The 57671-nt window shown below is 37.0% G+C and carries 53 protein-coding genes and 2 riboswitches (1 of these 55 running past the window's edge); of the genes, 31 read left to right on the forward strand and 22 right to left on the reverse strand.

Annotation, left to right across the window (positions count from 1 at the left end):
• Positions 1–554: 554 nt before the first annotated feature.
• A riboswitch (TPP riboswitch) is annotated at positions 555–655 on the forward strand.
• A 57-nt stretch (positions 656–712) separates the two neighbouring features.
• From thiS to DD829_RS09440, 8 genes are all read left to right on the forward strand, one after another.
• On the forward strand, positions 713–919 hold the full coding sequence (gene thiS / locus DD829_RS09405; RefSeq protein WP_108408739.1) for a sulfur carrier protein ThiS: 207 nt from the start codon (positions 713–715) through the stop codon (positions 917–919).
• 13 nt (positions 920–932) lie between these two features.
• The gene (gene thiC / locus DD829_RS09410) at positions 933–2744 is read left to right on the forward strand and encodes a phosphomethylpyrimidine synthase ThiC (protein WP_108408747.1); all 1812 of its coding nucleotides are present in this window, start codon (positions 933–935) and stop codon (positions 2742–2744) included.
• On the forward strand, positions 2741–3325 hold the full coding sequence (locus tag DD829_RS09415) for a thiamine phosphate synthase (protein WP_108408740.1): 585 nt from the start codon (positions 2741–2743) through the stop codon (positions 3323–3325). Before thiC ends, DD829_RS09415 begins: the two co-directional genes overlap by 4 nt.
• Complete coding sequence (locus DD829_RS09420; protein ID WP_108408741.1) at positions 3301–4044, forward strand: hydroxymethylpyrimidine/phosphomethylpyrimidine kinase; 744 nt, start codon at positions 3301–3303, stop codon at positions 4042–4044. The genes DD829_RS09415 and DD829_RS09420 overlap by 25 nt, the downstream gene beginning before the upstream one ends.
• 128 nt (positions 4045–4172) lie before the next feature.
• Complete coding sequence (locus DD829_RS09425; RefSeq protein ID WP_108408742.1) at positions 4173–4793, forward strand: thiamine phosphate synthase; 621 nt, start codon at positions 4173–4175, stop codon at positions 4791–4793.
• Between the two features lie 31 nt (positions 4794–4824).
• Positions 4825–5601 (forward strand): thiazole synthase, encoded by a 777-nt coding sequence (locus tag DD829_RS09430; protein WP_108408743.1) that lies wholly within the window; start codon positions 4825–4827, stop codon positions 5599–5601.
• Between the two features lie 11 nt (positions 5602–5612).
• Positions 5613–6731, forward strand: a complete 1119-nt coding sequence (gene thiH / locus DD829_RS09435; RefSeq protein ID WP_108408744.1) for a 2-iminoacetate synthase ThiH — start codon at positions 5613–5615, stop codon at positions 6729–6731.
• Between the two features lie 163 nt (positions 6732–6894).
• Positions 6895–7605, forward strand: coding sequence for a HesA/MoeB/ThiF family protein (locus tag DD829_RS09440; protein WP_108408745.1), 711 nt, complete (start codon positions 6895–6897; stop codon positions 7603–7605).
• A 331-nt stretch (positions 7606–7936) separates the two neighbouring features.
• Here the strand turns inward: DD829_RS09440 and DD829_RS09445 are convergent, their stop codons facing one another.
• The 4 genes from DD829_RS09445 to DD829_RS09460 all read right to left on the reverse strand — a co-directional run bounded on the left by DD829_RS09445 (position 7937) and on the right by DD829_RS09460 (position 16173).
• Positions 7937–10156: an outer membrane beta-barrel protein gene (locus tag DD829_RS09445; RefSeq protein WP_108408746.1), complete on the reverse strand. Its 2220-nt coding sequence runs from the start codon at positions 10154–10156 to the stop codon at positions 7937–7939.
• A 67-nt stretch (positions 10157–10223) separates the two neighbouring features.
• Entirely contained in the window at positions 10224–10718 is a 495-nt protein-coding gene (locus DD829_RS09450) for a hypothetical protein (protein WP_076393713.1), read from the reverse strand.
• A gap of 110 nt (positions 10719–10828) precedes the next feature.
• Positions 10829–13099, reverse strand: coding sequence for an aconitate hydratase (locus tag DD829_RS09455; protein WP_076393711.1), 2271 nt, complete (start codon positions 13097–13099; stop codon positions 10829–10831).
• A gap of 290 nt (positions 13100–13389) precedes the next feature.
• Entirely contained in the window at positions 13390–16173 is a 2784-nt protein-coding gene (locus DD829_RS09460; RefSeq protein WP_108409542.1) for a bifunctional aconitate hydratase 2/2-methylisocitrate dehydratase, read from the reverse strand.
• A 305-nt stretch (positions 16174–16478) separates the two neighbouring features.
• Between DD829_RS09460 and DD829_RS09465 the strand changes: the two genes are divergently transcribed.
• The 4 genes from DD829_RS09465 to DD829_RS09480 all read left to right on the forward strand — a co-directional run bounded on the left by DD829_RS09465 (position 16479) and on the right by DD829_RS09480 (position 21207).
• Positions 16479–17249, forward strand: coding sequence for a WG repeat-containing protein (locus DD829_RS09465; protein WP_108409541.1), 771 nt, complete (start codon positions 16479–16481; stop codon positions 17247–17249).
• Positions 17250–17375: 126 nt separating this feature from the next.
• Positions 17376–17464: riboswitch (TPP riboswitch) on the forward strand.
• Positions 17465–17568: 104 nt separating this feature from the next.
• Positions 17569–19686 carry a TonB-dependent receptor gene (locus tag DD829_RS09470; RefSeq protein ID WP_108409540.1) on the forward strand — a complete coding sequence of 706 codons (2118 nt, stop codon included), beginning with the start codon at positions 17569–17571 and terminating at the stop codon, positions 19684–19686.
• A gap of 229 nt (positions 19687–19915) precedes the next feature.
• Entirely contained in the window at positions 19916–20692 is a 777-nt protein-coding gene (locus DD829_RS09475; protein ID WP_108409539.1) for a hypothetical protein, read from the forward strand.
• Positions 20680–21207 carry an acyl-CoA thioesterase gene (locus DD829_RS09480; RefSeq protein ID WP_087708285.1) on the forward strand — a complete coding sequence of 176 codons (528 nt, stop codon included), beginning with the start codon at positions 20680–20682 and terminating at the stop codon, positions 21205–21207. Before DD829_RS09475 ends, DD829_RS09480 begins: the two co-directional genes overlap by 13 nt.
• On the opposite strand, the gene DD829_RS09485 is transcribed toward DD829_RS09480, so the two are convergent.
• A complete protein-coding gene (locus tag DD829_RS09485; protein WP_108409538.1) occupies positions 21197–21556 on the reverse strand; it encodes a DUF1648 domain-containing protein in 360 nt (119 codons plus the stop codon). The genes DD829_RS09480 and DD829_RS09485 overlap by 11 nt on opposite strands.
• 97 nt (positions 21557–21653) lie before the next feature.
• Between DD829_RS09485 and DD829_RS09490 the strand changes: the two genes are divergently transcribed.
• The 4 genes from DD829_RS09490 (at position 21654) to DD829_RS09505 (ending at position 26230) form a co-directional block, all read left to right on the forward strand.
• A complete protein-coding gene (locus DD829_RS09490; RefSeq protein WP_108409544.1) occupies positions 21654–22583 on the forward strand; it encodes a 2-hydroxyacid dehydrogenase in 930 nt (309 codons plus the stop codon).
• A gap of 152 nt (positions 22584–22735) precedes the next feature.
• Complete coding sequence (locus DD829_RS09495; protein WP_108409537.1) at positions 22736–23998, forward strand: serine hydrolase domain-containing protein; 1263 nt, start codon at positions 22736–22738, stop codon at positions 23996–23998.
• A 25-nt stretch (positions 23999–24023) separates the two neighbouring features.
• Positions 24024–25769 carry an Ig-like domain-containing protein gene (locus DD829_RS09500; protein WP_116547707.1) on the forward strand — a complete coding sequence of 582 codons (1746 nt, stop codon included), beginning with the start codon at positions 24024–24026 and terminating at the stop codon, positions 25767–25769.
• 2 nt (positions 25770–25771) lie between these two features.
• Positions 25772–26230 carry a heme-binding domain-containing protein gene (locus DD829_RS09505; RefSeq protein WP_108410953.1) on the forward strand — a complete coding sequence of 153 codons (459 nt, stop codon included), beginning with the start codon at positions 25772–25774 and terminating at the stop codon, positions 26228–26230.
• A 282-nt stretch (positions 26231–26512) separates the two neighbouring features.
• Here the strand turns inward: DD829_RS09505 and DD829_RS09510 are convergent, their stop codons facing one another.
• From DD829_RS09510 to DD829_RS09530, 5 genes are all read right to left on the reverse strand, one after another.
• Complete coding sequence (locus tag DD829_RS09510) at positions 26513–27028, reverse strand: NUDIX hydrolase (protein WP_076396224.1); 516 nt, start codon at positions 27026–27028, stop codon at positions 26513–26515.
• Positions 27025–27939, reverse strand: a complete 915-nt coding sequence (xerD, locus tag DD829_RS09515; protein WP_076396226.1) for a site-specific tyrosine recombinase XerD — start codon at positions 27937–27939, stop codon at positions 27025–27027. Before xerD ends, DD829_RS09510 begins: the two co-directional genes overlap by 4 nt.
• A 6-nt stretch (positions 27940–27945) precedes the next feature.
• Entirely contained in the window at positions 27946–28368 is a 423-nt protein-coding gene (locus tag DD829_RS09520; RefSeq protein ID WP_108410954.1) for a deoxycytidylate deaminase, read from the reverse strand.
• 50 nt (positions 28369–28418) lie between these two features.
• On the reverse strand, positions 28419–29186 hold the full coding sequence (locus DD829_RS09525; RefSeq protein ID WP_108410955.1) for an enoyl-CoA hydratase/isomerase family protein: 768 nt from the start codon (positions 29184–29186) through the stop codon (positions 28419–28421).
• 105 nt (positions 29187–29291) lie between these two features.
• On the reverse strand, positions 29292–30779 hold the full coding sequence (locus DD829_RS09530; RefSeq protein ID WP_108410956.1) for a catalase: 1488 nt from the start codon (positions 30777–30779) through the stop codon (positions 29292–29294).
• 132 nt (positions 30780–30911) lie between these two features.
• On the opposite strand from DD829_RS09530, the gene DD829_RS09535 reads away from it, so the two are divergent.
• The 5 genes from DD829_RS09535 to DD829_RS09555 all read left to right on the forward strand — a co-directional run bounded on the left by DD829_RS09535 (position 30912) and on the right by DD829_RS09555 (position 35643).
• Entirely contained in the window at positions 30912–31862 is a 951-nt protein-coding gene (locus DD829_RS09535) for a LysR substrate-binding domain-containing protein (protein ID WP_076396233.1), read from the forward strand.
• Between the two features lie 240 nt (positions 31863–32102).
• The gene (gene metK, locus DD829_RS09540) at positions 32103–33383 is read left to right on the forward strand and encodes a methionine adenosyltransferase (RefSeq protein ID WP_108408705.1); all 1281 of its coding nucleotides are present in this window, start codon (positions 32103–32105) and stop codon (positions 33381–33383) included.
• Between the two features lie 84 nt (positions 33384–33467).
• Complete coding sequence (locus tag DD829_RS09545; protein ID WP_108408704.1) at positions 33468–33959, forward strand: hypothetical protein; 492 nt, start codon at positions 33468–33470, stop codon at positions 33957–33959.
• A 195-nt stretch (positions 33960–34154) separates the two neighbouring features.
• Positions 34155–34745 (forward strand): RNA polymerase sigma factor, encoded by a 591-nt coding sequence (locus DD829_RS09550; protein ID WP_087708309.1) that lies wholly within the window; start codon positions 34155–34157, stop codon positions 34743–34745.
• 202 nt (positions 34746–34947) lie between these two features.
• Positions 34948–35643 (forward strand): YjjG family noncanonical pyrimidine nucleotidase, encoded by a 696-nt coding sequence (locus DD829_RS09555; RefSeq protein ID WP_108408703.1) that lies wholly within the window; start codon positions 34948–34950, stop codon positions 35641–35643.
• Between the two features lie 54 nt (positions 35644–35697).
• On the opposite strand, the gene trpS is transcribed toward DD829_RS09555, so the two are convergent.
• The 7 genes from trpS to ileS all read right to left on the reverse strand — a co-directional run bounded on the left by trpS (position 35698) and on the right by ileS (position 42652).
• Positions 35698–36666, reverse strand: coding sequence for a tryptophan--tRNA ligase (gene trpS / locus DD829_RS09560; protein ID WP_108410521.1), 969 nt, complete (start codon positions 36664–36666; stop codon positions 35698–35700).
• A 322-nt stretch (positions 36667–36988) separates the two neighbouring features.
• On the reverse strand, positions 36989–37633 hold the full coding sequence (locus DD829_RS09565) for a vancomycin high temperature exclusion protein (RefSeq protein WP_108410522.1): 645 nt from the start codon (positions 37631–37633) through the stop codon (positions 36989–36991).
• Between the two features lie 15 nt (positions 37634–37648).
• On the reverse strand, positions 37649–38287 hold the full coding sequence (locus DD829_RS09570) for a lipoprotein signal peptidase (RefSeq protein WP_076396251.1): 639 nt from the start codon (positions 38285–38287) through the stop codon (positions 37649–37651).
• On the reverse strand, positions 38287–38478 hold the full coding sequence (locus tag DD829_RS09575; RefSeq protein WP_076396253.1) for a DUF2683 family protein: 192 nt from the start codon (positions 38476–38478) through the stop codon (positions 38287–38289). Before DD829_RS09575 ends, DD829_RS09570 begins: the two co-directional genes overlap by 1 nt.
• 17 nt (positions 38479–38495) lie before the next feature.
• The gene (locus tag DD829_RS09580) at positions 38496–38741 is read right to left on the reverse strand and encodes a DUF6576 domain-containing protein (RefSeq protein ID WP_108410523.1); all 246 of its coding nucleotides are present in this window, start codon (positions 38739–38741) and stop codon (positions 38496–38498) included.
• Between the two features lie 81 nt (positions 38742–38822).
• Complete coding sequence (locus DD829_RS09585; RefSeq protein ID WP_002983772.1) at positions 38823–39203, reverse strand: TraR/DksA family transcriptional regulator; 381 nt, start codon at positions 39201–39203, stop codon at positions 38823–38825.
• 59 nt (positions 39204–39262) lie between these two features.
• Entirely contained in the window at positions 39263–42652 is a 3390-nt protein-coding gene (gene ileS, locus DD829_RS09590; protein ID WP_108410524.1) for an isoleucine--tRNA ligase, read from the reverse strand.
• A 564-nt stretch (positions 42653–43216) separates the two neighbouring features.
• Here ileS and DD829_RS09595 point away from each other — a divergent pair.
• From DD829_RS09595 to DD829_RS09605, 3 genes are read left to right on the forward strand one after another with little or no spacing between them, the layout of a single operon-like run.
• Positions 43217–44509: a phenylacetate--CoA ligase family protein gene (locus tag DD829_RS09595; RefSeq protein WP_108410525.1), complete on the forward strand. Its 1293-nt coding sequence runs from the start codon at positions 43217–43219 to the stop codon at positions 44507–44509.
• Between the two features lie 18 nt (positions 44510–44527).
• On the forward strand, positions 44528–45130 hold the full coding sequence (locus DD829_RS09600) for a hypothetical protein (RefSeq protein ID WP_123906839.1): 603 nt from the start codon (positions 44528–44530) through the stop codon (positions 45128–45130).
• A 21-nt stretch (positions 45131–45151) separates the two neighbouring features.
• A complete protein-coding gene (locus DD829_RS09605; protein ID WP_123906840.1) occupies positions 45152–45751 on the forward strand; it encodes a hypothetical protein in 600 nt (199 codons plus the stop codon).
• Between the two features lie 46 nt (positions 45752–45797).
• Here the strand turns inward: DD829_RS09605 and DD829_RS09610 are convergent, their stop codons facing one another.
• A complete protein-coding gene (locus DD829_RS09610; protein WP_108410528.1) occupies positions 45798–47042 on the reverse strand; it encodes an NAD(P)/FAD-dependent oxidoreductase in 1245 nt (414 codons plus the stop codon).
• A gap of 99 nt (positions 47043–47141) precedes the next feature.
• Between DD829_RS09610 and hutH the strand changes: the two genes are divergently transcribed.
• From hutH to DD829_RS09645, 7 genes are all read left to right on the forward strand, one after another.
• Positions 47142–48662 (forward strand): histidine ammonia-lyase, encoded by a 1521-nt coding sequence (gene hutH / locus DD829_RS09615; protein ID WP_108410529.1) that lies wholly within the window; start codon positions 47142–47144, stop codon positions 48660–48662.
• 75 nt (positions 48663–48737) lie between these two features.
• Positions 48738–49469: a 3-oxoacyl-ACP reductase FabG gene (gene fabG / locus DD829_RS09620; protein ID WP_108410530.1), complete on the forward strand. Its 732-nt coding sequence runs from the start codon at positions 48738–48740 to the stop codon at positions 49467–49469.
• A 74-nt stretch (positions 49470–49543) separates the two neighbouring features.
• Positions 49544–50764 (forward strand): beta-ketoacyl-[acyl-carrier-protein] synthase family protein, encoded by a 1221-nt coding sequence (locus DD829_RS09625; RefSeq protein WP_108410531.1) that lies wholly within the window; start codon positions 49544–49546, stop codon positions 50762–50764.
• Between the two features lie 4 nt (positions 50765–50768).
• Complete coding sequence (locus DD829_RS09630) at positions 50769–51023, forward strand: acyl carrier protein (RefSeq protein ID WP_108410540.1); 255 nt, start codon at positions 50769–50771, stop codon at positions 51021–51023.
• A 98-nt stretch (positions 51024–51121) separates the two neighbouring features.
• Positions 51122–52006: a lipid A biosynthesis acyltransferase gene (locus DD829_RS09635; protein WP_108410532.1), complete on the forward strand. Its 885-nt coding sequence runs from the start codon at positions 51122–51124 to the stop codon at positions 52004–52006.
• Between the two features lie 199 nt (positions 52007–52205).
• On the forward strand, positions 52206–53744 hold the full coding sequence (locus DD829_RS09640; RefSeq protein WP_108410533.1) for a phytoene desaturase family protein: 1539 nt from the start codon (positions 52206–52208) through the stop codon (positions 53742–53744).
• A 127-nt stretch (positions 53745–53871) separates the two neighbouring features.
• A complete protein-coding gene (locus tag DD829_RS09645) occupies positions 53872–55530 on the forward strand; it encodes a C45 family autoproteolytic acyltransferase/hydolase (protein WP_410493814.1) in 1659 nt (552 codons plus the stop codon).
• 5 nt (positions 55531–55535) lie between these two features.
• On the opposite strand, the gene DD829_RS09650 is transcribed toward DD829_RS09645, so the two are convergent.
• The 4 genes in view from DD829_RS09650 to DD829_RS09665 are tightly spaced (at most 23 nt apart) and all read right to left on the reverse strand, a layout consistent with a single transcriptional unit that may run on beyond the window.
• Positions 55536–56708: a DUF2062 domain-containing protein gene (locus DD829_RS09650; protein ID WP_108410534.1), complete on the reverse strand. Its 1173-nt coding sequence runs from the start codon at positions 56706–56708 to the stop codon at positions 55536–55538.
• Positions 56709–56731: 23 nt separating this feature from the next.
• Entirely contained in the window at positions 56732–57208 is a 477-nt protein-coding gene (locus DD829_RS09655) for a hypothetical protein (protein ID WP_108410535.1), read from the reverse strand.
• Complete coding sequence (locus DD829_RS09660; RefSeq protein ID WP_108410536.1) at positions 57205–57585, reverse strand: 3-hydroxyacyl-ACP dehydratase; 381 nt, start codon at positions 57583–57585, stop codon at positions 57205–57207. Before DD829_RS09660 ends, DD829_RS09655 begins: the two co-directional genes overlap by 4 nt.
• 1 nt (position 57586) lies before the next feature.
• A protein-coding gene (locus DD829_RS09665; protein ID WP_228408158.1) for a hypothetical protein crosses the window boundary here: on the reverse strand, positions 57587–57671 show its end. The gene runs 485 nt beyond the window's last position; only the last 85 of its 570 coding nucleotides appear in the window; its start codon lies beyond the right edge, outside the window; it ends in the stop codon at positions 57587–57589.

Raw genomic sequence — 57671 nt, forward strand, 5'->3', positions numbered from 1 at the left:
AACAATCTGGGATACAAAACTGCTAAAAGACGTATCGCTATGGAGCTAAGGGATATGATTACAGCTGTATTAATCATTTTTGCAGGAGGAAATCCAGAAAAGAGCTCAGACAGACCGCTCAATCGGGGCTAGATTGCGGTCTTTTGTTTTCAGTATTTGCATTAATATCAGAAAACATCCGCACAATCTGCAAAATCAGCGAGAGATATAAAAATCAGTTCATAAAAGAATATTTTCAAGCTTCGCGTAGCAAATATATTTGCCTTTGCTTACTAAACTAAGGATCCTGAATAAGAATTCTTTGCGGTTAAATAAAACATCTGCATCATCCGCAAAATCAGCGAGAGATATAAAATTAAAAATCAATTCAAAAAAGAATATTTTCCAAGCTTCGCGCCGCAAATACATTTGCCTCTGCTTACTAAACTAAGAATCCTCAATAAGAATTCTTTGCGTTAAAATTAAAACATCTTTGTCATTAGCAAAATCAAAAACTTCAGACTTTCCTCCTTCACAAAAAATTTTGCCCATTTCAAAAAAATGTCTAACTTCGTCCCATACTTTAGGGGTGTCTGTTGAACAAACGGGCTGAGAATTTACCCTTTGAACCTGATTTCTAGATCATACTAGCGTAGGGAAAAGTGAGATGACTTTGCTGTACATTCTATTGTACAATAATGGGCATTCCTAAAGTGTTTTTAAAAATTTAGGAATGGAGCTCACAATCAATCACACGACAAAAAAGTTCGAAAAACTTCCCGAAAATCTGGAAGCGCTTCTTGCTATGGAATTACCTGAAAAGAAAAAAGGAATTGCTGTAGCACTCAACAACCGTATCATTCCCCAGTCATTCTGGGCGGAAACATTTCTCAACGACAAAGATTCAGTTTTAATTATCACAGCCACTCAGGGTGGTTAAAAAAAATATTTTTATGGCTCATAACATCACACGTTCACCATTTCCGAACTCAAAAAAAATCTATGTTGAAGGGAAAATTCACCCGATCCATGTAGCGATGCGCGAAATCCAGCTTAGTCCGACAAAACTAAGCAACGGAAAAATGGATGAAAATCCTCCTGTTACCATTTATGATACATCAGGACCTTATACCGACGAAAATTTTGAGATCAATATAGAAAAAGGACTTCCAAGAATCCGCGAACAGTGGATTTTAAACAGGAATGACGTGGAAATTCTTGACGGAATCACTTCTGAATACGGAAAAGCCCGCCTTGCAGATTCAAAATTAGATCAACTTCGCTTTTCATATAATCATAAACCTAAAGTAGCCAAAGAAGGTAAAGAAGTCACCCAGTTGTATTACGCAAAACAGGGCATCATCACTCCCGAAATGGAATATATTGCCATCAGAGAAAATCAAAGAATTGAGCAATTGGATTCCGTTTCAAAAGAAATGGCTTTCCAACATCCGGGAAACAGTTTCGGTGCAAAAACACCAAAGAATAAAATTACACCTGAATTTGTAAGAGACGAAATCGCAGCCGGAAGAGCCATTATTCCCAACAACATCAATCATCCCGAAAGCGAACCTATGATTATCGGGCGGAATTTTTTAGTTAAAATTAATGCCAACATCGGAAACAGTGCCGTTTCGTCAAGCATTGAAGAAGAAGTGGAAAAAGCAGTCTGGGCTTGTCGATGGGGCGCAGATACGATTATGGACTTATCAACCGGAAAAAACATCCACGAAACCAGAGAGTGGATCATTAGAAACAGTCCGGTTCCCATTGGTACCGTTCCCATTTATCAGGCTTTGGAAAAAGTAAAAGGCATTGCAGAAGATTTAACGTGGGAGATTTTTAAAGATACCTTGATCGAACAGGCAGAACAGGGCGTTTCTTACTTCACAATCCACGCAGGAGTTTTACTGAGATATATCCATTTAACAGCAAAACGGGTGACAGGAATTGTTTCCAGAGGGGGTTCAATTATGGCAAAATGGTGCTTATTTCATCACAAAGAAAACTTCTTATATACACACTTCGAGGAAATCTGCGAAATCATGAAAAAATATGACGTTGCCTTTTCTTTGGGTGATGGTCTTCGTCCCGGTTCAATTGCCGATGCCAATGACGAAGCGCAGTTTGCAGAGCTTGAAACTTTAGGCGAATTAACGAAAATCGCATGGAAACACAATGTTCAGGTGATGATCGAAGGTCCCGGTCACGTCCCGATGCATATGATTAAAGAAAATATGGAGAAGCAGTTGGAAGTTTGTGCTGAAGCTCCGTTTTACACTTTGGGACCTTTAACAACAGATATTGCACCGGGTTACGACCACATCACTTCAGGAATCGGAGCGGCAATGATCGGTTGGTTTGGTTGTGCCATGTTGTGTTACGTTACGCCGAAAGAACATTTGGGACTCCCGAACAAAGAAGATGTAAAAGTGGGAGTGATTACGTATAAATTGGCGGCTCATGCTGCGGATTTGGCGAAAGGACATCCCGGAGCACAATACAGAGACAATGCGTTGAGTAAAGCGAGATTCGAATTCCGGTGGGAAGATCAGTTCAATCTTTCGTTGGATCCTGAAACCGCGAGATCTTATCACGATGAAACGCTTCCGGCAGACGGAGCAAAAGTAGCTCACTTCTGTTCGATGTGCGGACCCAAATTCTGCTCCATGAAAATTACCCAGGAAATTCGGGAATCTGCCGAACAGGGAATGCTGGATAAATCACAGGAATTCATCGAAAAAGGAAAGGAAATTTATATATGATTATCGTTATCACTTCTGAAGAACTGGTTCAGAATGAAACTGAAATCATCAATGCATTATTTCAGGAAGGATTGGATTTGCTTCATGTCAGAAAACCTTTTATCCATTCAGATGAAATGACGGATTTTATCCAAAACATACATTCTGAATTTCATCACCAATTGGTTTTGCACAGTCATTACGATTTGGCTGAACGTTTTAATATTTCAAGATTTCATTTCAGAGAAATTGACAGACAGAATGAATTGTATAAATCTTTCACAGATCAAACGATTTCCACTTCTGTTCATGATATTAAAACTTTTAATGAATTATCTGAGGATTGGGAATATGCTTTTATCAGTCCGGTTTTTCCGAGTATTTCAAAAAAAGGATACGGAGAAAACTCGAATATTTTGAATGAGATTCAAAAACGGAATCATCCAAACGTAAAACTGATTGCTTTGGGAGGGATTCATGAAAAAAATATCAGCGAAGTTTTCAACAGCAGAGTAGACGGAGTCGCTTTGTTGGGAGCAATTTGGGAGAGCAATAATCCTATAGATATTTTCAAAAAATGCAGAAAGAGCGTCCTTTCGTAATGAGCATTGCCGGTTTCGATCCAAGTGGCGGAGCCGGTGTATTGGCAGATATTAAAACATTTGAACAGTTAAAAGTTCAGGGATTGGCAGTCTGTACGGCAATGACTTTACAAACAGAGTCCGAATTTTATACGCTTCAATGGCAGCCGATAGATGAAATTTTATCAGCGATCAATGTTTTAATGAAAAAATATAAAGTGGAAGCGGTGAAAATCGGAGTGGTAAAAGATGCCAAATTTTTAGCTCAGATTGTAGAAAAACTTAAATCGATTAATCCTGAAGTAAAAATTGTCTGGGATCCGGTTTTAAAAAGCACATCGGAATTTTCTTTTTTTGATTTGAATACCATTTCCGAGCTTAAAAATGTTTTAGACCAGATTGATTTAATCACACCCAACTATTATGAGTACAGCGTTTTGAAAGAACATCATCTTTTTGAACCATCAGAAAATGGATGTTCCGTATTAATAAAAGGCGGACATCGGGAAGATAAAATCGGAACAGATATTTTAATTCAAAACGGGAAAGAAATATTTATTGAACCGAGTGAGGCGTTTTCTGTTTTTTATCCGAAACACGGTTCCGGATGTGTGCTTTCATCTGCAATTGCAAGTCATTTAGCAAACGAAGAAAACTTAGAAAATGCCTGCCGAAAAGGAAAACTGTATATCGAAAAATTTTTAACAAGCAATCCAACTTTACTAGGTTTTCATTCTTAAAATGTATCATTAAAAATCTCTATCATTTGCTGAATGAAATGCCGTTGCGAACGAAAAATATGCAGAAGATTTTTAAAACTAACCTTGCGTCTTCTTCGCGCTAAAAAGAAAATTATATTAAATAAATAATGGAAAAATTACAATACATCTCTCAAGGTTCAAAATTAGAAGATCAGGAGATAAACATCCGAAAAGCTCTTGATTCTGGCGCAAAATGGATTCAGGTTCGCTGGAAAAATACACCCGAAAAAGATTTCATCAGACTCTGTGAAATTTCAAAAAAATTATGTGCAGATTATCAGGCTGTTTGTATCATCAACGATCATGTTCAGATCGCGAAAGACGTTGATGCGGATGGAGTTCATCTGGGATTGAAAGATATGTCGGTAGAAAAGGCTAGACATGTTTTGGGAGAAAATAAAATCATCGGAGGAACAGCCAATACTTTTTCAGATATTCTTCAAAGAATGGTCGAACGCTGCGATTACATCGGATTAGGTCCGTTGAGATTTACTTCCACCAAAGAACAATTAAGTCCGATATTAGGATTCGAAGGTTATGGTGAAATCATCAATAGCTTAAAAGAAAAATCTATTGAGATTCCAAAAATTTTTGCCATTGGCGGAGTGGTTTTGGAGGATATCAAACAGTTACAACAAATCGGAATTTATGGCGTTGCTGTTTCCGGGCAGATTACCAGTCAGCCTTCTGTAATTAATGAATTCAGAAGCATTTTAGAATCCAATTAACGATTACAAACATCTAAATTAAAAAGTAAATATGAAAAATCAACCTTTAAAAATAGCCGACAGAATCTTTGAATCGCGATTATTCTTAGGAACAGGAAAATTCGGAAGCCTGTCGGAAATGACGGATTCCATCATCGCCTCAGAAAGCGAATTGGTAACCATGGCTTTGAAAAGAATCGATGCCCATTCTTCGGAAGACGATATTTTAAGCGCATTAAAACCGACAAAATCTCACCTTTTACCCAATACTTCAGGAGCAAGAACTGCCAAAGAAGCTGTTTTGGCGGCACAGTTGGCAAGAGAAGCACTGGAAACCAACTGGGTGAAACTGGAAATCCATCCCGATCCGAAATATCTGTTACCCGATCCTATTGAAACATTGTATGCAACAGAGGAACTGGCAAAATTAGGGTTTGTCGTGATGCCTTATATTCATGCAGATCCTGTTCTGTGCAAACGTTTGGAAGATGCCGGAACAGCCGTTGTCATGCCTTTAGGAGCGCCAATAGGAACTAATAAAGGACTAAAAACATTGGATTTTTTAGAAATCATTATTGCTCAAAGTAATGTTCCGGTAGTCGTGGATGCGGGAATTGGTGCGCCTTCGGATGCGGCAAAAGCAATGGAAATGGGAGCCGATGCAGTTTTGGTAAATACGGCAATTGCGGTGGCGAAGAATCCGGTAAATATGGCATTGGCATTCAAAGAGGGTGTGATTGCCGGAAGAAGAGCTTTTGAATCCGGTTTGGGCGCAATTTCACATCACGCCGAAGCATCAAGTCCGCTGACTGCCTTTTTATTTGATTAAAATTAAATATAATGAAGAGTTTTAAAGATTTTTTTGAAAAATACCAATGGGATGAGGTAAAAACGAAACTTGAAAAAGTAACATTAACCGATGTTGAAAAAAGTCTTCAGAAAAAGAATAAAACCATAGACGATTTTTTGAATTTTCTGTCGCCGGTTGCGGCTCAAAAACTGGAAGCAATGGCAAAAATGGCTCAACAGCTTACCCAAAAGCGTTTCGGAAAAACCATTCAGTTGTATGCGCCGCTATATTTGAGTAACGAATGTCAGAATATCTGTACTTACTGCGGTTTCAGTCTGGATAATTCCATTAAAAGGAAAACACTTTCTGACACCGAAATTCTGATTGAAGCCTCCGTTTTAAAATCAATGGGCGTGAATCATGTTTTGCTGGTAAGCGGTGAAGCCAATAAAACCGTCGGAATCGATTATTTTCTGAATGCCATACAGCTTTTAAAGCCTCATTTTGCGAATATTTCGATTGAAGTACAGCCTTTATCTGAAGAAGAATACCGACGGGTTCATGAATCAGGAGTACATGCAGTTTTGGTTTATCAGGAAACCTATCATCAGGAAGTTTATAAAGAATATCATCCGAAAGGAAAAAAGTCGAATTTCGAATTTCGTCTGGAAACGCCCGACAGAATTGGAAAAGCCGGAATTCATAAAACAGGACTCGGCGTTTTACTGGGGCTGGAAGATTGGCGGGTGGACAGTTTTTTCAACGCCTTACACATCGATTATCTTCAGAAGCAATACTGGAAAAGCAGATATTCAGTTTCATTTCCGCGCCTCCGACCGGCGGAAGGAATTATTGAACCGAATTTCATCATGTCCGACAGAGATTTATTACAGCTCATCTGTGCTTACCGGATCTGGAATGAAGATTTGGAGATTTCTATTTCCACAAGGGAAAATGAAAAATTCAGAAATAACATTATTTCCTTGGGTGCAACAGCGATGAGTGCCGCTTCTAAAACCAATCCGGGAGGTTATGCGGTAGATAAAGAGTCGTTGGAACAGTTCGTAACCAGTGATGAAAGAAGCATGGGGGAAATCAAAAATAGCATTAAAAAAGCAGGCTACGATCCGGTAATGAAAGATTGGGATGTGGTTTATAGCGGAATTTAAATTAGAAATTTGAACCATTAAGATTTTATTAAGGAGTTAAGTTTAATTAAGAAAATATTTAAAAATATTTTTTTAGTAATTCAGCTTATTTTTATTTGCTTGCAAATACTTAATCTTTCTAAACTCCTTAATAAAATCTTAATGGTTCAAATAAAAATAATCAATGAAAAAAGAAGACATCTTCGGAAGATACAGCCGACAGATTTTCATAGAAGAAATCGGTCTGGAAGGTCAAAGGAAAATAATGAATTCTAAAGTTTTGGTGATTGGAGCCGGAGGTTTGGGAAGCTCAGTTATTCAATATTTGGCTGCTGCAGGTGTCGGAACTTTGAGTGTTGTGGATTTTGATGAGGTGGAACTCCATAATTTAAACCGACAAATTATTCACAATGAAAAAACGGTCGGAATTTCTAAAGTAAAAAGTGCCGAAATGTTTGTCAGAAATCTAAATCATCAAATTAAATTCGTTGGAATTGAACAAAAAATAGATGAATCAAACTCAGAAGAATTGATTTCCGGATTTGATATCATTATTGATGGTTCCGATAATTTTAAAACGAGATATTTAGTTAATGATACCTGTGTACAATTGAAAAAGCCTTTGGTGTATGGAAGTATTCTCGGTTTTTCAGGACAGGTCGCGATTTTTAATTATAATGGCAGCAAAAATTTAAGAGATATTTTTCCGGAACCGCCTTTTGATGAGTCTCTTCCGGATTGCGACAGTTTAGGCGTTTTGGGAGCGTTGCCCGGAATTGTAGGAAGCATGATGGCGAATTTAGCTTTAAAAACAATCACAAATTTACCATTGCAGTTGAATCAACTAACATTGATTGATACATTGAATTGGAGATTCCAGACGATTGATTTCTAGTTTAAACACTAATGACACAAATATTTTTGCACAAACCGCACAAATTTTCGAAGTTTTGGCTAAAGCCTTTCTTTGGGGCATAAAAAAAATCGGATTAAATTCCGCTCGTATCGATTAAACACTAATGACACAAATGTTTTTGCACAAATCGCACAAATTTTTTAAGTTTTGGCTAAAGCCTTTCTTTGGGGCGTAAAAAAAAGCGGACTAAAGTCCGCTCCTATTGATAAAATAAATACTTATTAGTTTCAATTTTGCTTAATCATTATAAATCAAAATTATTCGTGAAATTTGTGTAAAGTATTTGTGCAATTTGTGTTTAAATAAAAAACTACTGTCCCTGCTGCATCACACCGCCATTTTCATCTTTCTTCGTCTGATTCAGAATATTGGCATCTTCTTTTGCCAATTTATTCTTCGTCGGGATTTTGTAATTAACCGATAATCCGAAATTTCTTGAGTCGTATTTCGTTCTCAGCATAACGGTTTCTCCTGAAGGCGGATTGGAGCGAACCTGCATCAATTGTCCGTTGAAAATATCATTGGCAAATACAGAAACCGTCAAACGGTTATCCATAAACTTCTTCGTAAGCGTAAGATCCACAGAATTGTTGAATGGTTTTTCTGCGGTGAAATAAAAATACCCTGCTTTTGGAGTCAGATAACTGTAATTGGCTGTCAGTTTGATCTCTTTCGGTAAAATGATCTGCGTCATCAGATTCAGAATCCAGAATCCTTTATTGTTCAGATTGTCAATATCATGCTTCTGATAACCTGCGTAAATGTACATGAAGTTGATCTTATCCGGATTGAAATTAAACTTCATGATTTCGCTCAGCGGTTTGCTGAAAATCATGAAAGGAACCGGTAATCCAACATTGAAATTGTGGATTTTCATTTCAGAAATATTAATCTGCTCGTTGAACAGATTTTTTCCGTCTTTTCTGATGATCTGCGCTACCTGATTTTTCGCTGAACTTACACTGTATCCGATAAATGCATAATCGAAAGCCGAAATTTTTATTTCATAATTATCAAAAATCGTTGGCTGAAGATTCGGGTTTCCCGTTACCTGCGTATTCGGTCCCTGAAATGTGGTGTTGTTTGGGTTTAAGGCAGAAATACTCGGCAAATTGATCTTTTTATTGTAATTCGCTGCTACGTATACCTGATTCATCAGATTGTACTGAACACTTGCGTTCGGGAACAATTTAAACTTGTTAAAAGGAAGAAGATCTGCCTCAATAAGATTTTTGTTGTTGTAATATCTTGTAACACCGGAAATATCATAATTTTCAGCACGCGTTCCCAAAATAAAATCAAACTTTTTCAGCTTAGCCTGAAACTCCAGATAAGTTGCTGTTGTCTGTCTGGTGTATTCTAAATTCGTGATTCCTTTGCTTTCCGTATCAAAATTCTGATGCTCGTACAATCCTCCCAAACTTACTTTTCCGCCGTCCAAAATCTTTAAAGGCTGAGAATAATCTACCTTAAAATTGGCGATTTCCATATCCGATTTGTTGTTCAGTTTATTAGAAAAAGGAATTCTGGGACTATTTTCAACAGGATTGGTATAAACCACATCTGTAAAAATATTATCCTGAATAAATCTACTGTCGGATTTTGTAAAACCAAACTGGAAATCCAGCTTCTGAGATTTTTCTGTAAAACGTTTCTGATAGGTTACCACAGCTTCCTGTCTTACATTATCGGTATGAGCTGCATCAAAGGATGAAAAATTTCCTTCTCTGATAATATTTGGATTCAGATAATACGGAAGATCAGCAAGTCCGTTGCTGGCTGTATAATTATCATTGTTATTATGGTAAATATCATAATTTAAAAGCAATCTGTCCTGTCCGAGATCAAAAGTAAGCCCGGATTTTGCAAAATATCCTCTTCCTACTCTGTCCGTATTGCTTAACATCAGATTGTCCTGATTGCTGTTCAGCATACTTTCACGGTAATTCTGCCCAACATTCAGTTGCCATCCGAAAATTTTATTTCTCGCATTCAGATTTAAAGAGTTGCTTGTTCTGCTTCTGAATTTATCATAATTCGTAAACGAATAATTTCCGGAATAGGTTGCCGTTAAATATTTATTCGCATTTTTATTGGTAATAATATTCATGATCGCACCGCCTGAAGTGGCAGGAAATTCCGCACCGGGTTGTGTGATCACTTCAATTCGGTCTACAGAATTGGCGGGCATTCCTTCAAGAAAAGAATTTAGCTCATTGGAAGTAATGTTCAAAGGTCTTCCGTTCAAATAAACATCCAGAACTTTTCCCTGATACATCATTCCTGCGATATCGGTAGAAACCAAACCGGGAAGTTTTTTGATGCCTTCCAGAACGTTTCCGTTATTAAGCTGCGGCTGTTCCGAAAAATCGAAAATCGTACGGTCGGCTTTTTGTTCAACGGCTTTTTTAGTTTTGGTGATGGTTACTCCTTCAATTTGTTTTTCTTTGGTTACCTGGTTATTCGTTTTTTCCTGGGCAAAAGAAAAGATGCTGCCCAAAAGTGATAACGCAATAATTGCTTTTTTCATAATGTCTTTCTGATATTCTATTAGACAATGAAAAAAGTACTTTTGTTACATTTTTATTCACTTAAATTTAAAATCTATACCCTGCTGAAATAAAGAGGCGGAATAATCCACCATACTGATCTCTGTCTGAAGCAGATAAATTTTTAACAATTCCGGCTTCCAGACCAGCTTCCACAAAGAGATTTGATAGAAATACATATTTTTCTCCAACTCCGGCTCCGATTCCTAAAGATGATCCCCATTTCTCATTATTTAAAGTCTGACCATTATCGTCAAGCGGAGAATATTTGTTTCTGTTGTAAATAGCTAATGCTTCAATAAAAAAATCTTTTGCAATACCTTCATTGTCTGTGTAAAATCTATAATATGGCATAACCGTATATTTTTCTTTCCATTGGTATATAAAATAACTTCCTATTCCGGCATTGTAATTAATAATTCGTTCATATCCAATATCAATTCTTGATTTAAATATTCCAAAGGCATTAATTTTTACTTCGTTGTTTTCCTGAGCGAAAGAGAGTAGAGGAAGAAACGATAAAAGCAGTAAAAGTTTTTTCATAGTTCAGTTTTACTCTTAGTTTTTAAAGCCTAAAAATAAGCTAAATCAATATAAAACAAAAAGCAACTTCAATCTGAAGTTGCTTTTTTATGATTAATTATATCTAACAATTAATTTTTCTCCTGTTGTTTGATCAGATTCAAAGCAGAACCTGCCTTAAACCAGTCAATTTGCTGATCGTTGTAAGTGTGGTTTGCCATAACAATATCCTTCGTGCCATCTGAATGGATGAATTCTAAAGTCAGTTGTTTTCCCGGAGCAAACTGATCAAGATCCAGGAAGTTGATCACATCATCTTCCAGAATTTTATCATAATCTGCTTCATTGGCAAAAGTAATTCCCAACATTCCCTGTTTTTTCAGGTTGGTTTCATGAATTCTTGCAAACGATTTTACCAAAACAGCTTTTACGCCCAAATGTCTCGGTTCCATTGCTGCGTGTTCTCTTGAAGAACCTTCCCCGTAGTTTTGGTCTCCCACAACGATGGATGGAATTCCTGCGGCTTTATAATCTCTCTGTACAGCAGGAACTTCTCCGTATTCTCCTGTAAGCTGATTTTTAACTTTATTGGTTTCCATGTTGAACGCATTAACTGCTCCGATCAACATATTATTTGAAATATTATCAAGGTGACCTCTGTATTTCAGCCATGGTCCAGCCATAGAAATGTGGTCGGTAGTGCATTTTCCAAAAGCTTTTATTAAAAGTCTTGCTCCTGTAATATTTTTGCCATCCCAAGCCGGAAATTCTTCCAGTAACTGAAGTCTGTCTGAAGTTGGGCTTACATTTACCTGAACAGAAGATCCGTCTTCAGAAGGCGCCTGATAACCATTGTCATCCACAGCGAATCCTTTTTCCGGTAATTCAAAACCTTTAGGCTCGTCTAATTTAATCTGCTCTCCGGCTTCGTTGGTTAAAGTATCGGTAATCGGATTAAAATCCAGTCTGCCCGAAATTGCCACAGCCGCTACCATTTCCGGAGAAGCTACGAAAGCGTGGGTATTTGGATTTCCGTCTGCTCTTTTTGCAAAGTTTCTGTTGAAAGAGTGAATGATCGAATTCTTTTCACCTTTTTCAGCGCCTTCTCTGTCCCATTGTCCGATACAAGGTCCGCAGGCGTTTGTAAAGATTCTTGCATTCTCAAATTTTCTGAATGAATTCAGGAAACCGTCTCTTTCTGCGGTAAATTTCACCTGCTCAGAACCCGGATTAATTCCTAAAATAGCTTTTGGTTTTACTCCTTTTGCTACTGCGTCTTCCACGATAGAAGCTGCTCTTGATAAATCTTCGTAGGACGAATTGGTACAAGAGCCAATCAATGCCCATTCTACTTCTAAAGGCCATCCGTTGGCTTCTGCTTTTGCTCTGAATTCAGAAACAGGCGTTGCCAAATCCGGAGTGAAAGGTCCGTTTAAGTGAGGAGTCAGTTCAGAAAGATTAATTTCAATTAGCTGATCAAAATACTGTTCAGGATTTGCATACACTTCAGGATCTCCTGTTAAATGTTCTGCAATCTGATCTGCCGCATCTACAACATCCTGTCTTCCGGTAGACGAAAGGTATCTTCTCATGGAATCATCATACCCGAAAGTAGAAGTCGTTGCTCCGATTTCCGCTCCCATGTTACATATGGTTCCTTTACCTGTCGCTGAAAGAGATTGTGCTCCTTCTCCGAAATATTCTACGATGCAGCCTGTTCCTCCTTTTACAGTAAGAATTCCTGCCACTTTTAAAATTACGTCCTTTGCGGAAGTCCAGCCGGACATTTTACCGGTTAGTTTTACCCCGATTAGTTTAGGCATTTTAAGTTCCCAAGCCATTCCCGCCATTACATCTACTGCATCTGCGCCGCCAACTCCGATGGCAACCATTCCTAAACCTCCTGCGTTTACGGTATGAGAGTCCGTTCCGATCATCATTCCTCCCGGGAAAGCATAGTTTTCCAGTACAACCTGATGGATAATTCCGGCTCCCGGTTTCCAGAAACCGATTCCGTACTTATCACAAACCGAACTCAGGAAATTGAAAACTTCCGAGTTTTTGTTGATACCTTCCTGTAAATCTGCTTCTGCACCTACTCTTGCCTGAATAAGGTGATCGGCGTGAGCGGTAGAAGGAACAGCCACTTTTGCTTTTCCTGCCTGCATAAACTGTAGCAGCGCCATTTGTGCCGTTGCATCCTGCATCGCTACTCTGTCCGGTGCGAAATCTACATAAGAATTTCCTCTTTCGTGTGCCTGTGTTGCGTTTCCTTCCCAAAGGTGGGTGTAAAGGATTTTTTCTGAAAGGGTAAGAGGTTTTCCCACTACTTTTCTTGCCGCAGCAATTCTTTCCGGGTAACGCTCGTACACTTTTTTGATCATATCAATATCAAAAGTCATATCTGAATTTATTTTTCTTCTGTTTTAATTATTTGCTCTTTGCTATTAAATTAATTAACATCATTAAATTATCAAATTCTATTCCTGTATGCTTTTAAAAAGGATAAAAAATGATAAATAATTCTGAAATTTCCAACCTTCAAGTTAAGAAAAAATAAAATTTTTGTGATTGATCTAAGTTAAAATAATTTTTGCAGATCTTTAAATGGAAAGATTCTACATCTTTACGAGTAAAATCTTTCAATTCTATAAATTGTTAAAACAGCCTTTACGGCTTATCTGTAAGCTTTTTAGTGAGCGCTTGTACTTGTAAGTTCTTTAATAGAAGGAACGAAAGTAGTAAGGTCGATCCCTTCAACCGCTGTTTTATACTCATCGATGCTAGGAATTCTTCCCATAATCGCAGAAAGTACAACCACCGGAGTTGAAGCTAATAGAGATTCTCCTTTTTTACGTTCAGAATCTTCAACCACTCTGCCTTGGAAAAGACGTGTAGAAGTGGCTAAAACCGTATCTCCTTTTGCTGCTTTTTCCTGATTCCCCATACAAAGGTTACATCCCGGTCTTTCAAGATACATCATGTTTTTGTATTCAACACGTGCTTCGCCTTTAGGAGCATTATCGTCAAACTCAAAACCTGAATATTTCTCTAAAAATTCCCAGTCACCTTCAGCTTTTAATTCATCAATGATGTTATAGGTAGGAGCAGCCACCACAAGCGGTGCTTTAAATTCTACGGTACCGTTTTGTTTTTCAATGTTTTTAAGCATCTGAGAAACAATTTTAAGATCTCCTTTGTGAACCATACAAGATCCTACGAAACCAAGATCTACTTTTTTCTCACCACCATAATACGTTAAATCTCTGATGGTATCGTGCGTATATCTTTTAGAAACATCTTCGTTGTTTACATCCGGATCGGCGATCATCGGTTCTACGATGGCATCAAGATCTACAACAACTTCAGCGTAATATTTAGCATTGGAATCAGGAGTCAGAGCAGGTTTTTCACCGGATCTGATTTCCTCAATTCTTTTATTAGCCTTGTCAATTAATCCCTGAAGAACCTGATTGTGGTTATCCATTCCTTTATCGATCATAATCTGGATTCTGCTTTTTGCAATTTCCAGAGACTCGATTAAAGTAGCATCTTCAGAAATATTGATGGAAGCTTTTGCTTTCATTTCAGCCGTCCAGTCTGTGAAGGTAAATGCCTGATCTGCAGGAAGTGTTCCGATGTGAACTTCAATAATTCTTCCCTGAAATACGTTCTCTCCTCCGAACTGTTTCAGCATCTGAGCCTGAGTTGCATGAACCACATCACGGAAATCCATATGCTCTTTCATGGTTCCTTTGAATGTAACTTTTACAGATTCCGGAATTGGCATTGAAGCTTCTCCCGTTGCCAAAGCAAGGGCAACAGTTCCTGAGTCTGCTCCGAAAGCAACTCCTTTAGACATTCTCGTGTGAGAATCTCCTCCGATGATGATTGCCCATTCGTCTACGGTAATATCGTTAAGAACTTTGTGAATAACGTCCGTCATCGCGTGATATTCGCCTTTCGGGTCACGTGCAGTGATCAAACCGAATTCGTTCATGAATTTCATTAATTTAGGAATATTAGCCTGTGCTTTTTTATCCCAAACTGAAGCGGTGTGACATCCGGACTGGTAAGCTCCGTCTACTACCGGAGAAATTACCGTTGCAGCCATAGATTCCAGTTCCTGAGCGGTCATTAAACCTGTAGTATCCTGAGAACCTACGATGTTTACTTTCACACGTACATCAGATCCTGCATGTAAGATTTTACCCGGAGTTTTCCCTACTGCATTTCTGTTGAAGATTTTTTCAACCGCAGTAAGACCTTGTCCTTCGTGAGAAATTTCTTTAGAAGGTGCAAAAACAACCGGAGCTTCGATGCCTAAAACTTCAGCAGCGAATGTCTGTAATTTTTTACCGAACACGATAGCGTAAGATCCACCCGCTTTAATGAATTCCATTTTCTGCGGTGTGAAAGATTTTGTAAGATCGATAAGTTCCTGATCTCCGTTGTATAATTTTTTCTCTTTGGTATTGATGGTTAAAACCGTTCCCGTTGCAACAGAATAAGTCTGCTCAAGAATAGGTTCGCCTTCTTCGTTAAGAACAGCTTTTCCGTTTTCGTCTACTTTCTTTACCCAGTTTTTAAGATCGATTCCGATACCTCCGGTTACGTCTACTGTTGTAAGGAAAATTGGTGAAATTCCGTTGGTACCTCCAACGATAGGGGCAATATTTACGAAAGGAATATAAGGACTTGCCTGTTTTCCTGTCCAGAGTGCAACGTTGTTTACACCGGACATACGCGAAGAACCAACTCCCATTGTTCCTTTTTCTGCGATAAGCATTACACTTGCATCCGGATGTTTTGCCTGTAAAGCTTTGATTTCTTCCTGCGCCTGAGGCGTAATCATGCATTTACCGTGTAATTCGCGGTCTGATCTTGAGTGTGCCTGATTACCCGGAGAAAGTAAGTCGGTAGAAATGTCTCCTTCACCTGCGATGAAAGTAACCACTTTAATTTCTTCAGCAACTTCAGGAAGTTTTGTAAAGAATTCTGCCTTTGCATAGCTTTCCAGAATTTCTTTTGCAATTTCGTGCCCAGTATTGAAGGCTTCCTTCAGACGGGTTGTATCTGCTTCATATAGGAAAACCTGTGTTTTCAGTACTTCTGCAGCCTGTCTTGCGATATTTTCATCGTTTCCTAAAGCCAGATCCAGCAATACTTCGATAGATTTTCCACCTTTCATGTGGGATAACAATTCGAAAGCAAAAACCGGAGAGATTTCTTCTACTACAGATTCACCAAGAATAATTTCTTTTAAAAATTTAGCTTTTACACCGGCTGCACTCGTAGTTCCGGGTAATGTGTTGTAAATAAAAAATTTAAGAGAATCAGCCCTGTATTCGTTTGCTGTATCTTTAATCTGTGCGATGATCTCGCTTAATAATTCTGCACTGTCAATCGGCTTTGGATGAAGCCCCTGAGTTTTTCTTTCTTCAATCTCTTGGATGTAATCCTGATAAATATTCATAATAATAGAAATCTTTTCAATCTTAATCGGATGATAATCAATCTTATTCTAAGGAAGATTATCATCGTGTGTTTTCCGGCAGAGTTATTATTTTTTTGTTTATTTGATCTAAGCAAGAAGCTGAAATTTTTAGATAGAATATTAAAAATGACTTCTTTAAGACATCTGTCATAATAAATGCCTGAAAACGTGCCCAAATTTACGGAATTTTACAATTTTTTCAAGTTTAAATTATTTAGATTCTTTATAAATATGTATTTTATATTTTCTATTTTTGGCGATATTTTTGCAAACAATTGATGATTATGAAAAATGTAGCTTCGGTTTTATTCCTTTTTATTTCGGTTTTTGTTTTTTCTCAGGCTAAAACAGTGAAGAAATTGCCTTCGAAGACAGGTTCTAAAACTGCGGTTAAAAAATCATCAGAAAAGGCAAAGCTTAATAGCAATTTTCCGATCATCAACGAAGAGCTTCCGCTTTTAATCCCGAAAAAACAGGATGGTAAATTCGGATATGTGAACCAAAAAGGAAAATTCATCATCCAGCCGGAATATCACATTGCGGTATTTTTCTATGAAGACTGTAATCTTCTGAACTCTCCAAATGTAAAACTCAGAAAATTCGGGACTGCGGATTATGCGACGGTAGAAAAAGATGAAATTTCTTACCGTGTCGACAGAACAGGCAAAAGGGTGTATCAGTATAAACAGTCCGATTTGGCAAAATGTCCTCACAAAGAATATGTTCAGCAGCTTTTTCAGGTGTATACGATGAATGGTTTTTTCGGAATTATCGAAAAAGCAACGTTTGAAAATCCTTATGATTATAAGCAGTTTAAAATTTATCCTCAATACGACTATCTTTTTATTTTAGAAGGCGATGATGTTGCCAATCCCATGATTATTGCTTCAAAAAATAATGTTTTCGGAGTGGTGGATGTGAATGGAAAGGTGATTATTCCGTTTGAATATTCTGATATTAAACGAAATTTTAGCTGGAAGCTTGGTAAAATGTTCGAGGTTTCAAAAGACAGTAAGAATTATTACTATGTAGATTCGCAGAATAAGACTTATTAGATTTAAACACGAATTGCACGAATCTTTTACAAATAGCACAAACCTTTAATCAAAATGATCTTGGTGAAAAAATAGGTTGAAAAACGTAATTTCCTACAGTTGGTAAATTTTTCGTAATTTCGCGGCTGAAATAAAGGGGTGCTGTAGCAAGCTGAGATTATACCCAATGAACCTGGAACGGGTAATGCCGTTTAGGGAAATTAAAAATGAGCAATAGGTAATGAGCAATGAGTAATCCTCATCATATTACTTATTACCGATTACTAATTACTCATCATAATCCGCCCCTTTTATTCATTAAATTTTAAAGATTTATAGAATGAAAGGATTATTTTTTTTAGGGCTTACCGTTGGCTCTTTCGCTTTTTTACAGGCACAGAATTCCGATTCCCTGAAAGTAAGGGAAATTGAAGCTGTTAATTTTACCAAAAGACTTCCTGTTGCCAAAGAAATCATCAATGTCCAGAAAGATTTGGACAGCAGAAATTTAGGACAGGATCTCCCGATTTTACTGAAGAATCAGACTTCCATCATTTCAACTTCAGATGCCGGAAACGGAGTGGGGTATACAGGATTCCGGATTCGTGGTGTTGCGGGAAGTGCCATCAATGTCATGATGAACGGCGTTCCGTACAATGATTCCGAAAGTCAGGGAACGTTTTTCGTGAATGTTCCGGATCTTACGAGTTCGGCATCACAGATTTTAATTCAGAGAGGGGTGGGAACTTCCAATAATGGTTCTGCAGCTTTTGGAGCAAGTATCAATGTACTTTCCAAAGATCCTGAAGAGAAGTTTTACTTTAAAACAGACGACAGTTACGGATCTTTCAACACCTATAAATACTCTGCAGAGATAGGTTCCGGAAAATTCTGGGGAAACCGTCTTTCTGTAATGGGAAGATATACCCACATCAATTCTGACGGATATATAGACCGCGCTTTTTCAAAATTAAATTCTTACAATCTGACCGCTTTGTATGAGGAAGGAAATACAAGAATTCGTCTGATGGCTTTCGGAGGAAAAGAAAAAACCTATCAGGCGTGGAACGGAATCGACCGGAAAACATGGGAAACCGATCCTAAATTTAATTATTCGGGAGCAATTTACGACCCAAACTGGGAAAACATCGTCGGATTTTACGATAACGAAACGGATAATTACCGACAAAATCATTATCAGTTGCTTTGGGAGCAGAAATTTAATGCTCAATGGAATTTAGAAACAACGGTACATTACACCAAAGGAAAAGGATATTATGAAAATTATAAGCAGGACGCTAAATTTTCGAAATATAATCTTCCTAACTTCATCAACGGTTCTCAAACCTTGACGAGAACAGATTTCATCAGAAAAAAATGGCTGGATAACGATTTTTATGGAGTTGTTTCCACGCTTTACGGAAAATTGGGAACTGTTGATGTGAACTTCGGAGCTGTTGCCAATCAATACTACGGAAGACATTTCGGAAATGTAACGGGCGTTTTTCTTCCTCAGATTGATGAACATGAATATTACAGAAACCGCTCTGTAAAAAATGAAATTTCAGGTTTTGCTAAAGCACTGGTAAGAATGAATGATTTTGAATTTTTCGGAGATCTGCAATTGAGAAATGTAGATTACGATACAAAAATCATCACGGCTGGAGATGGAGAAGGCGCTGATTTAAATAAAAACTGGCTGTTCTTTAATCCCAAAGCGGGAATCAATTATAAAATTTCAGCAGGAAAAATTTTCGTTTCCTATGCACATGCACACCGCGAACCGAACAGAGATGATCTTTTGGCAAACAATGAAGTGAAGGCAGAAAAGCTGCACGATTTCGAAGCCGGAGTAGAAAAGCAGTTCGGAAAAGTATCTTTTACCGCGAACTTATATTATATGTATTATGTAAATCAGTTGGTTTTAAATGGCGAACTGAATAATGTGGGTGCTTTCATCAGAACGAATTCCGGAAAAAGCTACAGAAGCGGAATCGAGCTTGGAGCTTTGGCAAAGCTTTCCAAACAGTGGGAACTTTCCGGAAATGTGAGTTTCAGCAACAACAGGAATTTAGATTTTAAAGTGGAAACAGAAACGGGTGTTAAAGATCTCGGAAATACGCAGATTTCTTTTTCTCCGGATGTGATTGCCAATTTAGGGTTAAAATTCAATCCGACACAGAATTTCCAGTTTTCATTGATGAATCAGTATGTCGGAAAACAATATCTGGATAATTCGGAAGATGAAAATTTACAGCTTAAAGATTATTTTTTAACCGATTTTAATGCGCAGTACCAGTTTAAAATTAAAAATAATGAGATTGCTCTGAAGCTTTTGGTTAATAATTTATTCAATAAAAAGTATGTGAACAACGGAGCTGTTTATGACGGCTCTCCGTATTATTTTTCTCAGGCAGGAACGAATTTTATGTTTGGGATCAGCTGGAAAATTCAGTAAACAGTCAGGCTATATTTAAGATTAATTATAGAATGTAAAGTTAGATTTAAGACTGCTTCGGCAGTCTTTTTTATTGTATTTCAATAGCAACGGGCTTTAGTCCAAAATTAAATTCTGTAAGATTGGCTTTAGCCAAAAATGTAATTCATAATTCCAATAATTTTAAACACAAATTCATAATCAATAAATCTCTCAAAAAGTCGTGAAAAAGTCATAAATTTGCTGCCAAATGAATATTTCAGCTTACATTTTAGAATATTTGAAACAATTCGGGACCGTTATTGTTCCGGATTTTGGCGTTTTTTCTTTGGAAAATTCCAAAGCCATTATCAATTCCGAAAATGGGAGCATTCTTCCTCCTGCAAGCAAAATCGTTTACAGTTCCGATTATGATGTGAAGTCTGATGATTTGGCATCTTTTATTGCGGGGCAGAAACAGATAACTCTGGAAGCTTCAAAAGCAGATCTTCAGATTCAGACCGATTTTTGGAAGAAAAAACTGCAGGCAGATCAGACCCTTGAAATTCAGGGATTGGGAGTATTGTTTGTAGAAGACGGCAAAACGCATTTCAAAGGAAACAGACTGCAGTCGGATCATCCGGATTTTTATGGTCTTGAAGAAATTAAGATTTCCGATATCAGCAATAAAAACACTCAGTCAGAAACTTCTTTGAATACCGAAAAAGATTATCAGTTTAATAAATCTATTCTTTGGGCTTTTCTGGTTATCATCCCGATTTTAGGAATCGTATACGTCGCATACACGCAGCAGGAACTTCTTTTCGGAGAGAAATCTTTTGACAAAGCTAATATCTCTGTACAGACAAAAACACACAGAATTCAGGATACTGTAAAAGCTCAGCCAAAAATAATGAATCCTGCTCCGGTTGCAGATTCTTTAAAGAAAGATTCTGTGGTTCCAAAAGCGGTTCAGCCTGCAGTGCAAAATGCGGCAAAAGTTCCGGCAACTCAAAACAACACTAAGACAACGAAATGGCAAAAATAAAAAAGGCGTCAGAATCTCTGACGGTGATGACGAATATTGTACTTCCGAATGACACCAACCAATTGAGAAACCTTTTCGGAGGAGAACTATTGGCAAGAATGGACCGATGTGCTTCGATTTCCGCAACAAGACATTGCGAAAGAAGAGTCGTAACGGCATCCGTAAATCACGTTTCATTCGATCATCCGATTCCAGAAGGAGGAATTGTTGTGATGGAATCCAAAGTTTCCAGAGCTTTTTCCACCTCAATGGAAATTTATGTAGATGTTTGGCTGGATGATCCGATCAATCATAAAAAAATTCAGACCAACAAAGGAATTTATACCTTCGTAGCGGTAGATGAGTTCAACAGACCGATCCCGATTCCTGATATGGAACCTGAAACAGATCTTGAAAAAGAACGATATGCAGCAGCACTGAGAAGAAAAGAACTTTCCCTGATTCTGTCCGGAAGAATGAAACCCTCTGAATCTATTGAGCTTAAAAAGCTTTTCCAAGAAGATACTACGGCATAATTTCTTTCAAAGACAATCCGCAGAATACTACAGTTATCAATACAGATAGAACCGACAGAAATATTTGTCGGTTTTTTATTGCTGCTTCCAATGATGATTCTAAATATTCATCCGTTTTTCTGAACATTTTTTCAGAAAAGAGTAAGATTAAACCAATAAAAATTAAAATGATGGCATTAATTGCTGCTTCAAACCACAGAAAAATTTTACTCCCAAAACAATCTGCACCTTCAGAAGAATAGTGAATTGGAATCGTTTCATGAATTGAAGAAAATTTTACCGCTAAAAAAATTAGGTAACCCAAAAACAGCAAAATGGAGAAACTGAAAATGACTTTATATAATTTCATTTTGATGGAAAAATTGAAAAATTCTATTTCACAAAAGCGGTTTCTAAAACTTTGAATCTTACCTTTGCATCAGCAAATATAAAGAATTATGTCTTCCATGAGAATTTTACTCCTCGATAAAAACCATCCCTTAATTACCGAACAGCTTTTAGCTAAAAACTTTATTCTGGAAGAAGATTTCAGCTCTTCTTATGATGAGGTTTGTGCTAAAATTGAAAAGTACGACGGAATTATCATCCGAAGCAGAATTCCTTTGGATAAGAATTTTTTAGAAAAAGCAGAAAATCTGAAATTCATTGCAAGAGTAGGAGCGGGAATGGAAAATATAGACATTCCGGTTGCTGAGAAACTGGGAATTCAACTGATCAATTCTCCGGAAGGAAACAGGGATTCTGTGGCAGAGCACGTTGTCGGGATGTTGCTGATTTTAATGAACCGGCTTTTTATCGCTTCTCAGGAAGTGAAAAACGGCATCTGGCTTCGTGAAGAAAACAGAGGCGACGAACTGTTGGGAAAAACAGTGGGACTTATCGGTTATGGAAACATGGGAAAAGCCACAGCAAAAAGACTTTCTGGGTTTGGCTGTACAGTGATTTTTCATGATATTCTTCCTGATCTTTCGGATGAATTTGCAACACAGGTTTCTTTGGAAGAATTAAAGGAAAGATCTGAAGTTGTAAGCTTACACATTCCATTAACGGAACAGACGTATTATCTTGTGGACGGTTTGTTTATCTCTGAGATGAAAAACAATTTCTATTTTGTAAACACAGCAAGAGGAAAGAATGTTGAAACGAAAAGTTTAGTTGAGGCGTTAAAAGCAGGTAAAGTAAAAGGTGCCTGTCTTGACGTTTTGGAATACGAAAAATCTTCTTTCGAAAATCTGGAAACGGAAAATGAAGACCTTCAATACCTTCTGGAATCCGAGAAAGTAATTGTTACTCCGCATATTGCAGGATGGACGGTTCAGAGTAAAGAAAAACTGGCGCAGGTGATTGTAGATAAAATTGTGGCACAGTTTGCTTAGCCTTGAAATTCAGTAAGGTTAGAAATAAATTTTTACGATACTACTTTATGAATTATTTTTCATTTTTATTTATGTTAAATAATTCATAATTTCTATTCAGGAGATACGAATTATTTCGAGTTTTATTAAATTGCCGCTCATTTTCGAAACTCATGACGAAGCGTAATTTTATCCTTGTATTATCTGCCTTTTTATTTCTTTTTTCCTGCAAAAAAAAATCTGAAAATCAGGACAGTGTTGCTGAAAGCACGACCAATCTTCCCAATTACGGAAATGTAGATGTAAACAAAGTTTTTACGCCCGCGGAAAATCAGGTTACCAATAAGGCTTCACTGGCAAATTATATCAACAGCTATTATCAGAAAGTTTGGGAAAACGGCGATTTGAGCGGGGGAATTTTAGTTGCGAAAGGAGATAATATTATTTTCGAAAATTACAGAGGCTTTGCCAGAGAAGGAAATCAGAACCCGATTGATAAAAATACGCCTCTTCATGTGGCTTCCGTTTCAAAAACATTAACCGCAATGGCAATGCTGAAGCTCGTTGAAGCAGGAAAAGTGAATTTATCCGATCATCTTACCCAGTATTTTCCTGGGTTCCCTTATCCGAATGTTACCGTTAAAACTTTACTAGACCAGAGAAGCGGTCTTCCGAAATACGAATATTTCATCACGAAAATTCAGCCGGCTCCCGCAGAACTTTCAAAAACGTTCCTTACCAATGAGGATATTTTGAATATGATCATTAAATATAAACCGGATCTGGCGAGAGAAACAGACACCGGATTTATGTACTGCAACACGAATTTTGCGATGTTGGCTTTAATTATTGAAAAAGTAACGAAAGTTCCTTTTCCTCAGGCGATGAAAGAAATGGTTTTTGATCCTCTGAAAATGAAAAACTCCTATATTTTTCAGGAAAAAGATATTCCTACGGCATCACAGTCTTTTTATTACGGAGGAAATAAACTGTATCCTTTAGACAGGCTGGATTTAATTTACGGAGACAAAAATGTATATACCACACCGAGAGATTTATACAGTTTTTCAAAAGCAATGTTTTCGAAGGATTTTTTAAAGCCTGAATTGATGGAGCAGGTTTTCACACCTTACAGCAATGAAAAATTCGGCATGAACAATTACGGTTTCGGCTTCAGAATGAAAATTTTTGATAACGGAGAAAAACTCACGTATCACAACGGTTGGTGGCACGGAACCAATTCTGTTTTTGCGCATCTTCTGAAATCTAAAGTTACCATTATTGCTATCGGAAATAAATATTCCAACAGAGTGTATACCGCTTTGGCTTTATCGGGATTATTTGAAGATTTTCCGCCTCAGAAAGATAAACTTCACAGCGTAATGAGCGATGATCGCGATACATTGAAAGGTCATGGTGAAGTTTATGGAGAATAATGTTTATTTTTGCGTAAACATCTTCATGAAAAGAATTCTTTTTTTATTGGTTTTCGCTTTTCTTTTGCAGTCTTGTGCAAGAGTAGGTTCTCCTATCGGGGGCGCAAAAGATTCCTTGGCTCCGAAATTTTTAAGTTCAAATATAGATTCTTCAAGAGTAAATGTGCCGAGAGATATAAAGCAGTTGCGAATAGATTTTGACGAATACATTACGTTAAAAGACATCAACAAAAACCTGAATATTTCTCCGCCGATTAAAAATATCACCAGAATTGTTCCTTCCAATATTGCCAACAAGTTTATCCTGATCCAGTGGAAAGACACTTTACAGGCGAATACAACGTACAATTTTAATTTCGGAAATTCAATTGCAGATAATAATGAAGCCAATATTCTGAGATATTACAATTTCGCGTTTTCTACGGGAGATAAGCTTGATGATCTTTATGTAAGCGGGGATGTAAGAGATGCTTTATCTATTAAAAAAGCCAGTGAAAATAAATTTGTTGTCGGATTGTATCAGGTAAAAGACACCATCAATTACAAGCAAAAGCCGTATTATATAACAAAAGTTGATGATGATGGCTATTTTGAACTGAATTATCTTGCTGCCGGAAAATATAAAATCATCGCATTTGAAGATGAAAACGGAAATTCCATCTACGATCCGGGGAAAGAAAAAGTAGGTTTCCAAAAAGATCCTGTTGTCGTAGAAAAATCGGTTTCAGGATTAAATCTGAAATTATATCCTTCTAAAAAACCGGTGAAATATCTTGAAATGAAAGAAGCTCCGGGAGGAGTTCTCATGACTTTCGAAGGAAAACCGGATGAAGTAACCGTAAAACCTTTAAACGAAAAAATAAAGGAATACAAGATAACCCACGCTCCGAAGTCCGATTCCGTAAGAATCTGGTTTGATGCTGTGAAAAGTGATGTAGGACAGACTACAAACGAGAATTTAAAATTCGGATATAATGCCGCCGTCGGAAAAAAAGACAGCCTTTACAACGCTTCGTTGTTTTACAGATACAATGCGAAAAACGCAATGGACATCAACAGCGATAACGGCGGTGCAATGCTTACTCCGAAAGAAGACTTTAAAATCCTTTCCAATTATTATGTGGATAAAATAAACACTGATAAATGGATTTTCAGAGTTGCAGGAGACTCATTGAACACTGTTCCTTTTACCGCAAAAATCTCAGAGAAAAATCCGTATCAGATTTTGGTGAAAGCGGATTTTATTTCAGGTAAAAAATATCAGCTTACCATTCCGAAAGAAACCGTTTCATCATTCTTTGCAAAAAATTATCAGTCGAAACGTTTCGATTTTGAAGTGGATAAAGTTGAGAATTTCGGAAGTTTAAAATTCATCCTTCAGAATGCTCCGAAATCAAGCTACTGGCTTCAGTTATTGGATAATTCAGATAAAGTGTTGTTCCAGAAATATACCAAAGGAAGCGAGGTGAAATTTGATATTCTTAAACCCGGAGAATACATCGTAAGGATTTTGGCAGATAATAACGAAAACGGCTTCTGGGATGAAGCAGATTTCCAGAACGAAACTTTCGCGGAAGATTCCTACATTTACTACAAAACAGCCATCGTAAGACCGCTTTGGGACAGCAACGAAAACTGGGATCTGAAAGATACAAGAGTTCTGGATCCGTCAAAAATCAGCACACCGAAAGCAGAGCCGAAATCTCAGCCGAAAGATGCTAATAAGCTTGATCTGAAAGGAAATGATGCTTTGGTAACGCCTTCAAGATAAATATGAAAACATTTAAGAAAATATTTTTCTGGACTTTGCTGGGATTTGCTTTAATTCAGTTTATTTCAACAGATAAAGTAAATCCTCCGGTTGATCACAAAGTGAATTTTGTGGATGCTAAAAAAACACCTGCAAAAATTCAGGAATTGTTGAAAGGAGCGTGCTACGATTGCCATTCCAACGAAACCGTCTATCCTAAATATGCCTACATTGCGCCGATTTCATGGTCTGTGAAAAGCCATATCAATGAAGGACGGGAACATCTTAATTTTTCTATCTGGAATACTTATAATAAAGATTTAAAGCAGAGTATGCTGAGTAAGTCGATCCAGACCATTCAGAATAAAACGATGCCGATGCCGGGTTATATTGTTTATCATAAGGAAGCTAATCTGTCCGATGCAGAAAGAGCTTTACTGATTCAGTATTTTGATCAGATACTGAAATCCAAAACTTATTAATCAAACTTAAGTTCGGTGTAAGAATTTATAAAAACAAATGGTTTAACTGTTTGATTTTCATTGCGCTTGTTCTATTCAGTAGTCAATCATTTCTTAAAAGCATTTCATAGAATATAATACTTCTCCGTTTTCCTCTGCGATAAAATAATCAGATTTTGAAAATCAACTTAAGAATCTTTGGTTTAGGTTGATCATGCAAAGCAGAGCATAAAAAATCTCCCGCAAATTTCACATATTCAGTAGATGTCTGTAAAATCTGCGGGAGAATATATTTCAGGAATATTAAATATTCTTCAGATACTCTTCAAAAAACTTTTTCTGAGAATCAAAAGCAATATCCTCAAGATTCAGTTCTTTTAAAGGAATCCACACTGCTTCTGAAATTTCAGACAGTTCAAGATTCACTTCAAATTTTTCCGGAACGCGGTATTCATAAAAAAGATCAATGGTATTATAATCAATCTCTTTGTACTGATAGACGTTTGGAAGGCTCGTTAAGTACTTTAAATTTGAAATATCAACATCCAGCTGCAGCTCTTCAAAAAGTTCTCTTTTACAGGTTTCTTCCGCACTTTCCTTCGGGTCTACAAAACCTCCTGCAAGATCGAGTTTTCCCTTTTTAGGATCTCTGTTTCTTCTTGTAAGATAAATTTCATCATTATATCTTATTACCACAGCTACCGCTCCGGCAACGTTGTTGTATAATGTGAAACCACAGTTTTGGCAGCTCCATTTTCTTTCTCCATCCCACTGTAAAGATTCTTTGCCGCAGTTGGGGCAATATTTCAATATTTTCATTGAGTTACATTAATATTTCTCGGGTGATAAGACAAGATCACATCACGCAGCTCTTCTGTTTTCAGGTGGGTGTAGATCTCTGTCGTCGTAATGCTGGAATGACCGAGCATTTCCTGAATATAACGAAGATCTGCACCATTCTGAAGCAAATGGGTTGCAAAAGAATGTCTGAATGTATGCGGTGATATCTTTTTGCTTACGCCCGCTTTGTCTGTTAATTCTTTTATAATTAAAAATACGATTACTCTGGACATCGACGTTCCGCGGCTGTTCAGGAATAAAGTGTCTTCGTATTTCTTATTAATTTTACTTTTAGAACGTACTTCCTGAATATAATTTTCCAAAAGATCTGCCGTATAATCCGCTAAAGGAACGAAACGTGTTTTGTTTCCCTTTCCGTTTACCTTAATATACTGCTCTTTAAAATTGATATTGGAAATTTTCAGATCAATAAGTTCCGAAACACGGAGTCCGCATCCGTACAGAACTTCGATAATACACTGGTTTCTCTTTCCAAGGTCGGAATTTACCTCAATTGCGCTGATAATCTTGTTGATATCGGGCAGACTTAAGGTATCCGGTAAGTAAAGACCCAGTTTAGGACCTTCAAGCAAAGAAGCTGGATTGTCTTCACGGTATTCATCCTCCAGTAAAAATTTGAAGAATGCTTTAATGGAAGAGATCCATCTTGCCTGAGATCTTTCGCTGAATTTTTGTTTGGAAAGATTGAAGATGTATTCCTGCAGATTTTCGTAGCCTATAGTATCTGGTCCGACGTTGTCCAGATCTTCTTCTGCGTATTCTTTTAGTTTTTTGATGTCTCGAATATAGGCGTCGAGAGTGTTTTCTGAAAAGTTTCTCTCGAATCGAAGAAAGATCTCAAAATCCTTAATTTTTTCATCCCAAGTCATGTTGTGTTATTTTTTTAGTTCACTTTCCGAAATTTGTTCTATTTCAATATCGTGGTTTCTTAAAAATGATATTCCGTCGTCGTCCGAATATTCATTGATGTAGACAAGTCTGGTGATTCCCGCCTGAAGAATGAGCTTACTGCATTCTTTACAGGGTGAGAGCGTTAAATACAGTGTTGCGCCTTTTGCAGACTGCGTGGAAGCTGCCAGTTTTAAAATAGCATTGGCTTCTGCATGAAGTACGTACCAGTGTGTTTTCCCGTCATTGTCCTCACAGCAGTTTTCAAATCCTGAAGGAGTACCATTATAACCATCTGAAATAATCATCCTATCTTTTACGATAAGAGCTCCTACTTGTTTTCGTTTACAGTAGGAAAGTTTTGCCCATTCCTGAGCCATTTTTAGATAAGCTTTGTCAAACTTATTCATACCGCCGCATTTGTTTGTTTCGAAATAATTTGTATTAAGGGTAAAAAAGGCTAGAAGCCCGGCTTTCTTTTTTCAAGAAAAGCAGAAACTCCTTCTTTTTTGTCGTCCATTTCAAAAAGCTCTCCGAAATATTTAATCTCAGTTTCAAAACCTTTATCCGTGTCCGATAAGTTTACAGCTTGAATTGCTTTGGAAATTGCCATTGGTGAATTGTGGGCAATAACGTTGGCTAATTCTTTTGTTTTGTTTAATAATTCTTCTATTGGATATACTTCATTTACCAGTCCGATTTCTTTTGCTTTTGCAGCAGGAATCATCTTGGCAGAGAAGATCATTTCATTGGCAATACCTTTTCCTACAAGCTTCGGTAATCTCTGGGTTCCTCCGTAACCGGGAATTAATCCTAAAGTTACTTCCGGAAGTCCCAGTTTTGCATTTTCCGATGCGTATCTGATGTGGCAAGCCATGGCAAGCTCAAGACCTCCGCCTAATGCAAAACCGTTTACGGCTGCAATTACTGGCTTGGTCATATTTTCAATTTTGTTGAATAAAGTATTGTGTCCGTTTTTGGCAAGTTCTTCTGCCTTTTCCTGTCCAAAATCACTAAATTCTTTAATATCTGCTCCTGCAACGAAAGATTTTTCACCGCTTCCTGTAAGAATAATAACCCTGCAGGATTTGTCTGAATCTAATTCGTCCAAAGCCGAACTTAATTCGCTGATTGTTTTAGCGTTAAGCGCATTTAAACTCTCAGGTCTGTTTATTGTAATAATAGATATTTTATCTTCTTTATTTAATAATATATTTTCGTAACCCATTTTCCACTTTAAAATATTATTCTGTGCAAATTATGAATTTTTTATAAAAAAAAGCAAGAAATATTGATTTTTTTTCCTTCTGATTGAAATTATTGTTTAAGATACTTATTTCGTGTGGTTCATCATATTTGCATCAATAACCACATTCAGTTGAGATGCCACTTTCATTCCAAGCTCAATATTAGCTCTGAAAAAATGACATAACTGTCTGTTAATGATCTCATCTTTTTTCGGTCCCGTGATTCCTTTCATGCTTCCAACAATGTTATTTACAAGGTTTTGCCTGTCTTCCGTATTCATTGCTTTAGTATACAATAATCCGGGTTGGGTGTAATGATCGTCATCATTTTCATTTCTGTTGTAACTTGCTACATGAGCGCTGTCCAGTTCATATTCGAAACTTTTGTAGGCAGGATCCGGCTTAATATCATCAAAACTGTTCGGGTGATAGTTCGGCTTATCCTGATAATGGCTTGAATCTGCCATAAATCCGTCTCTCTGATAATTGTTAACCGCAAAAGGACATCTGTTAACTTCCAGCAGATGAGCATTTACGCCCACTCTGTATCGGTGCGCATCCGGATAAGAAAATAATCTTCCCTGAAGCATTTTATCGGGTGAAAAGCTGATTCCGTCGATTAAATTACTCGGCGAGAAAACAGATTGTTCTACGTGCGCAAAATAATTAACCGGAACTTCGTTCAATTCCATTTCTCCGACTTCAATTAAAGGAAAATCGCTCTGGAACCATACTTTGGTAATATCAAAAGGATTCCATCTGAAATCTCTTGCCTGATCTTCCGTCATTACCTGAATATACATCGTCCATTTCGGGAAATTTCCTTCCTCAATTGCGTTGCAAAGATCTTCCTGCGCAAAATCAGGATTTTCTCCGGCCATTTTTACCGCTTCATCATTGGTGAAATTTTTAATTCCCTGTTTGGATTTCAGATGAAACTTCACCCAGACTCTTTCATTCTGAGCATTGATCATAGAGAACGTGTGAGAACCGAAACCGTGCATATGTCTGTGTCCGTAAGGTGTACCTCTGTCCGACATTAAAATCAGGACCTGATGAAGAGATTCAGGATTCAGGCTCCAGAAATCCCACATCATGGTTGCACTTTTCAGATTCGTTTTCGGAACTCTTTTTTGGGTATGGATGAAATCCGGGAATTTTTTCGCATCCTTGATGAAAAATACCGGCGTGTTATTTCCAACCAGATCCCAGTTCCCGTCTTCTGTATAAAATTTCAGGGCAAAACCTCTTGGATCTCTTGCCGTATCTGCGCTTCCTTTTTCTCCGCCTACCGTGGAAAAACGGGCAAACATTCTGCATGAATTGCCAACTTTAGAAAATAATTTTGCTTTTGTATACTGGGTAATATCGTGGGTAACCGTAAACGTTCCGTAAGCTCCCGTTCCTTTTGCATGAACAATTCTTTCCGGGATTCTTTCTCTTACAAAATGAGCAAGATTTTCCTGTAAAATAAAATCCTGCAGCAATACCGGACCTCTCGGACCGACTGTTTGTGAATCCTGATGTTCGTAATAGGGAGCGCCGTTACTTAAGGTTAATTTTTTAGAATCCATAGATTTATGATTTTTGTGAATGATTTTTTAACTGTATTTGTTTATGTAAAGGTACTAAATATCAAATTTACTTGAATTTTTAATTGCAAATGGCAAAAACATTTTATCTTTGTAATAGATAATATTAATCAGATGAACATTCAGCAACTCGAGTATCTTATCGCGGTTGATAAGTACAAACATTTTGGGAAAGCGGCTCAAGCATGCTTCATTACGCAGCCTACACTAAGTGCAATGATACAGAAATTTGAGGATGAACTGGATGTGAAGGTTTTCGACAGGACAACGCACCCGATCCGTACCACAGATGTTGGGCTTCAGATCATCGATCAGGCGAAGGTGATTATAGAATCTGTCAATGAACTTAAAAATAAAGCCAATCTTTTAAACAATATTTTAGGAGGAACCATCAACATCGGAATTATTCCTACCGTTTCTTCTTTTATCCTGCCTACGGAAATATTCAAATTTTTGGAAGAAAACCCGAAAATTCAGATGAATGTAAAGGAAATGACGACAGACAACATTATCAAAGCTTTGAAAGCAGGAGAGTTGGATGCCGGAATTATTTCTACCCCTTACGATGCGGCAGATGAATTTTATCAGGATTTCTTATTCAATGAAGAATTGATGATTTACAGTTCTGAGAAAGAAGCCAACAAGAAAAACTCTTATGTCGTTCCGGAAGAACTTAATGTAGAAAAAGTGTGGCTGCTTGAGGAAGGAAACTGTCTGAGAAACCAATTCGAAAATATCTGTCATTTAAAAGAAAATACATTAAAGCCTAAAAACTTAGATTTTCTCGCTTCTAATATCCAGACTTTGGTTCACATGGTGGATAAAGTAGGAGGAATCAGTATTTTGCCGGAGTTGGCTCTTAATCAGCTTTCAGATGTACAGAAGGAGAATGTTTTCAGATTTAAGAAGCCTTTCCCGTACAGAGAAATCAGCATTATTTACTACAAACCGACCTTTAAGCAGAAGATTATTGATGAATTATCGCATTCTATCAGAAATTCTTTAGAGAAAAAACTGAATTATCACGAAAATCCAAAAGAATTTGTAAGCATAAAACCGCAATAGTGTTTTATGTTAAATATCATCAAATCATTAATTTAAAGAAGAGATAATAAGTAGACAAAAATTTTGAGTATTAAAAAATAGTACTTAAATTTGCCAACGTTTACGAACGAGGAAAAATTTGACCTGATTGCAACCTCTATAAAAATATGCTAAAACAGTATTCTTTTTTAGACCTTCATTAGACAATTTATTCTTATTTTTCTTCGTATATTTTTTAATCTAAAAAACAAACAGAATAATATGTCTTATTTATTTACATCTGAATCCGTTTCAGAAGGACATCCGGACAAAATTGCCGATCAGATTTCCGACGCATTAATCGATCACTTTTTAGCATACGACAAAAATTCAAAGGTAGCTTGCGAAACTCTTGTAACAACAGGACAGGTGGTTTTGGCGGGTGAAGTAAAATCGGATGCTTATCTTGATGTGCAGACGATTGCCAGAGAAGTTATCAACGGAATCGGATATACAAAAGGAGAATATATGTTCAACGGAGATTCTTGCGGGGTTATTTCTGCAATTCATGAGCAGTCTCCGGATATCAATCAGGGGGTAGACAGAGCGGTAAATGATGAGTCTTTCGAAGCTAAAGCAAACGCACAGGGAGCGGGAGATCAGGGAATGATGTTCGGATATGCAACCAACGAAACGGCAAATTATATGCCTTTGGCTCTGGATCTTGCACATACTATTCTTAAGGAACTTTCTGCGATCAGAAGAGAAAATTCAGAAATTAAATATCTTCGTCCTGATGCAAAATCTCAGGTTACGATTGAGTATTCTGACGATCATAAACCAATCAGAATAGATTCTATCGTAGTTTCTACACAGCACGACGATTTCGGATCTGAAGAAGAAATGCTGAACAAAATCAGAGAAGACATTAAAAATATTCTGATTCCAAGAGTCGTTGCTTTACAGACAGAAGAAATTAAAGCGTTATTCAACGATCAGATCAAATATCATATCAACCCGACAGGTAAATTCGTAATCGGTGGTCCTCACGGAGATACAGGTCTTACAGGAAGAAAGATTATCGTAGATACGTACGGAGGAAAAGGAGCTCACGGTGGTGGTGCATTCTCAGGAAAAGATCCTTCAAAAGTAGACAGAAGTGCGGCTTATGCAACAAGGCATATTGCTAAAAATTTGGTAGCTGCAGGAGTTGCGGATGAAGTTTTGGTACAGGTTTCTTACGCAATCGGGGTTGCAGAACCTTGTGGATTGTACATTAACACGTACGGAACGGCAAAAGTAGATCTTAACGATGGAGAAATTGCTAAAAAAGTGTCTACCATCTTCGATTTGAGACCTTACGCAATCGAGCAGAATTTAAAGCTAAGAAATCCGATCTATCAGGAAACGGCTTCTTACGGACACATGGGAAAAGAACATTATATTGCCAGCAAAACTTTCAATAAAGGTCATAAAAATGAGCTTACTCTGGAAAATCTTGAGTTCTTTACATGGGAAAAATTAGACAAAGTAGAAGAGATTAAAGCTTCTTTCGGAATTTAATTTTAAACAGATACAATATAAATGGCTGCTTTATCTTTTTGATAAGGCAGTTTTTTTTATTTTTACATTAAATAAAATTTGAAGATGATAAACGCCAGATCTGCAATCGCAATCCTTTCCGTATTTTTCCTGAGTACATTTGCTAAAGCACAGTTAACGGTACATAAAATGATAAGTGTAGGATATACTTACCAAAACCAAAGTTTAGGGGAAATAGGAGGGAAGCTGCTTTTCTTAAAAAATGATGATGTTATTTACCGTTTGGGAGGTTCTGCTTTGATGGGTTCTGCGCATTCCCAATTTGCGATTATGCCCAAAATTTCTGCGGATGTTTTACTGAATTTTGAAAAGAATGTAGACTTCAACCATTCCTATTATTTTCTGATGGGAGCAGAAGGAACCAATAAATATTTTGCTCCAAAAGTAGGCGTTACGCTTTTCGGGATTCTGGATCTTACCGGAGGTTATGCTTTTCCGATCGGAAACAGCGGAATCAATGGTAAAGAACTGAAAGGGGTGAATGTTAATTTTACACTAAATATCCCTACTGTATTCATTCATGACATGTTTAAATAGGTTTTTTTAAATTTTTCTCGTAAAAAATTAATAAATGGTTAACAGTTATTAAAAATTTATTATATTTACACCATAGAAAAATTGTATCCGCCTATTGATTCGACTTTACTCTGAAGAATTGTTTTGTATTTACAGCTGAAGCCAGATAAAATATCTGGAAAAATTATAGTCAGCATTATTTATTGAGAAGAAGTTATGAAATCAAAATCGGATAGTTTACTAATTTCCCTTTACCAAAAAGGAGACGAAGAGGCGTTGTCTACCCTTATACACCGCCATCAAAGAGAATTGTTTACATTCATTTTTTACAAAATTAATGATGAAGATTTAGCAAATGACGTATTTCAGGATACCTTCATGAAAATTATCATTATGCTGAAGGAAGGACGCTATAACGAGGAAGGAAAATTCATTCTTTGGGCAAAAAGAATTGCTCACAATCTTATTATCGATCATTTCAGATTGAAATCTAAAAATATGAAAGTTTCAGAAACTACTTTTGAAACGGACGAATATTCTGTTTTTGATCTTTTGAGAGAACCTTCCGAAAATATCGAAGATCAGCTTGTTACCAATCAGATTCAGGAAGATCTTTTAAGAATGCTTCAGTTTCTGCCTGAAAATCAGCAGGAAGTCATTAAATTAAGATTTTTTGACGGGTTAAGCTTTAAAGAAATTGCAGATCATACCGACATGAGTATTAACACTACACTGGGAAGAGTACGGTACGCTTTAATCAACCTGAGAAAAATCATGGAAGAAAATAATATTATCTTAACACGCTAGATAATAATTTCGGAAAATTCTCGTTTTTAAGGAAAACATTTTCGCCTATGAGAAAAAATGATCCCTTAAAAGTGAAAGCTTTGAAACCTAAGAAACAAACCATTGAGTTTTTACTCAACTTTTCAAAGAGCGTCGAGGTAGTGAAAGCCAAAGGCAAGAATTATCCGGTATCCAAGAATTAAAATTATTAATTTTGTGCTGTATGAAAATTCAGCACATTTTTTTTGATCTCGATAATACACTTTGGGATCACCGTCGCAATGCGTATTTAACGATAAAAGATCTTTTTGAGAAGGAAGAAATCGGGTTAAAGTACAACATCAATTTTGAAGAATTCCATTCTGTTTATCATGAAATTAATGAAAAACTCTGGGAAGATATCCGCGATGGAATTATCGATAAAGAATATCTCAGAAAACACCGTTTTTATGATACCTTTAACCATTTTGGAGTAGATGATCCGGAATTGTCGATGTATTTTGAAGAACATTTTTTAGATAAAATTCTCAATCATAATGAGCTGGTAGAAGGGGCAGAATATATTCTTGAATATCTTAAGGCAAAAAGTTACACATTGCATATTATTTCTAACGGCTTCAAAGAAGTGACGGAGAGAAAATGTATTTTATCCGGCATTGCTCAATATTTTCAGACCATCACAAGCGCAGATACAGTCGGAGTAAGAAAGCCACGTCCTGAAATTTTTGAATACTCTCTGAACCTTTCAGATGCCAGAAAAGAAAACAGTATTTTAATTGGCGATGACTGGGTTGCAGATGTTGTCGGTGCGCAGAATTTTGGTATGGATGTGATTTTCTTTGATGTTTTAAAGGAAAACAAAACCGAAGAAGGCTTGAAAGTAATTACACATCTTTTGCAGATTAAAGAGTATTTATAAAAGTTTCGGCGGCACCTTCGGTGCCGCCGAAACTATATCTTAAAGCTTAGAACATTAAATTCCCAGACTTTCTCTCACTCTTTTCATCGTTTCCGCAGCAATCACTCGCGTTTTTGCTGCGCCTTCCTGAAGTTTTGCTTCCAGTTCATCAAGATTGTTCATATAATAAGAGAAAAGTTCTCTTTCTTTTTCAAATCTTGTTAAAATAAGATCCAAAAGTTCTTTTTTCGCATGACCGTAACCAAAGTTTCCGGCTAAATATTTCGCTCTCAGTTCCTCAGTCTGTTCCGGAGTGGCAATTAACTGATAGATGGCAAATGTTTTATCGTTTTCCGGATCTTTAGGCTCTTCTAAAGTTTTAGAATCCGATTCGATGCTCATCACCTGCTTTTTCAGTTCCTTTTCAGGCAGAAAAATATTGATGATATTTCCTCGCGATTTAGACATTTTGTGTCCGTCAACTCCGGGAACGTATTTCGTGTTTTCCTGAAGCTCAGATTGTGGCAAAACAAAAACTTCACCCATCTGATTATTAAATCTGGAAGCTACATCACGCGCAATTTCCAAATGCTGAAGCTGGTCTTTTCCTACCGGAACAATCTCCGCATCGTATAATAAAATATCTGCAGCCATTAAAATCGGATACGTAAACAAACCTGCATTCACATCCTGCAAACGGTCTGCTTTATCCTTGAATGAATGCGCCAAAGTTAATCTCTGATAAGGAAAAAAACATGATAAATGCCAAGAAAGTTCACAGGTTTCAGGGATGTCGCTCTGTCTGTAAAAAAATGTTTTTTCGGTATCTAATCCACAAGCAAGCCAAGCCGCAGCAATCTCGTAGGTATTCTGTTTCAGTTCTTTCGCGTCTTTAATCTGCGTTAAAGAATGTAGATTCGCGATGAATAAAAATGATTCGTTTCCTTCCTGTTTCGATAATTCTATCGCAGGAATAATTGCACCCAAAAGGTTTCCCAAGTGTGGTGTTCCGGTGGCTTGAATGCCGGTAAGAATTCTTGACATTGTTTAAAGTTTATATTTAAAATTAATGAACTGCAAATTTAATCAATTCTCTCACAGATTCCATGAATTTACAGAGATGTTTATGTTTTATTGTTTATGGTATTCGTGAAAATATTAGTGTTATTTTGTGTTTGGGAAATTTAAACGCAAAGATTTTATTCAAAAGCTATTATTTTTAGAAGGCAAAGGCAAATAAATTTGCTGCACGAAGCTTGAAAACGGAGCTTCATCAAATCAATTTGTTGATACTTCTTTGCACACTTAGAAAAGTAATTATTATCAAATTAAAAACTTTGCGTTAAAAATCTGCAAGAAAAAAATATTAAGGAATTGAAATCTTATCTCCTCCAAATTTCGGTTCAACTCCTAAAAGAAGATCCAGATACGCTTTTGCTTTCGCCAGATATTCTCTCAGATTCGTCTTCAGACCTGCGTATTTATTCACGTCGGGAGCATTGTATCCGAAAGCTTCCATGCCGTTTTGTTGGGCTAAAAATACCGCCCTTTCATTATGGAATTTCTGTGAAACAATAATTAATTGATTTTGCCCGAAAATCTCCTTTGCGCGTACAACAGAATCCAGTGTTCTGAAGCCGGCAAAATCAAGAAAAATGCTGTCCTTTGGAACTCCATACTCCATTAATGCCATTTGCATATCTTCCGGTTCATTATAGTTTTTCTGGCTGTTGTCTCCGCTTACAATAATGTATTTCGCCTTTCCGCTTTTATACAGATCGGCTGCAGCCTGAATTCGGTTATAAAAATAGGCATTAGGTTTTCCGTTGCTCAGTGTTTTTCCTGTTCCCAGAAGTAGTGCCGTTTTCATATTCGGAACCTCTGAGATATTGTATGATATATGGGCTTCGCTGTCTTTTTTAATGCTGTAATTCGCCCAGGCAATAAAAATAATTCCTGCCACAAAAAGAAGCAGGAAAATTTTAAAAATGTTTTTAATTAATTTTTTCATCAACAGTATATTCTTTTAAAATTCCAGACCGTTCGGAAATGCTTTTTTTCTGAAAATCAATAATAAAGCAGCTCCCACTGTAATTGCCGAATCGGCTACGTTGAAAATATATTTAAAAAATTCCAGATGTTTTCCTCCGATTAAGGGCCAGCTTTCAGGAACGTTCCAGTCTACCAGTGGAAAGTGAAGCATATCGACCACACAGCCTTTCATGAAAGTAGAATATCCTTCCCCGAAACTGGTGAATTTCGAAATTCCTCCATACCCGATCCATCTGTTGATGCTCTCATCGTAAACCGTTCCGCTGTCAAAAATAAGTCCGTAAAACATTCCGTCTATTAAATTTCCGATTGCTCCGGCAAAAATCATTGCCATCGGAATCAGAAGATAATTGGATTCTCCTTTTTGTAACCATTTTTTAAACAAATAGATCATTCCGCCGATCAGGATAATTCTTACCAGAACCAGAAAATATTTCCCGATGATACCTCCGAAATGAAGTCCGTAAGCCATTCCAGGGTTTTCTACAAACGTTAATTTAAATCCCGGAAGTACAGAAATACTGTCATCAAGATTAAAATGCGTTTTTACATAAATTTTTGAAGCCTGATCTATTAATAAAATAAGCAAGGTTACAAATGCTATCTTCTTCATTATAATCCTTTTGGTTTGTAAGGTTTTCCTATCTTTTCGTTTCTTTTGTCAACGATCTTCTTTACCGTTTTCTCGTTGTGATGGGTATTCTTGGTATGGAATTTTTCGAACTTAATGTTCATTTCTTTCAAAACACTTTTCAGGGCAGTAAGCTCCATTGCGTTTTTGGTGTGGACTATTATGGATTCCATTTTTTTTAATTTAAATTTTACTTTTTAGACAATTCGTCAAGTCTTTTTCTGTCTTTTGCCGACAGATCATTCACTCCGTTTTTTCCCATCTTGCTCAGAAGACGGTCGATCTCTTTTTCCCTTTCCCGTTTATCAGAATTAAACTGATCGTCAATCGTATAATTGCGCTTTTCATCCGGAAAGAACCTGTTTTTAATGTGGTCTCTGTTGAAAAATGCCAATACAACGGCAACGATAATTCCTAAAATTAATAATTCGCTCATGGGTAGATATTAAAAATTAGGTTTATAAAGTATTCCTCGAAATACGATATAAACCCAAATTTATTGTAGCTAACCTTGTGGTTATTTCTGCATATTTTTCGCTTCGATGCTCAGCGTAGCGTGAGGAACCGCCAACAGTCTTTCCTTCGGAATAAGTTTACCCGTTACTCTGCATACACCGTAAGTTTTGTTTTCAATTCTTATCAAAGCGTTCTTCAGGTCACGTACGAATTTCTCCTGTCTTCCGGCCAAAATAGAATTCTGTTCTTTACTCAACGTTTCAGCGCCTTCCTCAAATGCTTTGAAAGTAGGGGAAGTATCATCCGTACCGTTATTCTGGTCGTTGATAAAACTTTCTCTGATCAGTTGTAAATCCTTTTCAGCCTTTTCTATTTTTTCCTTAATGATTGCTTTAAACTCTTGTAAATCAGCATCACTGTATCTTACTCTTTCGTCTGACATGTTCGTTTCTCTTTTTTAATAAAATTATGAAATGGAATTTGAAAAACAATAACTATAAGTTAATTTTTTTCAACATTTATCTTAAAATTAACCTCATCTATTTCGATTTCGTTAAAATTTGAAAGTGAAGATACAATTTCTATTTTATTTGACAAGACTTCGGATGAAATATATTCTTCATTTTTCTTGATGTCATCAATGAAAGGAGCATTTTCTTCCAAAGAGATCGTAATTCTGTCCGTCAAATCGAAATCCTTCTCTTTTCGCAGGTTCTGAACTCTGTTGATGAATTCTCTTGCGATACCTTCAGATTTTAATTCATCTGTTAGCGTCAAATCTAATGCCACAGTGGTTTTTCCGTCGGAAGTTACCGTCCATCCCGGAATATCTTTTGTGGAAATTTCCACATCTTCCGGTGTAATTTCGTAACCCTGCACATCAATTTTTCCTTCTTTTTCCAAAGTGGAGATCTGTTCTGCGGTGAAATTGGTAATTTCTCCACCCACCGTTTTCATGTCTTTTCCTAATTTAGGACCTAAAGCTTTGAAGTTCGGTTTGATCTGTTTTACAATTAAATGCGACGCTTCTTCAGCATTAATTAACTGTAATTCTTTAACGTTTACTTCCTGCTTAATTAAATCTGCAACCGCGGAAATCTGCTCTTCCGTTTTCTTATCCAAAACAGGAATCAACACTCTTTGAAGAGGTTGTCTTACTTTCAAACTTTCTGCACGTCTGATGGAAAGAACTAAACTTGTTATCGTCTGTGCTAAATGCGTTTTTTCAACCAGATCCTGATCGATTAAACTTTCATCAGCAACCGGGAAATCCGTTAAGTGGATCGATTCCGCAGTTTCTTTTCCGGTTACTTTATTTAAATCCTGATACAACTGATCCATAAAGAACGGAGCGATTGGCGCAGATAATTTAGCAACCGTTTCAAGACACGTATATAAAGTCTGGTAAGCTGAGATTTTATCTTCAGAATAATCTCCTTTCCAGAAACGTCTTCTGCAAAGTCTTACGTACCAGTTGGATAAATTGTCGTTCACGAACGTATTGATCGCTCTCGCTACTCTTGTCGGTTCGTAATCTTCGTAGAATGCTTTAACTTCTTTAATTAACAAATTCAGCTCAGAAAGAATCCATCGGTCGATTTCCGGTCTGTTCTCAACCTCTTTTTCAGAATAATTAAATCCGTCCACATTCGCATACAATGCAAAGAATGAATACGTATTGTATAACGTTCCGAAGAATTTTCTTCTCACTTCATCAATTCCTTCGATGTCGAATTTCAGGTTTTCCCACGGATTCGCATTGGAAATCATATACCAACGTGTTGCATCCGGACCGTAAACCGATAAAGTTTCAAACGGATCTACTGCATTTCCTTTGGATTTTGACATTTTCAGCCCGTTTTTGTCCAAAACAAGTCCGTTACTCATTACATTTTTATAAGCAACAGAATCAAAAACCGCCGTTCCGATTGCATGAAGCGTATAGAACCAACCACGAGTCTGGTCAACACCTTCCGCAATGAAATCTGCAGGGAACGCTTTATTATTATCAATTAATTCTTTATTTTCAAAAGGATAATGCAATTGCGCATAAGGCATTGAACCGGAATCGAACCAAACGTCGATCAGGTCGCTCTCACGCTTCATTGCTTTTCCTGAATCTGAAACCAAAACGATTTTGTCTACAATATTTTTATGCAGATCCACAGATGCATAATTATTTTCAGACATATCTCCGATGATGAAATCCTTAAACGGATTTTCAGTCATCAATCCTGCTTCTACAGATTTTTCAATCTCGTTGTATAATTCTTCTACAGATCCGATGATCTTTTCTTCCTTCAGATCTTCTGTTCTCCAGATTGGCAAAGGAATTCCCCAATATCTTGAACGGGAAAGATTCCAGTCGTTTACATTTTCAATCCAGTTCGCAAAACGTCCTTCTCCTGTAGATTTCGGCTTCCAGTTGATTTCTTTGTTTAAATCTACCAAACGGTCTTTTACAGCCGTCATTTTCACAAACCATGAATCCAGAGGATAATACAATACAGGCTTATCTGTTCTCCAGCAATGAGGGTAGCTGTGAACATATTTTTCTACTTTGAAGGCTTTATTTTCTGTTTTCAGTAAAATTGCCAGTTCTACATCCCATGATTTTTCGGGTGCAGTTCCTTCATCGTAATATTCGTTCTTGATGTATTTTCCTGAGAATAATTCAGGAACATTTTCTCCCTTGATAAATCTTCCCTGTAAATCTACCAGCGGAACAAGATTATCATTTTCATCTTTTACCAGCATGGGCGGAACTCCGGCTTCTTTTGCCGCTTTCGCATCATCTGCACCAAAAGTAGGCGCAATGTGAACAATTCCTGTTCCGTCTTCAGTGGTTACAAAATCTCCCAAGATCACTCTGAAAGCTTTTTCAGGAGTGTCGTTTGGAGTAAACCATGGAACCAACTGCTCGTATTGAGTTCCTGTTAATTTTTCTCCCGTAAATTCTTTTAAAATCTGGTAAGGAATGGTCTTGCTCTCCGAAGTATAGTTCGCAAAATCTTCATCTGTTCCTTCCGCATATTTTTTCCCGAAATTTTTATTCAGAAGAACTCTTGCCAGAACTACAGTTACCGGCTGGAAAGTATATTGATTAAAAGTTTTAACCACAACATATTCAATGTCTCTTCCTACAGCCAAAGCCGTGTTGGAAGGCAAAGTCCAAGGTGTTGTCGTCCATGCAAGAATGTTTACATCTCCTTCAACATCATTAAACAGATCGGTAGATTCTTTTTTTACTTTAAACTGCGCCACAATCGTAGTGTCCGAAACATCATGATACGTTCCCGGCATATTTAACTCCGCAGAAGAAAGTCCGGTTCCTGCTTTTGGCGAATACGGCTGAATCGTGTAACCTTTATACAGCAGATCTTTGTTGTACAATTGTTTCAGAAGCCACCAAACCGTTTCCATGTATTTTGATTTGTACGTGATGTACGGATCATCAAGATCTACCCAATACCCGATTTTTTCAGTAAGGTTATTCCATACGTCTGTATAACGCATTACCGCTTCACGACACGCTTTGTTGTAATCCTCAATCGAAATTTTTCTGCCAATATCTTCTTTAGTGATTCCTAATTCTTTTTCCACACCAAGCTCTACCGGAAGTCCGTGCGTATCCCAACCCGCTTTTCGGAAAACCTGCTTTCCGTTCTGGGTCTGATAACGACAGAAAATATCCTTCAACGCTCTGGCCATTACGTGGTGAATTCCGGGCATACCGTTTGCTGAAGGCGGACCTTCATAAAACACAAACTCAGGTTGCCCCTCACGAATCTCAACACTCTTATTGAAAGTTTTATTCTGCTTCCAGAATTCTGCGATGTTCTCGGCTACGTCAATAAGGTTGAGGTTTTTGTACTCTTTAAATTGGCTCATTGTAATATATCAATATCGTTGATTAATTAAGTTGGCAAATTTACTAAAATTTGTCGGTTTATAATATATGTTTTATTTTGATATTTCCTATTAAAAACTTCTGTTTCAGAAAAATAAATAAAAAGATTAATTTTTTGTGAACAATCAAGGGTTGATTATAAACTTTTGAAGAGTTTTTTAAACCCAAATAGCACGAATGTTTTCACAAATACCGTGGATTTTCATTGGTGTTTATCAGAGGGGCGAGCTTTAGCCCGCTTCAATAGTAGTATTTCAAATTGGTTTTAACCGAAACTTACATTTTCGTTTATAAATTTAAACGCAAAATTTATTTAATAAGCGATATTTCCAGGCTTCGAGAAGTAATTATTTGCCTTTACCTACTAAAAATAAAAGAATGCAGAACAGCAACTTTGCGTTAACACTTGCAGCAAAATTCTTTTCACGAATAATAACAAAAACAAGTCATCATCGAAATCCGCAGGAAAATAAATCTGCATAATCAACAAAACCTGCGACAAATTAAAATAAACTAATAAATTTGTCCTTTAAAAATAAAAACCATTGGACTTTTATCCATCCATCGAAAGATCAGACATTCAGGAAATAAAAAAGTTTCAGGAGCAGAAGCTTCAGGAACTTTTAACGTATCTTGAAACTCATTCACCATTTTATCAAAAGGTATTCAAAGAAAACCATATCCATATTGCTGAAATTCAGACTTTGGAAGATCTGAAAAAAATTCCGACCACAACGAAGAACGATATTCAGCAGCATAACGATGATTTTTTCTGTGTGACACCCGATAAAATTGTGGATTACAGTACGACTTCAGGAACACTGGGAGATCCTGTAACATTCGGATTATCAGATAACGATCTTGAAAGATTAGCCTACAACGAAGCCATTTCTTTTGCGTGTGCAGGAATAAAAAAAGGGGATGTAGTACAGATGATTACCACGATCGATAAAAGATTCATGGCGGGACTTGCTTACTTTTTAGGACTCAGAAAAATGGGAGCCAGTGTGGTAAGAATGGGACCGGGAATTCCCGAACTTCAATGGGATTCCATTTTTAGATACAAACCGAAATATTTAATCACCGTTCCGTCTTTTTTGCTAAAAATGATCGATTATGCCGAAAAACATGGGATAAATTATAAAAATTCCAGTGTTTATGGAGCAGTTTGTATCGGAGAGAGCATCAAAAATCAGGATTTTACGGATAATATTCTTTCCCTGAAAATTAAAGAAAAGTGGAATATTAAACTTTTTTCAACCTACGCTTCTACGGAAATGAGCACCGCTTTTACAGAGTGTGAAGAACAAATTGGCGGACATCACCATCCGGAATTAATTATCACCGAAATTCTTGATGATGAAGGAAATCCGGTAAAAGAAGGCGAAAGTGGGGAACTTACGATTACTACTTTGGGTGTTGAAGCAATTCCGTTGTTGAGATTTAAAACAGGCGATATTGTAAAAGCACATTATGAGCCGTGTAACTGCGGAAGAAATACGATGAGGTTGGGTCCTGTCATCGGAAGAAAACAACAGATGATCAAATACAAAGGGACTACATTGTATCCGCCTGCAATGAACGATATTTTAAATGATTTCAATAAGATTCTCTGTTATCAGATTGTTATTCAGTCAAACGAAATCGGGTTGGATGAAATTATCATTAAAATAAGCACAGACAGCAATTCCGAGGGTTTTGTAAATGAAGTAAGAGATCATTTCAGAGCAAAATTAAGAGTGAGTCCGAAAATTGAACTGGTCGATTTTGATGTTTTATCTAAAACGGTATTTAATCCGAACAGCAGAAAGCCGATAACGTTTTCGGATTTAAGATAAAGGATAAATAAAATAACCATGAGAAAAACGATATTTCTATTTTTAGTAGCTTTCTCGTCATGCTTGATGGCACAAAGAGTAAAAGTCATTACTGGAGATTATAACTTTTTAAAAGATCAAAAATTCATTAAAGTTGTTTTCAAATTTGAAGGTGTTACTTTTGCTAAAAAGAAAATTACCGAAGAACAATATATCGATGAGAGAATGCAGGAGATTGAAAAGAGGGCAGGAAAAAAAGAAGCTGAAAAATGGAAAAATGACTGGGAATTTTCAAAATCTAAAACTTTTCAGGATAAGTTTTTAGCTTCATGGAATAAGAATACAAAAATTGAAGCATCTACAGATTTCAAAAGAACAAAATACACTCTAATTGTTGAGCCGACATGGATTTCTCAAGGTATTTTTGGAGGAATTGGCAGTATTCCTGCGGAAATGAATTCTAAAATGACCTTTGTAGAATCAGACAATCCCACGAATATTTTAATGGTTGTTGAAGGAATAAAAGCAACGGGAGATAATGGGATTGGTATTCCGAATAATAATAATCGAATTGCAGAATGTTACGCAAAAACATCTAAAATGTTGGCGTTAAAAGTAGATCATTATGTTAACAAAAAATAGATTTTAAAATTTAAATAAACGATGAAAAAAACATTCCTATCCTTTCTGGTTTTTTTAGCCTGTGTTCTACATGCACAAAAGATGAAAGTGATTTCCGGAAATTTCGATTTCCTGAAAGGACAGACTGAACTGAACCTTAACATGGATTACAGCCACATAACATTTTATAAAGAAAACATAGATGAGGCAGGCTACATTGCCAAACAGGAAAAAGCGATCCAAAAAGCAGGTAAAAGTCCTGAAGAATTTGAAAAGTGGAAGAAAGACTGGGAATATTCTAAAAATACTCAGTTTGTGGATAAATTTTTAGCATCCATGAGTAAAAACACGGATATTAAAACTTCTGTGAACAATTCATCTGCAAAATATACTCTCATTGTAGAAACTGTCTGGATTTATCCGGGATGGTTCGGAGGAATTATGAACCAGCCTTCAAAACTGAGTACACTTTTAAAATTTGTAGAAACAGAAAATCCTTCTCATGTTTTACTGGAAATCGAAAGTAAGAATGCTCCCGGCGATAATTTTGTGGGACTTCCAAATAATAATGACAGAATTTCGGAAGGATATGCCAAAACAGCAAAGACTTTGGCTCATATGATTGAAAGAGAGATCAAATAAAAAGATAAGATAAGAAATCCGCCTCTGAAATAGGAAGCGGATTTTTTTATGCTTGTTGCTTTTCTGCCTTAATAAATTCTGCCAGATTTTTAATTGCCGTATCATGAATTCTCACAAAAGTATTCTTCTTGTTCCAGACATAACCCGCCAAAACCGCACAGATTTTTCTTTTCACATCAGGATTTTCCGGTTGGTGGAAAAATAATTCCTGAAGATTTCCGGTGTACCATTCTTTTACATACGTTGTGAAAACATCAACGCCGTATAAAATATAGTCTGCAAATTCCTTTTGCCAGTCTACCTGTTCGCCGTTCAGTTGCCTTAAGGCTAATTTTGCTGCGGTCATTCCGCCTTCTGTGGCAAAAGCCATTCCTGAAGAGAAAACCGGATCTAAGAATTCCGAAGCATTTCCTGTAAGCGCAAAACCGTCACCGTACAATTTTTTTACCGAGCACGAATAATCTTTCAGATGTTGAGGTTCAAAAAGAAAATCTACATCCCCGAAACGTTTTACATAATAATCCGAAAGGGAAATTGCTTTTCTCAGAGCTTCCGTTGTATCGCCGTTTGCGGATAATTTTTCGATATATTCAGTAGGTCCTACAATTCCTACGCTCGTGTTTCCGTTAGAAAAAGGAATTACCCAAAGCCAGACTTCCGTTTCTATAATATCAAAAGAAATCAGAGTTCCTTCCGTTCCTTCTTCCCGGTTAATGTCTTTTACGTGAGAAAAAATCGCAGAATGAGGAGAAAGCTTTGAAGGTTTTTCTAAATCCAAAAGTCTCGGTAAAACTCTTCCGTAACCGCTGGAATCGATCACAAATTTGGCATGAATTTCTTTTATTTCGCCGTTCTTATTTTTTACAGTCGTTACAGAATCTGTTCCGTTGAATTCAATGCCGATGACTTCCGTTTCGAATTCAAGATCAATTCCTTTATTAATGACTTCCTGAGCTAAAACATTATCAAAATCCGCTCTCGGAACCTGCCACGTCCAGTCCCATCCTTCCCCGAATTTATTACTGAAATCAAAAATGCAGACTTCGTTGCCTCTTAAAAAACGTGCTCCCAGTTTCTTCTCAAAGCCCATTTTGTCAAGAGCAGGGAAAAGTCCGGCTTCATCAAAATGATCCATCACACGAGGAATCAGGCTTTCTCCAATAACCAGTCTTGGAAATTTTGTTTTTTCAACAACTTTCACGTTGACGTTGTTCTTCTTTAAGTATGAAGAAGATACGCAGCCGGACGGTCCGGCGCCGATTACAAGAACGTCAACAAATTCTTTGCTCATCTTTGATTTTTTATTTTAATAATTACTTCTATCTTTGCCGCAAAATTAATGACAATTAATTAATAATTACAAAATTATCTATTTATTACTTTTTAATTAATGAAAATAAATAACTTTTTAGAACTGAGTGACTTTAAGAAAGTCATCATCAACAATGAGAAAATAGAACTGGATGATACACTTCTTGCCAGAGTGGATGAGAGTTTTCAGTTTTTAAAAGAATTTTCAAAAAATAAAGTAATATATGGTGTGAACACGGGTTTCGGACCGATGGCGCAGTTCAAGATCAGCGATGAAGATACCCACCAGCTTCAGTATAATCTTATCAGAAGTCATTCTTCGGGGATTGGAAATCCGCTTCCCGCAGACGAAGCAAAAGCCTGTATGCTGGCAAGACTGAATACCTTATCATTAGGAAAATCGGGTGTTCATCATTCTGTAGTAAATTTACTTAAAGAATTAATAAACAGAGATATTACGCCGCTTATTTTTGAACACGGAGGTGTTGGGGCAAGTGGAGATCTGGTTCAGTTGGCGCATCTTGCATTGGTATTGATCGGGGAAGGTGAAGTTTTCTATAAAGGAGAAAGAAAATCAACAAAAGAAGTTTTTGAGATCGAAAACTTACAGCCGATTCAGGTAGAAATCCGTGAAGGACTGGCTTTGATGAACGGAACATCCGTGATGTCCGGAATTGGAGTCGTTAATGCGCATAAAGCGAATCAGTTAACCGATATTTCAATCAAATTATCTTGTGCGATCAACGAAATTGTTCAGGCGTATGACGATCATTTATCTGAAGTGCTGAACGGAACCAAACTTCACGAAGGACAGCAGAAAATTGCAGAAAAAATGCGTGCTCACTTATCTGACAGTCAATTGATCAGAAAAAGAGCCGATCATTTATATACTCACTTTGAAGAGCAGGAAAAGGTTTTCAAGGAAAAAGTTCAGGAATATTATTCTTTACGATGTGTTCCTCAGATTTTGGGACCTGTTTTAGATACGTTGGAATATACGGAAAAAGTATTGGAAAACGAGATCAATTCAGCAAATGATAATCCGATCATCAATGTAGAAGATCAGCACGTTTACCACGGTGGAAATTTCCACGGCGATTACATTTCCCTTGAAATGGATAAGCTGAAAATTGTAGTCACCAAATTAACAATGTTGGCGGAAAGACAATTGAATTATTTACTGAATTCTAAAATCAACGAAATTTTGCCTCCGTTTGTTAATTTAGGTAAATTAGGATTCAATTTCGGGATGCAGGGTGTTCAGTTTACGGCAACTTCCACTACGGCAGAAAGCCAGATGTTGTCCAATCCGATGTATGTTCACAGTATACCTAACAATAATGATAATCAGGATATTGTAAGTATGGGAACCAATGCAGCGGTTATTTGCAGAAAAGTAATCGAAAATGCATTCGAGGTGTTGACAATTGAAGCCATTACCATTGTTCAGGCAATAGAATATCTTGGTTTTCAGGATAAAATTTCATCGGCAACCAAAGAATTGTACGATGAAATAAGAAAAATAATTCCTACGTTTTCTGATGATATGGTAATGTATCCTTATCTGGAAGAAGTGAAGAAATATTTAAAGGCAATGTAATTTTTTAAGGAAATTAATTGTCATACTTAAGGAAAGGAAAATATACACAAAAAACTAAAACTACATAAGCAACACATGAAATGTGCAATCGTCACAGGAGGCTCAAGAGGAATCGGAAGAGCGATCTGTATAAAACTGGCTGAAGAAAAAAACTATCATATCTTAATCAACTACACTTCAAACGAAGCGGCAGCTAAAGAAACGTTAGCTAAAGTGGAAGAACTGGGATCTACCGGAGAAATTTTGAAATTTGACGTAGGAAATGCCGAAGAAACCCAAAAAGTTTTAACAGAATGGCAGGAAAATAATCCTAAATCCGTTGTTGAGGTGATCGTAAATAATGCCGGAATTACAAGAGACGGATTGTTCATGTGGATGCCAAGTGAAGACTGGAATGCAGTGATTAACACCAGTTTAAATGGTTTTTTCAACGTGACGCATTTCTTTATCCAGAAACTGTTGCGCAATAAATACGGCAGAATTATCAATATGGTTTCTGTTTCCGGAGTGAAAGGAACGGCAGGACAGACCAATTATTCTGCGGCGAAAGGTGCTTTGGTAGGAGCTACAAAGGCGCTGGCTCAGGAAGTGGCGAAAAGAAACATTACCGTAAACGCGGTTGCACCGGGATTCATAAAAACGGACATGACGCAGGAATTCAATGAAGACGAATTGAAAGCAATGATTCCTGCAAACCGATTCGGGGAAGCGGAAGAAGTGGCAGATTTAGTCGCATTTTTAGCCTCTAAAAAGTCATCGTACATTACAGGCGAAGTCATCAATATTAACGGAGGAATCTACTCATAAAATCAGGTGGCAGATAAAAGGTAGCAGTTGTGAGCTGCAACCCAAAACCTAAAACCTAAAACCTTGAACATTACATGGAAAATAGGGTTGTCATTACCGGAATGGGAATTTATTCCTGCATCGGAACTTCTTTGGAAGAGGTGAAAGAATCTTTATTTCAGGGAAAATCCGGAATTCATTTAGTAGACGAAAGAAAAGAATTTGGTTTCAGATCGGGATTAACGGGCGTGGTTCCGAAGCCGGATCTCAAAAATCTTCTCAGCCGCAGACAGCGCGTAAGCATGGGCGAAGAAAGCGAATATGCCTATATCGCAACGCTTGATGCACTGAAACAGGCAAATATAGATCAGGATTTTTTAGACAATAACGAAGTCGGAATTTTATACGGAAACGACAGTGTTTCCAAGGCAGTGGTAGAATCGATCGATATAGCGAGAGAGAAAAAAGATACAACGTTAATGGGTTCAGGAGCCATTTTTAAATCCATGAACTCTACCGTTACCATGAACCTTTCGACCATTTTTAAACTGAGAGGAATCAATTTAACCATCAGTGCAGCCTGTGCAAGCGGATCTCACTCTTTGGGACTAGCTTACATGATGATTAAAAACGGTTTTCAGGAGATGATTATTTGCGGAGGAGCACAGGAAACCAATAAATATTCGATGGCGAGCTTTGACGGTTTGGGCGTTTTCTCAGTACGGGAAAATGAACCCACAAAAGCATCCAGACCTTTTGATAAAGACAGAGACGGATTAATTCCGAGTGGAGGAGCAGCAACTTTAATTGTTGAAAGTTTAGAATCTGCCCAAAAAAGAGGAGCCAATATCATCGCGGAAATTGTCGGGTATGGATTTTCTTCCAACGGAGGACATATTTCCACCCCAAATGTAGACGGACCGGCTTTAGCCATGAACAGGGCTTTGCAACAGTCTGGTTTACAGGTAAAAGATATCGATTATATTAATGCTCATGCAACATCTACACCAATTGGTGATGCCAATGAAGCGAAAGCCATTTACGAAATTTTCGGAAGCGAAGTTCCGGTAAGTTCAACAAAATCAATGACCGGTCACGAATGCTGGATGGCAGGTGCGAGTGAAGTCATTTACTCGATCCTTATGATGCAGAACGATTTTGTAGCCCCGAATATCAATCTGGAAAATCCTGATGATGAGGCGAAAAAGATAAATTTGATCGCCGAAACTAAAAGTCAAAAAATTGATGTATTTTTGTCGAATTCTTTCGGATTTGGGGGAACCAATTCTGCATTAATTGTTAAAAAATTTAATTAAAAACATGGAAAGGGAAAAGATTATTGCGATTGCCAATGACTTTTTAGTCAACGAATTTGAAGTAGACGGCGATGAAATCAGCAATGATGCAAACTTTAAAAAAACGCTGGGTTTAGACAGCTTAGATTATATTGATCTTGTAGTGGTTATCGAATCTAATTTCGGAGTGAAATTAGGCGAAGCAGACTTCAAAAACATCGTGACTTTTGACGATTTTTATACCGTGATCGAAAACAAGATTACTGAAAAAAGCGTATAATTGATTTAGCTTCTTTGCCGAGTAAAACGCTCTTGCGAACTTAAAAAAAAGGTAGTAGTTAAAAATTTCTTGCGAACTTTGCGTTAAGAACAAAAAATATGAACAAGTGGAAAGGTAAATCTAAAGGGACGATTCTGGGCTACAAAATTTTCGTCTGGTGCATTAGAAATATCGGGATCAGAAGTTCATATGTAGTGCTTTACTTTGTTGCGTTCTATTATTTTTTGTTCGAAAAAAACAGCAACAGATACTACCGTTATTATTTTTCAGAAAGGCTGAAATATGGCTTCTGGAAAACAAAACTTTCTCTGTTTAAAAGCTATTTCACTTTCGGAACCGTTCTTATTGATAAAACTGCTATTTCAGCAGGATTGCGCAACAAATACACCTACGAATTCGATGGAATTCAAAACCTCAGAAACCTTTTAGCCGAAAAAAAAGGAGGCGTTCTCATCAGTGCGCACATCGGAAATTTTGAAATTGCCGAACATTTCTTTGCCGATATCGATTTCGACTGTCAGATCAACTTAGTAACAACAGATCAGGAAGTTACAGTTATTAAAGAATATCTTGAAAGTGTTTCCGTAAAAGCGAGTAGCATTAAATTTATTTACGTGAAAGACGATATGTCCCATATTTTCGACATCAATGAAGCCTTGTCTAAAAATGAGCTCATTTGCTTTACCGGAGACCGATATTTCGAAGGCTCAAAGTTTTTAGAAGGCGAATTACTGGGAAAAACGGCAAAATTTCCTGCAGGACCCTTTCTCATTGCTTCCAGATTAGGCGTTCCGGTCGTGTATGTGTATGTGATGAAAGAAAAAAATCTGCATTATCATTTGTACGCAAGAGTTGCCGAAAACGTCAAAAAACGCGATGCACAGGGACTTTTGAACTCTTACACTCAAAATCTTGAATCCATGATTCGAAAATATCCGCTCCAATGGTTCAATTATTTTGATTTTTGGGACGATATTAATTAAATTTCCTACTTTTACCTTCTGAAAACTAATATTTAACTCAAACATTAAATGATTGAGAAATTTAAAATAAAGTCCTAAGTTTCCTTTTATCTTTGCTGAGTGTTAACGCCTTTGCGAACTTAAAAACAGAAAGTGATTAAGAAAAATCTTTGTGGACTTTGCGTTTTAAAATTCAAAATCATTAAAGACACTTTCTTCCTTGAAAAAAACACACGACATACTCGTCATCGGCAGCGGATTGGGCGGTCTTGTTTCAGCGCTTGTTTTGGCGAAGGAAGGTTTGAAGGTGTGCGTTCTCGAGAAAAACAATCAGTACGGCGGAAATTTACAGACCTTTTCCCGCGACAAACTCATCTTCGATACCGGAGTTCACTATTTAGGAGGACTTTCCGAAGGACAAAATCTTCATCAGTATTTTTCCTATCTGGAAATTATGGAAGAACTTCAGCTTCATAAGATGGACGAAAACGGCTACGACAAAATCACTTTTGGAGACGATGAAACCGAATATCCTCACGCACAAGGCTACAGAAATTTTGTTGAACAGCTATCAAAATACTTTCCCGAAGAAAAAGACAATTTAGAAGACTATTGCGAAGAAATTCAGAGAATTTGCAGTCAGTTTCCCAGATACAATCTTGTGGGAAAAAACAATTACAACGAAGAAATTCTTCACTTAAATACCAAAAGATTTATTGAATCTTTAACCTCGAATAAAAAGCTGCAGTCTGTTTTATTAGGATCCAATTTTCTCTACGCGGGAGATTCCGAAAATATTCCGTTTTACGTTCATGCGCTCACTGTAAATTCCTATATCCAAAGTGCTTACAAATGCATCAAAGGAGGAAGCCAGATTTCAAAACTGCTGATTCGCAGGCTTCGTGAGCATGGAGCAGAAGTACACAAACATGCTGAAGTTTCCGAATTTATTTTTGATGAAAACAATATGTTATCCAGAGTAAAAACTTCAGAAGGAAAAGAATATTTTGCGAAAAAATTCATTTCAAATATCGAAATTCGCACAACCCTGAAACTTCTCGGAGAAGAAAGGCTTAAAAAATCATTTGTCAACAGAATTGTAAGCTGGGAACCCGTTCCGTCATGTTTCAGTGTTTATCTCGTGATGAAACCACAATCTTTTCAGAATTTCAATTATAATATTTACCATTTTGCCAATGAGGAAATGGTCTGGAATGCCTATCGTTATCAAAAAGAAAAATGGCCCGAAACGTATATGCTTTCTTCCACAGAATCCAAACACAATCCCGGTTTTGCAGAAACTCTCACCGCCATTTCCTACATGGATTTTCAGGAAGTGGAGGAGTGGAAGGAAACCGTCAATACCGTTGCAGACAAATATGAAAGAGGAGCATTGTATGAAAAATTCAAGCTGGAAAAAGCTGAAAAAATGATGGATGCTTTAGAAAAGAAATTCCCTGATTTAAGAAAATCGATTAAGTGTTTTTACACTTCTTCACCGTTGTCTTATCGCGATTATATCGGAAGCTTTAACGGAAATATGTACGGTTACATGAAAAGTTCTGAAAATCCTCTGAAAACCATGGTTTCTCCACGCACGAAAATCGACAATCTTTTTCTTACCGGACAATCCGTCAATATGCACGGAATTTTGGGCTGTACGATCGGCGCATTCAATACCTGCGCAGAAATTCTCGGAAAAGATCTGATTGATGAAAGATTAACACAATTGATTAATAAAAATAAAGGTGAAAAATAGCGAAAATGATATGCCGTTTGTTGTCATCCGGAACGAAATGAGATGGAGTAAAGGATTTAAATTGTTTTTTTTGAGATTCTTCCTTCGTCAGAATGACAAGATTCAATGTTTTCGAAATAGCGGATCTATAATCTTAATTTTTCTCAGTCTAAACCTTAGCCTTTTCCTCAACTCTTGCGGAATAAGAAAATCCATCAAACATCTTCCCGAGGTGAAGCAGTATTCCCTTGAAATTCCAAAGGTTACAAAAATTAACGATTCAACTTTCAGTTTCAATCAGAATTATTTAACAAAAAATAAGCAGCAGATCTGGGAATTGTATATTCAGGGAAATCCTCTGCAATTAGGTTATAATAACGGAGCTTTAACCCAAAATCTGATGCAGAAACAGGAAGAAATTTTCTTTTCGAAAATTGAAGGATTTGTCCCGTCGAAGTTTAAGCAAAACTTACTGAGAGGTTTCCTGAAATGGTACAACCGGAAAATGTATCTTAATGTAAGGGAAGATTTTCAGGCAGAAATCTACGGAATGTCTCAATATTCTTCGGACAAATATAATTTTATCGCACCAAAGTTTCTGCGAAGTATGTATCTCCACGGAGCGCACGATATTGGTCATGCCATGCAGGATTTAATGATGGTGGGCTGTACTTCTCTTGCGGTCTGGAATGAAAATACGGAGGACGGAGATTTATTGATCGGAAGAAATTTCGACTTTTACGTGGGAGATGATTTTGCTAAAAATAAGGTCATAGAATTCGTTCAGCCGGAAGAAGGGATTCCTTATCTTTCTGTGACATGGGCGGGAATGATCGGCGTAGTTTCAGGGATGAACAAAGAAGGAATTACCGTTACCATTAACGCCGGAAAATCTAAAATACCATTGACCGCAAAAACACCGATTTCTCTGGTGACAAGGGAGATTTTACAATATGCCAGAACTATTGATGAAGCAATTGCCATTGCCAAAAAGAGAAAAGTCTTCGTTTCGGAATCTATTCTGGTCGGAAGCGCGAATGATAAGAATGCAGTGATTATTGAAGTTTCACCCGATAATTTCGGGGTGTATGAAGTGAAAAATACAAGCCGTGTTTTTTGCACCAATCATTTCCAGTCGGAGGCTTATAAAAATGATAAAAGGAATCTGAAACATATTGCGGAAAGCCATTCAGAATACCGTTATGAAAAACTGCAGGAACTTTTAGCGGAAAATAAAAAGCTCAATCCCGAAAAAATGGCAGCGATTTTAAGAGACAAATCCGGCTTGAAAGGGGAGAAGATAGGATATGGAAACGAAAAAGCAATCAATCAGCTTTTGGCGCATCACGCCGTGATCTTTTCGCCTCAAAAAAAATTAGTCTGGGTTTCTGCAAATCCTTATCAGTTGGGAGAATTTGTCTGTTATGATCTGAATGAAATTTTTTCAAATAATAGATTAAAAAGCGGCGAGTTTGCAAAATCTGAATTGAATATTCCAAAAGATCCTTTCATTGATTCTCAGGAATTTAAAAATTACGAAGAATGTAAAAAATTAAGCTCTCAAATTGAATATTCAACGGATGATAAAGAGAAAGTACTCTCAGAGGAATTTATTAATCATTATCAATCTTTAAATCCTGATTTCTGGCTCGTTTATTTTCAGGTGGGAAAATATTATTTTAACAAGAAAGAATATGCCAAAGCAAAAACACAATTTGAAAAAGCATCAACCAAAGAAATTACTACCGTTCCGGATAGAAAAAATGTGGACAAATATCTGAGAAAAACAGTGAAAAAACTGAAATAACGGGTTTAATTTTTATCAGGGCTCACCTTATTCAGAAAAAGAAAAGTTGCTACCCCTAAAATTGCAGAGGCAGAAGTCGCCAGAATGAAACTTCCTATAACGTACTGCAAGAGATTATTTTTTACCAGATCAAAGTTCAGTTCCTGACTGAAAATATTGCTGTCTCCATGCACAAAAGGAGAACCCAGAAACAGCGAAGCGGCAATAATGAAGGGAATAAAAGGTGGTAAACTTACATTGGATGCAAAAAAAGCAAGCACTTTATTCAGCTTGAATAGTACAGAAAGAGAAATAACAATCAGCGTATGAAATCCCCAGAACGGAGAAAAGCCTACAAAAACGCCCAAAGCAATCGAAAAAGCTTTAATCCTGTTGCTTCCGTCACTTTCCAGAACATCTTCTTTTATGAATCTTTTAATGCTTTTTTTTTTGAAATTATTCACGAAGTTTCGCGGAATAATATAAAGCAAAGTAATGGTTACCAGAATCGTGTTCAGGATACTGATCCTCGTAAAATCTTTAAACGGTCTGAAATGAGAAACCCTTTCAGCGGGATCATAAAGAACCTTCACCGGAACATTTCTAACCGGAATGTGTCTCCATGCTGTTCTTACAATAATTTCAATTTCAAATTCAAACTTTGGCGTAAAATATTTCTTGGGAATTTTATGCAGAGGATATAATCGGTAACCGGATTGTGTGTCTTCAAGCTTGATTCCGGTTTCAAACCAGAACCAGAAATTAGAGAAACGGTTTCCGAAACTGCTTTTCTTGGGAATTCCGTCCTGAGACATATTTCGGTTTCCGATGAGCAGAACATCTTCCTTTTCATTCAGCAAAGCCTCCACAAAAACAGGAATATCATCCGGATAATGCTGTCCGTCGGAATCAATCGTGATTGCATAATCGTAGCCGAGTTCTTTAGCCTTTCTGAAACCCGTCTTTAAACCATTTCCTTTTCCTTTATTCTCCGGTAAATCAATAACTTCGATCTGCGAATAACTTCTTAAAATTTCTTTCGTAGAATCCGTAGAACCGTCATTTACAGCAATGATGTCTTCCGTATAATCCAGAACACCGTCGATTACTCTTTTCAGAGTTTTTTCATTGTTATAAGTAGGAATTAAAACACAAATTTTCTTTTCAGAGATTGCATTTCGTACTTCGGAAAGGTTCATGTAAATGGTTGGTTAATAGTGTTTTATTTAAAATTTAACTTTTCAGTCTCCGTCATGGTTTTAGACTGTGCTGCAAATTTTTTAATATAACTTTTTAAAGCAGAATTCTGTTTGCTGTAATTATTGATGAGAAATACTTTATCATCTTTAAGGCTTCCTCTGTAACCTACAATTTTCGGAATGTTTTCCTGAACACTCATGCGGATCAGCCTTAATTCAGCATTATTCGGGTTGCTTTTAATAACCGCTTCAAGATTGGTTGCTCCGGATTTTACCAAAGCTTTTCGGTTATTTTTGGAAATTTTTGCCTCCATAATCTGCGCCGCCGCTTTATATCCCTGAATGGCTGCATCCGATCCCGAAGTTTTTTCGGCTAAACTGATGAATGCTTCTGTATTGGCATTAGAGCTGCTTGCTTTGGCGTAACTTTCTCTCAGAGATTCAAGTCCCGACTGAAAAAAAAGCATAAAAGCCGTGATGAACGAAAAAATTAATTTCATTTTGTCAATTTTTGATAATTTACCGACATTTTTAATGCAATAGTCTCGCCAAAAGAAGTCGTGTTCTTTACCTTTACATCTCCTTCATTTTCAGTAATATCCAATTGGATTTTAAGATCAGGTGTTTCAAAAGGATTGATGATTGCCATGAACTTTACATTCAATGCCGTTTTTAAAAATAATGAAGATCCGGTGAATTCTTCAGCAAGCTCCTTCACGATCTGCATCATACAAACTCCCGGCGTTACAGGATTTCCGGGAAAATGCCCTTTAAAGATATCGTGATCTTTATTCAGGGAAATCTGGGCGGTGAAACTTCCGTTTTCCGTCTTTTCGTAGGATTGTAACGTATAAAAGTCTGTAAGAATGCTTTGCATATTATTCTGTTTCCGTTATTTGAAATAGTTTTATATTGATCTTGAAATCTTTGTGTTGAAGAATCAAACTATCCGCGAAGATATGT

The sequence above is a fragment of the Chryseobacterium sp. HMWF035 genome, from assembly GCF_003094695.1.
Classification (GTDB): domain Bacteria; phylum Bacteroidota; class Bacteroidia; order Flavobacteriales; family Weeksellaceae; genus Chryseobacterium; species Chryseobacterium gambrini.

Bases quoted from the DNA above. Each gene is read 5' to 3' on its own strand.
- DD829_RS09495 (WP_108409537.1), top strand. From the start codon at position 22,736: ATGACGAAGCGTAATTTTATCCTTGTATTATCTGCCTTTTTATTTCTT.
- DD829_RS09580 (WP_108410523.1), bottom strand. From the start codon at position 38,741: ATGAGCGAATTATTAATTTTAGGAATTATCGTTGCCGTTGTATTGGCA.
- DD829_RS09585 (WP_002983772.1), bottom strand. From the start codon at position 39,203: ATGTCAGACGAAAGAGTAAGATACAGTGATGCTGATTTACAAGAGTTT.
- fabG (WP_108410530.1), top strand. From the start codon at position 48,738: ATGAAATGTGCAATCGTCACAGGAGGCTCAAGAGGAATCGGAAGAGCG.
- DD829_RS09510 (WP_076396224.1), bottom strand. From the start codon at position 27,028: ATGAAAATATTGAAATATTGCCCCAACTGCGGCAAAGAATCTTTACAG.
- DD829_RS09635 (WP_108410532.1), top strand. From the start codon at position 51,122: ATGAACAAGTGGAAAGGTAAATCTAAAGGGACGATTCTGGGCTACAAA.
- DD829_RS09420 (WP_108408741.1), top strand. From the start codon at position 3,301: ATGCAGAAAGAGCGTCCTTTCGTAATGAGCATTGCCGGTTTCGATCCA.
- DD829_RS09630 (WP_108410540.1), top strand. From the start codon at position 50,769: ATGGAAAGGGAAAAGATTATTGCGATTGCCAATGACTTTTTAGTCAAC.
- DD829_RS09490 (WP_108409544.1), top strand. From the start codon at position 21,654: ATGAGAATTTTACTCCTCGATAAAAACCATCCCTTAATTACCGAACAG.
- xerD (WP_076396226.1), bottom strand. From the start codon at position 27,939: ATGACTTGGGATGAAAAAATTAAGGATTTTGAGATCTTTCTTCGATTC.
- thiS (WP_108408739.1), top strand. From the start codon at position 713: ATGGAGCTCACAATCAATCACACGACAAAAAAGTTCGAAAAACTTCCC.
- trpS (WP_108410521.1), bottom strand. From the start codon at position 36,666: ATGTCAAGAATTCTTACCGGCATTCAAGCCACCGGAACACCACACTTG.
- DD829_RS09600 (WP_123906839.1), top strand. From the start codon at position 44,528: ATGAGAAAAACGATATTTCTATTTTTAGTAGCTTTCTCGTCATGCTTG.
- DD829_RS09605 (WP_123906840.1), top strand. From the start codon at position 45,152: ATGAAAAAAACATTCCTATCCTTTCTGGTTTTTTTAGCCTGTGTTCTA.
- DD829_RS09570 (WP_076396251.1), bottom strand. From the start codon at position 38,287: ATGAAGAAGATAGCATTTGTAACCTTGCTTATTTTATTAATAGATCAG.
- DD829_RS09445 (WP_108408746.1), bottom strand. From the start codon at position 10,156: ATGAAAAAAGCAATTATTGCGTTATCACTTTTGGGCAGCATCTTTTCT.
- DD829_RS09415 (WP_108408740.1), top strand. From the start codon at position 2,741: ATGATTATCGTTATCACTTCTGAAGAACTGGTTCAGAATGAAACTGAA.
- DD829_RS09550 (WP_087708309.1), top strand. From the start codon at position 34,155: ATGAAATCAAAATCGGATAGTTTACTAATTTCCCTTTACCAAAAAGGA.
- DD829_RS09465 (WP_108409541.1), top strand. From the start codon at position 16,479: ATGAAAAATGTAGCTTCGGTTTTATTCCTTTTTATTTCGGTTTTTGTT.
- DD829_RS09525 (WP_108410955.1), bottom strand. From the start codon at position 29,186: ATGGGTTACGAAAATATATTATTAAATAAAGAAGATAAAATATCTATT.
- DD829_RS09460 (WP_108409542.1), bottom strand. From the start codon at position 16,173: ATGAATATTTATCAGGATTACATCCAAGAGATTGAAGAAAGAAAAACT.
- hutH (WP_108410529.1), top strand. From the start codon at position 47,142: ATGAAAATAAATAACTTTTTAGAACTGAGTGACTTTAAGAAAGTCATC.
- DD829_RS09505 (WP_108410953.1), top strand. From the start codon at position 25,772: ATGAAAACATTTAAGAAAATATTTTTCTGGACTTTGCTGGGATTTGCT.
- DD829_RS09530 (WP_108410956.1), bottom strand. From the start codon at position 30,779: ATGGATTCTAAAAAATTAACCTTAAGTAACGGCGCTCCCTATTACGAA.
- DD829_RS09455 (WP_076393711.1), bottom strand. From the start codon at position 13,099: ATGACTTTTGATATTGATATGATCAAAAAAGTGTACGAGCGTTACCCG.
- DD829_RS09450 (WP_076393713.1), bottom strand. From the start codon at position 10,718: ATGAAAAAACTTTTACTGCTTTTATCGTTTCTTCCTCTACTCTCTTTC.
- DD829_RS09520 (WP_108410954.1), bottom strand. From the start codon at position 28,368: ATGAATAAGTTTGACAAAGCTTATCTAAAAATGGCTCAGGAATGGGCA.
- DD829_RS09655 (WP_108410535.1), bottom strand. From the start codon at position 57,208: ATGAAATTAATTTTTTCGTTCATCACGGCTTTTATGCTTTTTTTTCAG.
- DD829_RS09565 (WP_108410522.1), bottom strand. From the start codon at position 37,633: ATGAAAAAATTAATTAAAAACATTTTTAAAATTTTCCTGCTTCTTTTT.
- DD829_RS09625 (WP_108410531.1), top strand. From the start codon at position 49,544: ATGGAAAATAGGGTTGTCATTACCGGAATGGGAATTTATTCCTGCATC.
- DD829_RS09500 (WP_116547707.1), top strand. From the start codon at position 24,024: ATGAAAAGAATTCTTTTTTTATTGGTTTTCGCTTTTCTTTTGCAGTCT.
- DD829_RS09430 (WP_108408743.1), top strand. From the start codon at position 4,825: ATGAAAAATCAACCTTTAAAAATAGCCGACAGAATCTTTGAATCGCGA.
- ileS (WP_108410524.1), bottom strand. From the start codon at position 42,652: ATGAGCCAATTTAAAGAGTACAAAAACCTCAACCTTATTGACGTAGCC.
- DD829_RS09475 (WP_108409539.1), top strand. From the start codon at position 19,916: ATGAATATTTCAGCTTACATTTTAGAATATTTGAAACAATTCGGGACC.
- DD829_RS09470 (WP_108409540.1), top strand. From the start codon at position 17,569: ATGAAAGGATTATTTTTTTTAGGGCTTACCGTTGGCTCTTTCGCTTTT.
- metK (WP_108408705.1), top strand. From the start codon at position 32,103: ATGTCTTATTTATTTACATCTGAATCCGTTTCAGAAGGACATCCGGAC.
- DD829_RS09660 (WP_108410536.1), bottom strand. From the start codon at position 57,585: ATGCAAAGCATTCTTACAGACTTTTATACGTTACAATCCTACGAAAAG.
- DD829_RS09650 (WP_108410534.1), bottom strand. From the start codon at position 56,708: ATGAACCTTTCCGAAGTACGAAATGCAATCTCTGAAAAGAAAATTTGT.
- DD829_RS09485 (WP_108409538.1), bottom strand. From the start codon at position 21,556: ATGAAATTATATAAAGTCATTTTCAGTTTCTCCATTTTGCTGTTTTTG.
- DD829_RS09555 (WP_108408703.1), top strand. From the start codon at position 34,948: ATGAAAATTCAGCACATTTTTTTTGATCTCGATAATACACTTTGGGAT.
- DD829_RS09440 (WP_108408745.1), top strand. From the start codon at position 6,895: ATGAAAAAAGAAGACATCTTCGGAAGATACAGCCGACAGATTTTCATA.
- DD829_RS09545 (WP_108408704.1), top strand. From the start codon at position 33,468: ATGATAAACGCCAGATCTGCAATCGCAATCCTTTCCGTATTTTTCCTG.
- DD829_RS09610 (WP_108410528.1), bottom strand. From the start codon at position 47,042: ATGAGCAAAGAATTTGTTGACGTTCTTGTAATCGGCGCCGGACCGTCC.
- DD829_RS09425 (WP_108408742.1), top strand. From the start codon at position 4,173: ATGGAAAAATTACAATACATCTCTCAAGGTTCAAAATTAGAAGATCAG.
- DD829_RS09575 (WP_076396253.1), bottom strand. From the start codon at position 38,478: ATGGAATCCATAATAGTCCACACCAAAAACGCAATGGAGCTTACTGCC.
- thiC (WP_108408747.1), top strand. From the start codon at position 933: ATGGCTCATAACATCACACGTTCACCATTTCCGAACTCAAAAAAAATC.
- DD829_RS09480 (WP_087708285.1), top strand. From the start codon at position 20,680: ATGGCAAAAATAAAAAAGGCGTCAGAATCTCTGACGGTGATGACGAAT.
- thiH (WP_108408744.1), top strand. From the start codon at position 5,613: ATGAAGAGTTTTAAAGATTTTTTTGAAAAATACCAATGGGATGAGGTA.
- DD829_RS09535 (WP_076396233.1), top strand. From the start codon at position 30,912: ATGAACATTCAGCAACTCGAGTATCTTATCGCGGTTGATAAGTACAAA.